A 56,481-nucleotide genomic window follows, 5' to 3' on the forward strand; every position below is an offset into this window, starting at 1 on the left:
ACCTCAATGGTCAGATTGTTTGCGTCGACCACAATAGCTTCCATAATCTCGGGGACCTGCCCGCGAGAAAAGGCGACGTCGATCACCGGCCCGATCACCTGGACGATATGGCCGACGGCGTTTTCTTTAGCAACCGCTTCGCTCATGATTTAACCCTCAAAATTTCCAAAAATGCTGTGCACAATCATCAAACCGCCGCCGCACCGGCGCTGATCTCGGCGATTTCCTGAGTAATGGCGGCCTGGCGCGCCTTGTTGTAGGCCAACTGGAGGTCATCCACCATACGTTTGGCGTTGTCCGACGCACTTTTCATGGCGACCATGCGCGCGCTCTGTTCGCAGGCAAGGTGTTCGATAACCGCCTGGTACACCACTGATTCCACATAGCGCTGCATCAGGCGATCCAGCACCGGACGGGCTTCGGGCTCATAGATGTAATCCCACAACTCCGCACGCTGTTCTGCGGATGCCGTCGGTTTTTCGACCGGCAGCAATTGCTCGACCGTTGCTCGCTGCAACATCGTATTCACGAAGCGGGAGGAGACCAGATAGACCACGTCGACCTCGCCCTTGGCGTAAGCATCCGCCATCGCCCGGATGGGTCCGATCATGTCGCCCAGATGCGGGCTGTCACCCAATCCGTTCAGCTCCGCCACGAGATGCGCACCATGGCGCCGCAAAAAGCCCAGCCCCTTGTTGCCCACCACCGCGAGATTCGACTCGACCCCCTCTTCGTGAAGCTCGCGCATCTTTTGGACGACGTTGCGCAGCACATTCACATTGAGCCCGCCACAAAGCCCTCGATCCGTGGTCACCACCAGAAAGCCTGCCTTTTTGACGGGGCGCACCTGCATCAACGGGTGTTCATACTCGGGATGGGCCTGCGCCAGATGTCCCAATACCTCGCGAATTTTCTCCGCGTAGGGACGGGCGGCGCGCATCCGCTCCTGAGCGCGCCGCATCTTGCTGGCAGCCACCATCTCCATGGCTCGCGTGATCTTGCGCGTATTCTTTACGCTCTTGATCTGGCCCCGGATTTCCTTGGCATTGGCCATGCTACTCTCCTAGTACGTCGAGCCGGACTTGAACTGCTTAACCGCCGCGTCGAGTTGCTTCTTGAGGTCGTCCGTCAGATCCTTCTTCTCTTCGATTCCGGCCATCAACTCTTTGTTGTTACTGTTCAAATAAGCGAGCAGCGCCTTCTCGAAGGGCCGTACATTGGCCACTTCGACATCGTCCAGCGCACCACTGCTGGCCGCAAAAAGCGCCGCGCCCTGCTCCGCCACCGACATCGGAGAGAACTGATCCTGCTTCAGCAATTCCGTGACCCGCTTGCCGCGTTCAATCTGCTTGCGGGTAATTTCGTCCAGGTCGGATGCAAACTGCGCAAAGGCCGCCAGCTCACGATACTGAGCCAGATCCAGACGAATACCGCCGCCCAGCTTCTTGATGATCTTGGTCTGCGCCGCGCCACCCACCCGCGATACCGACAGGCCGGCGTTGATGGCGGGACGGATACCGGCGTTGAAAAGATCGGTTTCCAGATAGATCTGGCCGTCAGTGATGGAGATCACGTTGGTGGGCACGAAGGCCGACACGTCACCCGCCTGGGTTTCGATGATGGGCAGGGCGGTCAACGAACCGGTCTTGCCCTTCACTTCGCCCTTGGTAAACTTCTCGACGAAATCCGCATTGACACGGGCGGCGCGCTCCAGCAGACGGGAATGCAGATAAAACACATCCCCCGGATACGCTTCACGGCCCGGCGGACGGCGCAACAGCAGGGAAATCTGGCGATAGGCCCAGGCCTGCTTGGTAAGATCATCATAAACGATGAGCGCATTCATACCGCGGTCGCGGAAATATTCCCCCATGGTGCAGCCGGCATAGGGCGCCAGATACTGCATGGCGGCGGATTCGGAGGCGTTGGCGGCGATCACCGTGGTGTACTCCATGGCGCCGTATTCTTCGAGCTTGCGCACCACGCCGGCAACGGTGGAAGCCTTCTGGCCGATGGCAACATAGATGCACTGCACATCCTTGCCTTTCTGATTGAGGATGGCATCGACCGCGACGGCCGTCTTGCCGGTCTGACGGTCGCCGATGATGAGTTCGCGCTGACCGCGACCAATCGGCACCATGGCGTCGATGGACTTGATGCCGGTCTGCATGGGCTCGTCGACACTCTGCCGGTCGATTACGCCAGGGGCGATTTTTTCAAGGACGTCGAACTCCTCGGCGTCAATGGCACCCTTGCCATCGACAGGCTGGCCCAGGGCATTGACGACACGACCGAGAAGCGCCTTGCCAATGGGCACCTGCATGACTCTGCCGGTGCATTTGACGACGTCGCCCTCCTGGAGACCGGAGAACTCGCCGAGCACGACCGCGCCGACATTGTCCTGCTCCAGATTCATGGCCAGCCCGAAGCGGCCGCCGGGGAGTTCCAGCATCTCACCGTACATTACGTCTTCCAGACCGTGAATACGGAGAATACCGTCACTCAAGCTGATGATGGTGCCCTGCGAGCGCGTTTCGACACGGCCTTCAAAGCCGGCGATCCGTGCGCGGATCAGTTCACTGATTTCCGATGGATTCAGTTGTTGCATACCATTTCCTCAAGACTTAGCTGCGAAGGGTTCGGGCAAGCTGCTGCACTTGTCCACGCACGGAAGCATCTATGGTGAGATCACCCGTATGAATAACTAGGCCACCGATCAGCGCGGCATCGACCGCTTCCCGGAATGCCACCTTGTGGCCGGCAAAGCGGCGCTCGAGCGCGGACTGCACAGCCGTCTTCTGCCCGGCGTCCAGGGCGATGGCGCTGGTGACCAGGACATCGACAACGCCTTCTGCACGGCGCATGGCGTCCGCGAAAAGTGTGCCGATCTCGGCCGTAGCGGGCCAGCGATCGTTGTGGATCAACAGCGCCAGGAATGCCTTCCACGCCTTGACGTCCACCGCCACAGGAACCGCACTCAACAAGGACACCTTTTCGGCGTCAGCACGCTCCGGATCGGTGAGAAAGGCCTGCGCCTGAACATCGGCGATCATGGCGGCAAGCGCCTGCAGTGCATCCGCCCAGGCCTGTTCCTGGCCGCTCTCTTTCGCCAGCCCATAAAGCGCCTCTGCGTAGGGGCGCGCCACGGTGATCAGATCCGCCATGGGAGGCTCCTCACAATTGGCCGACCATACGGTCGATGATGTCGCGGTGGGTCTGATCGTCGATTTCGCGATGCAGAATGCGCTGGGTGCCATTCACTACGAGTTCCACCACCTGCCCACGCAGCACTTCGCGCGCCCGGTTGGTTTCGACGTCGATTTCGGCACGCGCGCTGGCGATGATCCGATCGGCTTCCTCGCGCGCCTTACCCTGCGCCTCCTCACGCAACTCCACACCACGACGCTCGGCGTTGGCGATGATTTCTGCCGCCTTGTCCTTGGCTTCGCGGAGCAGCTCCGTCGCACGCTTCTGCGCCAGGGCCATTTCTTCCTTGCCGCGTTCCGCTGCCGCCAGGCCATCGGCGATTTTGGCGCGGCGGTCATCCATGACCTTACGCAAAGGACCATACATATACTTGTACAGCAAGGCCACCAAGATGACGAATGTGACCAACTGTACGATCAGCGTTCCATTGATACCTACTGGATTCATGACTACCTCACTTGCAAGTGGGCCGGCTCAGCCGGTCCAGCATCAGCCCAGGAACGGGTTGGCGAAGAGGAACCAGAAACCGAAGGCCAGAATAATGAAGGGGAAAGATTCCATCAGACCGGCAAAGATGAAAGTATTCACCAGCAACTGTGGGCGCATTTCCGGCTGACGGGTGATACCTTCAATAGTCTTGGAGGTGATCAGACCCCAACCGATGGCGGAACCCAGACCGGCGGCGCCGAAAATGATACCTACGGCAATGGCAGTAGCAGCAACAATGATGGTATGTGCGTCCATGGTAACTCCTTACAAGTGTCGCAAAGTGGAATAATAAACTCTTAGTGATCCTGCATGTTCGCCATGCCGAGATAAACCACCGTCAGCACGGTGAAAATAAATGCTTGCAGGATGATGATCAAACTCTCAAACAGCGACCAGACTTCGCCCATGACCAGCCCGCCCCACCAGGGCAGCATGGCGAGCAGCAGGAAGACCAGTTCGCCGGCAAACATGTTGCCGAAAAGTCGCAGACCCAGGCTCAACGGTTTGGTGATCTCTTCGATCAGCGACATGATGATATTTATCGGCGCCAGGAAGATGCCGAAAGGATGGGTCAGGTAGGTCTTGAAATAGGAGAATCCCTTGACGCGCAGATTGGTGGCGATCATCAACAGAAACACGGCGACGGCGACACCCAGCGTCGTATTCAGGTTGACCGTGGGGGTAATGCGGAACTCCGCGATCCCGAACCAATGCGCAACCATCCCCGGCAGGTACGCGGGGATGAGATCCATGCTGTTCATCAACAGAATCCAGAGAAACACCGTCATGGCGACCGGGGCAATCAGCGGATCCTTGACCGGGAAGCTGCCTTGCACCAGATCGTCGATGAAATCCACCACTCCCTCCAGCCAGTTCTGCATCCCGCTGGGGGCGCTGGCCTGCAAACGGGAGCCCACCACCATGGCGGTAATCACCAGTATGGCGGCCAGGACCCAACCCATGACGATGGTGTCGAGGTTAAAGGTCCAGAAGCCTTCGCCGATGGACCAGTTTACGAGGTGATGGGCGATATCGCCTGATGCCACGCTTAACTCCTTTGCCTGGAACGTTCCCGCACCAGAAATGCCAAAAATACGAAATGGGTCAGCAAGAATCCGGCGACCAGCCCGATGACCGGCAGGCGCAGCCAGAATATTGCAAAAATCAGTCCGAGGATGGTGATCGTCCAGCGCTGCAACACCGCTCCACCCAAGCGCTGTGCAGCGCGTTGCGCAGAGGCGGGGAGCGCGATCAGGCGACCACCCAAAATAAGCATGTTGACTACACTCAAAAATGCCGCAAAAAGCACTGCGTAGGCTTCTTCACGCCCCCAGCCCCAAGCCGCCACCGCGGCCATCAGCAGGGCCAACGTCAGTACAGTGGCGGTCACCCGTCCCACATACGACGAAAAATTGACCATCGCGGTTTGTTTTTTTGACGCCTTCAACAGACAATTCTTGAATACGCGCTGAGTCTAAACACGCCGATGCAGCCCGTCAAGCGCCGAATATCCGCTTTCGTCATCATCCAGAGACACGCCCAGATACTGAAAAAGTGCCGCCTCCTGTTCCGGATTCTCCCAGCGGATCCGCAATTCACCGCCCCGCCCCTGCGCACGCAGATCGACGGGCAGCCCCAGGCGCGCGGCGATCCGGGCGGAAAGCGCGGCAACATTGGCGTCGGGCTCCGCCTTAGGCGCCTTGATCCGGCCTTCGGCCTGGACCAGTCGCTCGGTGGCCCGCACACTCAGGGCCTCACGCACCACCCTTTCCGCAATCTGCACCTGGCGCCCGTCCGGCAGGGTCAGCAGGGCACGGGCGTGACCAGCGCTGAGCGCGCCGTTTTCGACATGGGGATGGAGGTCCGGACAGAGGCGCAGCAGGCGCAACTGGTTACTGATGGCAGCGCGGGAACGGCCGAGGGATTCGGCCAGCGCTTCGTGGCTGAGGCCGAACTCGTCGAGCAGGCGTTGCAGGGCCTGCGCTTCTTCCAGCGGATTCAGGGCCTGACGCTGGATGTTCTCGATGATGCCGATGGCAAGAGCCTGTTCATCACTGCACTCACGGACCACGGCGGGGATGTGGCTGAGACCCGCCAATTGCGCCGCGCGCCAGCGGCGCTCGCCGGCGACGATCTCATAGCGGCCGCCACCGATGGCGCGAATGACGATAGGCTGCACCACCCCCTGACTGCGGATGGATGCGGTCAGTTCTTCCAGGGACTCGGCACTGATCAAGCCGCGCGGCTGATAACGCCCGCGCTGCAGTACGTCAAGGGGAACCTCGCGCATGGCCGCGCCCGCACCGCCTTCACTGGCGAAAAGGGCGTCCAGACCCCGGCCCAGGCCGACCCTCTTCATTTCATCCACTCGCGGCGCAGAAATTCGGTGGCAACGCCCTGATAAGCCCGCGAACCGGCGCAGGCAGGATCATAGACCAGGGCGGCACGGCCAAAGCTGGGGGCCTCGGCGAGGCGGATATTGCGCGGGACGACAGCTTGGTACAGCTTGTCGGGAAAATGCCGCTCCAGCTCCAGGGCCACTTCGGAAGCCAGCCGGTTGCGGTTATCGAACATGGTCCGCAGCAGACCATGCACTTCCAGACGGGGATTCAACTGGGCGCGGACCCGGCGCACCGTGCCAAGCAACTGGGTCAGCCCCTCCAGTGCGTAGTATTCACACTGCATGGGGATCAGGACACTATCGGCGGCGACCAACGCATTTATGGTGAGCATATTGAGGGCAGGCGGGCAGTCGATCAGGGCGTAGTCGAAACCCGCGACCGGTGCGAGGGCATCCTGCAGACGCCGCTCACGATCGGGCCGGCCATAAAGCTCCACCTCCGCACCCGCAAGATCGGGGCTGGATGGTGCGAGGGAAAGGCCCTCCGGAAACGCATTCAACAACACCGCGCTCAGGGGTAATTCGCCAAGGAGGGCGTGGTAAATCGTCGCCGTGGCGCTGCCGCCGAGACCCAGACCAGTGGTCGCATTGGCCTGGGGATCGAGGTCGATGAGGAGGACGCGCTTGCCGTTCTGGGCGAGTCCGGCGGCCAGATTGACGGCGGTGGTGGTCTTACCCACCCCCCCCTTTTGATTGGCGATAGCGACGGTGCGCATGGCGACTGGGCGGATTTCCATCTTCGACGATAACTTGGCGTAGGATACCCCGTAGCGGTGCGGGGGGCTAGGGCGTGGCGACCGGGATGCGCCAGGAAAGCAGAAAACGCGGTGGCAGGCCGGGAACGGCGAGGTCCCGACGGGTGATGTGGAGGGATGCCGCACGGGGCCAGTCGGTCAACTCCTCCCCGACACCCGGACCTTTCTGGGCAAGCACCCAGGTGTGCGGGCCCTGGAGGTGCCTGGTCATGGCGTCGAGACGAGCGAGGGGCGCGGTGGCACGGCTGATGATGACGTCTGGCAGGAGATCGGGGTGATAATCTTCGCTGCCCTGCGGGGCAACCTGCACGTTGGTCAACCCAAGATCTGCGATGGCGTAGCGGAGGAAAGCGACCCGTTTGGCCGCCGGTTCCACCAGGGTGAACGCTTGTGCTGGGCAGCAGATAGCAAGGGGGATGCCGGGCAATCCGGCGCCGCTACCGATATCCACCACCGCACCCTCCGGCAAATAGGGGAGCACCGCCAGGCTGTCCAGCAGATGGCGGGGCACCATCTCCAGGGGATCCCGCACCGCCGTCAGGTTGTGGGTGGCATTCCAGCGCTGCAGGAGGGCGACGTAGTGGATCAGCAGGTCACGCTGCTCAGCACCGACCGTGCGGTCGAGGCCGAGAGCCACCAGTCCGGCATTCAGACGGGCATGCAGCGCTTGCGAGGACAGCTCCGGCTTGGTCATCGAATCAGCCCGCCTGCCGCAGACCGCGACGTTTCACATGAATCAGAAGCAGGGAGACGGCGGCCGGGGTCACACCAGGGATACGGCTGGCCAAACCGATGGTCTGCGGTCGCTGACGGGCGAGGCGCTGCATCACTTCGGTAGAGAGGCCCCGCACCGCTGCGTAGTCCATGTCGGCAGGGATATCCGTTCCCTCCCAGCGCGCGGCGCGAGTGATCTCGTCGTGCTGGCGGGCGACATAGCCGGCATATTTGCACTCGATCTCCAGTTGTTCGCAGGCCTGCGCATCGCTGCACGGAACGAGATCGAGCACCTGGAGCAGGCTGGCGTAATCCCAGTCGGGGCGGCGGAGGAGTTCGAGAGCAGTGACATCGCGGGAAAGGGGCTGATCCGTCTTCGCCGCAATACGCCCGGCGATGGCGCTGCCGGGATGGATGCGCAAGCCCTCGAGACGGTTGCGCTCCGCCTGCACCGCGTCCTGCTTGGCACTGAAGGCCGTCCAGCGCTGGTCATCTACCAGCCCCAATGCCCGGCCATGGGGCGTCAGACGCAGGTCGGCATTGTCCTCCCGCAGTTGCAGGCGATATTCGGCGCGGCTGGTGAACATGCGGTAGGGTTCGTCGAGTCCGCGGGTGACAAGATCATCCACCATCACCCCTAGATAGGCTTCGTGGCGACCGGGCGTCCACGCCGCGAGTTCGCGCGCGCGGCGGGCGGCGTTGAGACCGGCGAGCAGTCCCTGGGCCGCAGCCTCCTCGTAGCCGGTGGTGCCGTTGATCTGGCCGGCACAGAACAGACCCGGCAAGCGTCGGCTTTCCAGACTGGGGTGGAGCTCGCGGGGATCGAGGTAGTCGTACTCGATGGCGTAACCGGGGCGCAGCAATACGGCGTTTTCCAGACCGCGCATGCTGCGCACCAGTTCGATCTGGACACCGAAGGGCAGGCTGGTGGAGATACCGTTGGGGTAGACTTCGTGGGTATCGAGGCCTTCTGGTTCCAGAAAAACCTGATGCGACGCCTTATCGGCAAAGCGCACGACCTTGTCCTCGATGGAGGGACAGTAACGCGGCCCTACCGACTGGATATGACCGCCGTACATGGCCGACTGGTGCAGGTTCGTCTGAATGATTTCGTGGGTGCGGGCGTTGGTGTGGGTGATGTGGCAGGCCAGTTGTGGCACACCGATACGCCGGGTCATAAAGGAAAAAGCGGGCGGTGGCGCATCGCCGGGTTGGGCCTCCAGCACCCCATAGTCGATGCTGCGGCCGTCGATGCGCGGCGGGGTACCGGTTTTCAGCCGCGCCACCGGGAAGGCCATCTCCCGCAGGCGCTGGGCCAGAGCGTTGGATGGCGGGTCGCCGGCGCGGCCGGCGGGGTAATTCTGATCCCCCATGTGCACCCGGCCACCCAAAAAGGTGCCTGTGGTCAGAACGACCTGTGCGGCACGCAGCACCAGGCCGGTTTCCAGAATGACGCCACCCAGCCGGTCGCCTTCCATGAGCAGATCGCCGACCATGCCCTGGAATAGTTGCAGGGCGGGTATGTCTTCGAGCAAACGGCGTACGGCACGTTTGTACAGACTGCGATCGGCCTGGGCGCGGGTCGCGCGCACCGCCGGACCTTTGCTGGCGTTGAGGGTGCGGAACTGGATGCCCGCCTGATCGATGGCGAGAGCCATGATGCCGCCGAGCGCATCGACTTCTTTGACCAGATGACCTTTGCCGATGCCACCGATGGCCGGGTTGCAGGACATCTGGCCGATGGTATCGAGATTCTGGGTAAGCAGAAGCGTGCGCACGCCGAGACGGGCGGCTGCGGCAGCCGCTTCCGTCCCGGCGTGACCGCCGCCGACTACGATAACGTCAAATGAGTTTTGCATGGCGGGATTATCTGCGTTTCACCGGGGTTTTGGCAATTTTTTCAGGATAAAACGGGCAGCCAGCGGACCCGTGACAGGCTTGCCATCCATGCCCAGTTGGGTGAGCTGGTTTTCACTGACACGGTAGAGAGTCGGCCCACCGCCCATGCCTTCCAGCCGAATGGTGTTGCCGTCGACCCAGGAGAATTGGTTTCCCCGACGAAAAATCTGGTCACCGCGACCCACATACTGAGTAGTGATCTCCATGGTGAGGTTTTTGTTAAGCGTAATGGTCTCGCGCACACCGGGACAGTCCGCACAGGGCAACACCCCGGCGTAGGTGCCCGCCCAATCCAGCACCCTCTGGCTGATATGGGCGGTGTCCGGTTTGGGCACTCCCATGCTGGTTAGCGCTGGGGGTTGGGTGGTACAACCGCCCAGAAGGATGGCAGCGGAGAGAAACGCGGGGTGCGGCCTCAGCACCGCCATACCCCTGCCGCCCGATCCACATCCTCCTGCAATTCCAGCAAAGTCAGTGCCGGAAATGCCCCTGCCAGCTCCCCCGGCTTGAGACGGTACTCCGGATTTTGCGGCCCGCGCCCGGCGTATGCCCCCGCCCAAGTCTCGTAAAACAGCAGACCGCCCGGCCGCGCCGCCGCCGCCAGGGCCGGAAACAATGGCCGATGCAGAAAATGCGCGACGACGATCACATCGAAAGATTCCGGCTCCGGAGGGTGAGTGACCACGTCCCGGCATTCCACCCATAGGGGTAGGCCATCCGCCCGCTGCCGCAGCCCGGCCACCGCACTCTCCGCATAATCCCATGCCCAGGTCTTCAGCCCGCGTCGCGCCAGAAACAGCGCATTCCCGCCCCGGCCGCAGGCGAGGTCCAGCGCCCGACCGCTGGCAGGCAGCCAATCCGCATGCGCCGCCAGAAAAGGCAGCGGTTCCGGTGCCAGTGTCTCTGTCTGCGCGTAGCATGCGTGCCAGCGCGCCCGCTTCTCGTCCTCTGCCATCATGCCCGCTCAGTGCTCATACCGGATGCGCGGCAGCAGTTCGCTCAGATTGCAGGGGGCGTGCCGGATGTCCAGTTGCGGGATGATGATGGCCTCCATGCCGAGGCGAACGCCGCCGGTGGAACCAGGGAGGAGAAAGACGATGGTGCCATCACAGATGGCGGCTTCGGCACGGGATTGGATGGTGCTGGTGCCGATCTCCTGAAAGGAGAGCATGCGGAAGAGTTCGCCAAAACCGGGGATGGGCTTGCTGATGAGAGGGGCGAGGGCCTCGGGAGTGACGTCGCGACCAGTGACGCCGGTGCCACCGGTGGCGATGATCACGTCGATGGCGGGGTCGGCGATCCAGTCGCGCATTTGCGCGCGCAGGGTTTCGGCATCATCGGCGATGATCTGACGGGCGGCGATCTGGTGTCCGGCGTGGCTGGCGAGTTCGGCAACTTTGTCGCCGGATTTGTCGGTTTCCGGCTTGCGGCTGTCGGAAACCGTGAGGATGGCGATGGCGAGAGGTAAAAAGGCTTTGCCTTCGGGTGATTGCTGCGCGCTGCTCACGGCGGTATTCCCTTTACAGGATGACGGAAAGTCCAGTATAAGAGGCTCCGTCCTACGGTCCAAGGGGCACGACGTGCGGCGCTCCTCATGGGCGCTGATTTTCCGGACGTCGGCACCGAAAAAGTCCGCTTCTGACCAGGAGAGCGTCATGGATGTGTCCCTGCCAGCAGATCCGTACCATCCCCCCGCATCGAGCTCCGCGCTGGTGAACGGGGGCGGCTGGCAGCATCTCACGGCGCCGCGTCCGACGGACTGGGAACGGGCGGGGCAACTGGCGGATGACTGGGACTTTGCCCAGGATATCCTCGATCCCGATGAACGCTCCTGGCTGCGCCGCGATGGCGGGCACGTCTTCATCACCTTGCAGTTCCCGGTGAAAGGGGGTGACGCGGATGCGGATAGCTGGGAGCAACGGCCCCTGGGCATCATCCTGCAAGGGCCCCGGATTACCACGGTGCTGGCGCGGGAACTTGCGCCGCTGTCGCCTTTTTTCGGTCAAATGGAACATCTTTCCAGTCCACCGGAAAGTGTCGAAATTCTCGCCGCCATCCTCAAGATTCTGGCGCAAAGTTATGAAGACGCACTGCACCAGCTCAATGCCGCCATCCACGATAACGAGCAGCAACTGGACTGGACCCAGAGCAACGGCGACTTTTTTACCCTGCTGGAGATCAGCAAGAGCCTGACCCGCTTCGAGGTCGCGCTGGTCGGCAATATTGCAACGGCGTTCAAGATTTCCCGTCTGCCGGAAATCCGCGACGACCTGCCCGCCGCCCGCCAGATCGATACTGCCCTGCTGGAACTGCAGGTAGCCCATGAACGGGCGCGGGTTTATGCCGGGACCGGCACCTCCATGATGGATGCCTACGCAGGTATGGTACAGAACAATATCAACCATGGTCTGAAGGTGGTGACGGTGCTGGCCATGATCTTTTACGTGCCCAGCCTGCTCGCCACCCTCTACGGGGTGAATACGACCCTGCCTTTTCAGAATACCCACTGGATATTCTGGGTGATACTGGGTCTGGGAACGAGCGTGTCTGCCGGGCTGGCACTGATTTTCAGGCGGAAGGGCTGGATATGAACAGACTGACGGGCGCACGGAGGGGTCGGTATGCTGCACTGGTTTGACGAAAAAACGGATGCTCCGTTGGAAGTCACGGCGGATTTTCACTGGCCGCCGACCGCAACCTGGATTCAGGTAGTGACCCCCACGACCGCGGAGCTGGATTTTGTCGCGAAGCACTTGCAGGTGCCCGACTACCTCTTTCAGGACGTGTCCGATGAGGACGAGCGCCCGCGCCTGGAGCGGGAAGGAGATATTGCGCTGATCATTCTCAAGGTGCCCGCTCCCATGCAGGCCGACGCCGAGTTGCGCTTCCGGACACTGCCCGTGGGACTCTGGTTGCTGCCCCACCAGATGGTGACGGCGAGCGCCCAGCCCCTGGCGCTTTGGGATGAATTGCGCGGACAACGCCAGCGGGGCAAGGCACTGCACGTACGGGGGCTGCTGGCGGAGATTTTTCAGGCCATCGCCAGGGACTATCTGCGCGCCTTGCGCCTCATCAACGCCGAAATCGCCGCCACCGAAAAAATACTGCGCGACTCCCAGAATAACAACGAGTTTTTTCGGCTCCTCGCCCTTAACAAAAGCCTCATCCTTTTTTCTTCGGCACTCAAAGGCGACATCTCGGTGGCCCAGCAAACCCTGCGGCTGCCGCTGCTGAAACAGGACGAGGGCGATCTGGAAGATATCGCCGATGCCCTGATCGATCTGCAGCAGGCGCGGGACATGACCGAAATTTACGCCTCCACCATTACCAATATGATGGATGCCTATGTCGGCGTGCTGCAGAACAACATCAGCAACACCCTGAAAATCATCACAGCCTGGACCGTGGTCGTGGCCGCACCCGCGACGGTGGCGAGCATTTACGGAATGAACGTGCCCCTGCCCCTGCAGCACTGGGCCTATGCGTGGCCCGTGCTCATGGGGGGAGGATTTGTGGTATCCGGCATGCTGTTCATGATTTTCCGCAAGAAAGACTGGATCTGAGCGCGCCATGGGCTGCCAGTTTTACGACAAGGCCGCAGGCGCCTGGACAGCCGCCGAGCACTATACGGCGGATGGCCTGTTTCTGCTGACACCGGAGGCTGTTTATCGCTGCCCGCAACTGGAAGCGGTGCTGCAGCACTGCTCGGAACAACGTCTTTACTGCCAAAACACCGAGATCACCCTACGCCTGCCCGTGGCGTCGCTGGAGCAGGACGCACGGTTTGGCACGGTGGCACGGATGGCGCACCTGACCCTGCATCATACTCCCCGGAGTCTTGCCATTCTGGGTGAAGAAGCGTTGATCCCTGCACTGCAGCGGGACTGGCTCGGGGACTTGCGGCATAGCGCCATGGACGAACTGCTGCAGCGCGTGCTGCTGAGCAGCATCTATAGTCACGAGCGGGTGGCGCGGGTGCTGGTGGAACGCCTGCAGGTGCTGCGCATGGCGCTCAAAACCGCCATGGGTAACGTGGAACTACGCCAGATTGTGGTTCTGAATCGCGACCTTGGTGAACTGGTCATTGCCCTGCGGGAAACTGGCCTTATTCTGCGCGATGCGCTGCGCGCCACCGCCGGCGAGTCACCGGTCTACCCCCTGCTGGACGCGGCGTTACGTGAACAACGCCGGATAGAGGATGGCGTAAATCTGATTCACCAGCGCTATCTGGCCGTGACGAACGCCTATAACGGCATCATCCAGAACAATGCCCATACCGTGATGAAGGTCATGACCGTATGGCTGGCCCTGCTCATGATGCCCATCGCTTTCATTATGCCCTGGCACATGATGACGCCTTTGCCCTTGGAGCACTGGCATTATCTCTGGTTCGGACTGCTCGCCTATGTCTTTGGCGTGACCTGGTTGTTCGCGCGCTGGGCCGGTAAGCACGGCTTTTTTTCCATGTGAGGGGAGGATAGCTCCATGATGCGCATCATCCGCGATTCCCTGCTGTCCGGGAACGCCAACCGGCGGAGCTGGATGGCTTTGACCGATCCCTCCACCAGCGAACTGACGCAGGCGGCAGCGACTCTGGACATCCCCGAGAGCTTTCTGCGCAAACGCCTGGAGGGCGAAGCATCCCGCCCCCTGATCAAGGAAGAGCGGCTGATTTCTCTGCAATTCCAGGTACCCATGCCGGAAGCGGGCGCGGCGGGACAATTTACCCTGGTGCCCCTGAGCCTGTATTTCGTACCCGGTTATTTCGTCACCCTGGCCGAGCGCGAGATTCCCTTCCTGAACCGGCTGATCGATCCGCGGAAGCCGCGCAAGCGCTGGGAACTGGTCCTGCGCATCATTGCCGAAGTCACACGCAATTACCTACCCACCGCGCGCTCGGTAACCCGGGAAATGACCGTAGTGGAGCGGGACCTGCGCCAGGCCCAGCGCCATGATGTGGTGTACCGCGGACTGGATATCAACGACCGTCTGCTGGCGTTGGATCTGGGACTACTGCAACTCGAATACGTGGTCAGTGAAATCGCGCATTTTCTCCCCGCCGGAGACACGTTCCTGATGGAACTCCACGAAGACACCAGGGTTGAGCTGTCCCAAGTGCGGGACCAGGTGGACAGTGATCAGGCGACCCTCAGCGAACTGCTGGAATCTTATGCCTATGTGGTGCACAACAATGTCAATCACCTGTTCAAATTCATGGCGGCATTGATCATTCTCGCAACGATTCCGCTCTTCATTCCCGGAGCGGTCGCCATGAACGTGCCCCTAGGACCTTTGCCGCACTGGCGTTACGGCTTTGCGGCGGTGACCGGCGGGCTGGTGCTGGTGGAGATGCTGACGGCCGGGGTGTTTTACCGCATGGGGTGGCTAAAGCTGGATTAAGGCACACAGGGTTCATCCCGTTAACATACGCGCCCAACGACTGGCTCAAACGGCCCTGCCATGACCGACCCCATCCTGGGTTAAAGCGTTTCCTGTCTGACCGCCCATTGCTCCAGTTCCGCCGCCAGCGCCAGATAGCGCTGGGCGTCACGCAGCCCGGTGATGAAACGACGGGGAATTCCCTCCAGACCTACCTGGGCACCCACGAGCGCGCCCGTCAACATCGCGCGGGACATGTTTTGTCCACCCCCGTTGATGGCGTGCAGTACGGCTGATTCATAATCTTCCCGGAAACGACTGGCCAGGTAGTAAGCCGCCGGCAGTTGGTGGTAAATGGCGCAGGGCATGCCGTAAACCAGGCTCACCTTCCAGGCGGGCTCAATGACGATGTCGGGATCCGCGGCGGCCAGCGCGGCGTATCCGGCCGTGAGCAGGGCGTCGGGCGACGTGAACTGACCGACCTGCATCCTTTCGCCACCCTGCGGCGGTGGCTGCAAGTGGCCTTGGGTAACCATGTGGAATGGCAGGGCTCCGCTGCGCACCTGCGCCATGAGCGTGGCGCCAATCTGCGGCGTCAACGAAACGCCAGAAACCAACTGGGCCAGAACGGCGTTGAAGGCGACGCTCATGGCGACAATGGCCGGATCATGCTGGGTCAGGATGATGTTGCTACACACGGCCTCCGCCATTTTTTTCGGCTGCAGGGCATAAAGAGCAGCGATGGCAACGGCGCGTTCGGCACCCTCCGTCGTGTCCGCATCCCCGGCGCATTCTCCCCATGGGCGATGCTCTGGCACGCGCTTACGCCAGGCCTCCCGAATGGATTGGTTGGTGTAGCCCCCCGGTCCCTGCATGGGCGTGCCATCCAACTGCGGGAACAGTTCCGTATCCAGCCGACGGGTGAAATCGTCCTCCTCATAACCCGCGCAGTGCACCAACGACTCCATCAGCATGACCAGCAGCAGTCCGGTTTGCGAGATGTCGCCGGCACGCAGGCCACCGTGATAACGGTCGGGGCGCGGCGTGAGATAGTCGGTAATCCAGGGGCCACATTCCCGCCGCAGTTCGGCAAGGTCGTAGTACCAATGACACCCCAAAGCCAGTGCATCACCAATCAGGGCGCCCATCACGGCACCCGCTACGCGTTGCATGCTTCACCTCCTCCCGCCCATACCACCCTGGGCACCCCGTGTTCCGGGAAACTGGCCGATGGAACCGCCACACTGAAAGTATCAAACCAGTTAAATCCGCCCTGCACCCGTTATTTGAGTGCAGGACAGGTTTTGTATCTTTCCGTCCCATTATAGCAGCCCACGACAGGGTGGACCGTCTCCAGGCCGCCACAGGAGTTCTATGCTTTCGTATTGGTCCATGCCGCGCCCTCTCCGGGATTGGTCAGAGAATTCCAATCCATAGCCGGGTTAGGCCATGCCACCTCTTTCCAGGGCTGCCTGGTAGTAGTTACCTGATAGTACCTACTTTACAAGATATACTAACCGTCTTTACTCTTGGGCAATATTGGCCAACACGAGGAGACCATCATGAGCAAAATGCTGGCGCCATATCACAGCCTTTCGAGGCATATCGAAACCATGGCCGGGGCCATCGCCGATGGCGCACGGGATGACTCTGGCGCGACGCGGAGCGGGAAAATGCGTAATTTTCTCGACCGTACCGGCAATCTCTGGCAGGAAGGTAAACTGGTCGGCAAGATTGGCGGCGTTTTTGCCAGCACGGCCACGCAGCATGGTGGTCAGGAAACCACCATCACTTCTTCCCACACTTTCCTATTCCATCAGGGGATGACCGTGGTTGGTGTCCCCTACATCTGCCAGGAACTGATGAACATGGGCGAAATCAGCGGAGGTACACCCTATGGTGCCACGACACTATCCAAAGGAGATGGCAGCCGTCCGCCCGGTGCCAACGAGCTGGCCATCGCCCGTTTTCAGGGGTGGCAAGTGGCCGAAATTACCCAAAAGCTGGGAGTATAACCCATGGAGAACATCGGTTTGCCATCGGAATCCGTCCGTCGCTCGAGGACGATTGAGCGTATCGTGGCGGGACAGGCCACCTCTGACGGCGCGGGCGTTCAATTAACCCGGGTTTTAAACCAATCCTTGCAGCACCGGCTGGATCCCTTTCTGATGCTCGACGCTTTCGGTAGCGACGATCCAGGTGACTACATTGCCGGGTTTCCCGATCATCCGCACCGCGGCTTCGAGACCATCACGTATATGATATCGGGCAAAATGCGTCATCGTGACAGTGCGGGACACGAAGGGTTGCTCGAAAGCGGAGGCGTGCAATGGATGACCGCAGGGCGAGGCGTGATTCACTCGGAAATTCCGGAACAGGAAAAAGGCGTCATGGAGGGATTTCAGCTCTGGCTCAACCTGCCGAGCCAGGACAAGATGGCACCGCCGTGGTATCGCGATTTCTCTGCCGCAGATTTACCGCGCTTTGTGACTCAGGAAGGAGTCGTCGTCACGGTAATTGCCGGAGAGAGTCATGGAGTCACTGGCGCGGTAACGCGGGAGAGCACAAATCCACTCTATCTGGACCTGCAATTGCCGGAAGGCGCACATTTCAAACAGCAACTGCCGGCTGATTACAACGCCTTTCTTTATGCATATCGCGGAACCCTGGAAATCGTCGGCACACCTGTGTCTGTCCAGCGCATGGCCATACTCGAGAATGGCCCGGAAACCGACGGTGTGGACATCAAGGCGCTTACGAGTGCACGCTTACTGCTGATTGCGGGCCAGCCGTTGCATGAGCCAATTGTCCAGTATGGACCATTTGTCATGAATACTCGGGAGGAAATATACCAGGCTTTTGAGGATATGAAGGAAGGCCGGTTAGTCTAATGCGTATTAGATTCACGCTTTGGTAATCCCAAATTTGTCTAGTTAGAGATGCCGCCAATGGCATTGCCCTACTTCATACTTCACAGTACCGTAAACCTTTCGTCACTTGAGGGGAATCGAGAAATGGGCATGATCCTGAACAACCCGACAGACATTTCCATGTTGCAGGCGCAATTTGCGCGGGACAGGCAGGCGGCGGAGGCAGCATGAGGCGCACGCATATGCTGTGGCTGCTTTTGGGGTTGCCGGGCCTGGCTGTGGCGAAGGTGCCGACGCTGGCCCTCACCAGCGTCCATTTCCAGGTGATGACACATTATCGGGCGCCCAGGACGGTATTGCATGCCGACCTGCAGGCGGAGGCATCGGGGAGAAGCCCGGCGAAGTTGGCCGCCATGGTCAATCAGGACGTGTCCTGGGCAAAAGCCCGGCTGCAATCGGTGCCTGGGATTACCTGGCGTAGCGCCGGGTACCAGACGCAGGCGACAGGCCAGACCGATGCACCCTGGCTGGTACGGGAAGATCTGGCCGTGCAAAGCCCGGATCCGGCGGTGTTGCTCCCCTTGCTGGGCACGCTGCAATCCCGGTTACACTTGGTCGGGATGCAGTATGCAGCACCTTCCGTCGCTATACACAAGGCGCTGAGAACGGCCGAGCTGCGGGGACTGCGCCGGTACCGGAAACAAGCACAGCAGAATTGCACGGCGCTGGGCTACCATGGCGCGCGTCTGGGGCAGGTATTCATCAATACGAATGTCGTCCCATTGGCGCGGCCGATGCCAGTCATGGCGTTAGCCGCCAAGGTCGTCCCTGGGCCCGTAGTCGGCCGGGGCGGGACGGAAAGGGGCAGGGTAGTGGTTGAAGGAAATGCTTATTGCGAGAGGTGAGGTATGGAACAGCTGCCGTTCGACTCTGGAAATTCACCAGGGTCATCCACGGATTCTGTCCGATCTGGGTCTTGCTCTGGGTGATGAGGAAGAGCCTGACGTTGTAGCCCGCGAAGAACGCGGTGGCATCCTGGAAGATGTCCATTTTCCCCAGACTCGGGGACTCGTCCATCAGCATAGAGCACGTGACAGATCACACTGGTCAGCAGGGGCAAAGCCCGTTTTTTTGGTGGTGATCACTGAGGCTCTTTCCGTTCTGGTCCACGATCATCATGGCGATGTTCATGACATCCCTGACTTCCCATTCGGTCCCCACGCGCACCTCTTCCAGAGGATTGAAGTGGCAGCATATGAACCTCTGTGCCCATGCGGCCACTATAGGCCTCGACAAGTGACTTTCAACCCGGCAAATGCGCGAATCGCCTCATCCTGAGGCAGGAAGTGGGCGCCACAGGTCATATCCCGACCAAAGAGTTAGGACCAGATCATGCGTCATTTGCAGATCCAAGCCAAAGAATAATGAAAACCACTCATCACTGATCGGCGTCTTGCTACAACAGATCAACCAATCGCCAAAAATGCCATAATAATCCTCCTCATTCACCCCATTCTGGCGGGATTTTTATGAGAAAAGTTGAAAATGTCACGAGAATGTCATTCCAATTTCATCATACTGTCACAGTGTTACGTTATTCTTGTCGATAAGGCAGTTAGCCACAGATACAGCATCGCGCAAGGAGATAACAGTTATGATAGATTTCCATCATCGCCCACTGCTCTTGGCCCTGGCCAGCGTTGGAATGATTGCCCTGATGCCCCAGGCCTATGCGCAAGGAGACAACGGGGAAACCGCTATTCAGGTCGGCCAAGTATCCCAAAAGGCAAAGGCTATCGCCAATAAGAAGAACGTCCCCTTAAAGGCTACCTACTCGGAGCACGTCATTAGTGCCAAAGCGGTGCGGCGCGCCTCGCCGATGCAGAATGCCCAAACGATTCTCGCCACGAAGCCGTCGATAAACGCATACAGTACCGGTCCCAACGGCGTGCGCAGCACCATCACCTTCCGCGCCTTCAACAGTGGGCAGTTCTCCGAGACCTTCGACGGCATCCCTCTCAATGACATGTTCAACGGCGGAGCCACGAATCAGGCATCGAATCGCAACGCCATTCCCCTGACCCTCAACGATATTTCCGGCATCAACATCTACAACGGGATCAACAATCCTTCGGTCAACTCGTACAACTCCCTAGGCGGCACCATCAATTATCAGCCGCGCAAACCGAGCAAGACCATGGGCGGGTCGGTAGGCGCAGGTTACGGCAGTTTCGGCACCTTTCAGTGGAATGCCTCATTCAACACCGGGTCCATCGACGGCTTCCGTTCTCTGTTCGCGTACAATCGGCAGACCAGCAACGGCTGGCTGCAAAATTCCGGCAACCAGAACACCAACTACTACTACGCCGGGATCCTGCCCTACGACCACGGTATGTCCCGAATGTCGGCGTATGTGATCGTCAACCGCAACGTGGGTTATACCCCGCATAGCGTGCCGCAGGCCCTGATTTCGCAATATGGTTACAGCTACCAATGGCCGTTGAATTATTCCACCACCTCGAATACCGATACCGAACTAACGGCCATCCTGGGCGATAAGAGCGTCATCAACCGCCATGTGATCCTGGGCGCAAAGGTATACGTGCAAAACAACAACTACCATCGCACCTCCTATGCGAACCCGGCTTTCGATCAAAGTGCCACTCAGCCTTACTACCTCCCCAACCAGAGTACCGGCTATCCCTTCTGGCTCTCCTATCCAGTTCCTCCCACCTATGATCCCAGCGCCATCTTCGGGTCGACCCACTATGGCACCAATTATCACCTGTACGAAGACATCTCCAACGGCCTTGGTTTTTCCCCCAAGGCCCAGTTCCTCCTGCCGCACAATCGGGTAACTCTCGGCGGCAATGTTTCCTACGGGATGCTCCACAGTGCGGAATACTGGTACGGGTCTTATGCCATGCCGAAGGTGTCTCAGTTCAACAGTGCCTGGGATGAACATGACACTCGCCTGCTCTCATCGGTCTATATCCAGGACAACATCAGCCTGCTGGGCGGCAAGGTGCATATCACCCCGGGCATAAAGTATCTGTATGCTTATACGACAAGCTCCGATAACATCGGCTTCTATTACCCGATCGGCGGGACCGTAGCGAACAGTCAGGCATTTACCTCTCCGACCATTGGCATCAGCTATGTCCCCCTTCATGGCCTGAGTTTCTACGGCTCTTGGGGCCGAAACATCAAGTTCCCGAATATTGGCGCCTATTACGGCAACATTGCCGAACAGAACAATGCCGGTCAATACGTTGTGGTACCCGTAACCGTGCAGCCGGAATATGTCACGGATTATGAACTCGGGATGCGTTACCGTCATCGGGGATTCGTGGGCAGTCTCAACGCCTATCGGGAACAGTTTCAGAATACCTTCCTCACGAACACCAATGCTTCCGGAGTGAGCAATACTTATAACGGCGGCAGTTCGCGGTACGAAGGGGCGGAATTGGCCCTGGAGCAGCGTCTCGGTCACTTCCTACTGGGCCATTGGACGGCCTTTGCGAACTACTCCTATAACCAAGCGGTATTTACCTCTTCCTTCAACTCTAGCTATGCCGGCAACGTTCTGGCCGGACAGCCCTTGGCGAATGTTCCGAAAAATATGTTCAATGTGGGCCTGGACTGGGGATACCATCATTTGCACGCGCATATCGATGGAAAATACATTTCCAGTCAGTATATCAACCAGCAATTTGCCGGCACCCCGACCAGCCAGACCATACCGCCCTATTTCCTGCTGAACCTGGGTGTAGAGGACACGATACCGGTCCACGCCGATTATGTGAAAAATGTGAAGTTGGCGCTGAATATCGACAACCTGCTGAATCGCCGGTATTTTCCTAAGGGTTCCAGCAATACCGATTATTATGGCAATACCTACCTATCCGTCCTGGAAGGCATGCCGCGCTTCGTGTTCGGCAGCGTGACGGTGAAGTTTTAGCATGGGAGTGGTAATAATATGAACGCGGTTGATGTGGCGGTGCATCTTTCCGCCCACTCTCGATAAATGATCAGGATATACTGCCGTGAAAAAATGGAATTCCATCGTAGCATTTGCTGTTGGTTCCACCGTGATGTTTTCAGTGCCGACTTTCGCCTATGTGGGGCTTTCAAATACACGCGATATCAATGCCCCGATTCATGTCCATACGGCGAACCAGGACCGGGTGACCCATGTGTTGCCCACGGGGCGGATCGTCAGCCCCGTGGGTCTTGTCAACGGCGCCCCCAATTTTGTGACCGCGGTCGTGCCTGTGGGGCATTATGTGGCGGCCATGGCAAACGGCGCGACCCGGGCGCAGACCATTACGCTCTACAAACAGAAGACCTTGGAACAGGTGGCTGAGATCGCCGCATACAAAAAGGGTGCCCCAAAAGAGGCCCCCCTGCCTACGGACGCCACGAATCTGCGCGACAACGTCATTGGCCATCAAAGCTTTTTTCAGGGCATGGCGGTCGGACCCGATCACACCATTTACGTTGCGGGGGGTGGCGGCAGCGACGTCGCGGCATTCACCGTTCAGGACGGTAACCTCAAACTTCTACGCCGCTATCCCCTGGCTTGGCAGCCTTTCCCCAAGGCCCAGTATCCTTATACATACCAGGGACACCATATCGGTAAGCCGCGACTCTTTTATCCGGACTCCATCGCCGTTGGGCACCGGGGTAGACACCTCTATGTGACGGGTATGCTGTCCAACAGTCTGGCCCGTATCAACCTCCAAACTGGCAAGACCGATTACCTCAATGTTGGACCCTATCCCTTCGCAGTGACTTTTGCCGATGGCGGAAAGAAGCTGGTGGTCAGCCTGTGGGGTGGTAATGCCGTAGCGGTAGTTGATCCCGAAACCATGAGGCTGCTGGGTACGGTTCGTGTCGGACCTCCGACAGGCCCTAACAATACCCAGGCGGGTGTGCATCCGACCGCTCTAGCGGCGGTACCCCATTCGCCCTATGTGTTCGTAGCGCTGGCCAACATCGACCGGGTGGCTGAGATCGATAGCGCCGATTTGCGGGTCAAGGGTTTCATCAACGACAGCCCCTATCCCGATGCGCCGCCGGGCAGTTATCCGGACGGATTGACCATTACGGAGGGCAATCTCTTTGTGGCCAACGCCGGCAACAACGATGTTGCCGTCTATAACGATCAGACGGGTAAGAACCTGGGACTGATCCCCACGGGCTGGTATCCCACCGCCATCACGCATGCGCATCATGCGCTGTACATCGTCGCCGCCAAGGGTCTCGGCTCTGGTCCCAATGTGGAGCACCAGTGGGTCGGGAACATGATGGATGGTCTGGTGCAAAGAGTCCGCCTTCAGCATCTCATGTTCCATCTTCCCGCATGGACCCAGGAAAGCCTGCAAAACGATGGCTTTACTCCCGCGCAGCAGGAGACACGTCACACAGAGGATGTGAAAACAGACGCCTTCCTGCGCAAGCATATCCACTACGTCGTTTTCATCCTGCGCGAGAACAAAACCTTCGATGAGGATTTTGGCGATGACCAGACGGCAGGCGCCTGGGCCGATCCGCATCTGGATCTCTACGGATCCCAAGAGTTGCCGAACCTCTATCACCTCGCCCATCACAATACGCTCTTCGTGAATTTCATGGCCGACGGTGAGGTAACCGCCCAAGGCCATCAGTGGACCACATCGGCATCGGATTCGGATTTCGTGCAACGCACCTGGCCGGAGTACTACTCCGGTCGCGGACTCGTGGCCAATCCCGGCTGGACCCAATCTCTGGTTCCCGGCGGGGCGACGGGTACGGGTGGGGTGCCCCTGGGTGTCGACAATCCCTATGCCATCTATGAGAACCTCTCGGCACTGGGCAAGTGGTCCAATCCCTGGATCAGCTTTCCGGCCCGTCTCTTTCTCTTCAACGACCTGCTGAGCCACCAGGTATCGTTCGAGGACTTCGGGGAGTTTGTCTCCCGTTCCCAAGCAGGCAACATCTCCAAGGCCATGGACCAGCATCTCGCGACGGGTTTCCCGGGCTGGGACCGGATGATCCTCGACACCTATCGGGAAAAGATGGCGGTAAACTGGCTCAAGGCCCACCCCGGTTCGAAATTCCCGCACTTCATCTATATCTGGTTACCGGATGATCACACTGCGGGACGCAAATCCTGCTACTACACGCCGGATTACTATGTGGCCAATAATGACTATGCTACGGCAAAGTTCATTCATTATCTTTCCACGACACCCGAGTGGAGGCATATGGTGGTGTTTTTGACCGAAGACGACGCGCAGTCCGGCGCCGACCACATCAACGCCCACCGGACCTTCGCTTTGGCCATGGGACCCTGGGTGAAAAAAGGCTATCTCGAAACCAGTCTCTATTCCCAGGTGAACATCCTCAAGACCACCGAGGCCATCTTCGGCCTGCCGCCCATGTCTCAGTGGGATCAGAATGCCGGCGTATTCTCGGGGATATGGACGAACCATCCGGACTTCGCGCCTACCCAGGTTTTGCCCATGCAGGTGCCAGTCACCTTCAATGCGGGGAAATGTGATCACTATACGTTGCTGCGCCGCGAGGCGGGCGCCACCGGACATTACCTGACCGCCAACGAGACGGCCTGGTACAAAGAACATCAGACCCCAAACGGCGCAGGTCTTCCCGCCCCGAGCAAGGCCGACACTTATACGCCGACCACGCTGCTCAAGGTTCCCGGTCCAGAGCAGATGAAACAGGAGTGGATCGCGAGCAAGGGGCGCAAATCCTACGCGCGGGTCATGGCCTACCTCAAGGCCTATTCCGCGCAAAAAGATGCGCCGGTAAATGCCTATCAGGCCGGTGAGAAAGAATGACGCTATTATGTGATGGCGCGCGGGGAGCATCGATTATCAGAAACTTGTGAACAAGATGGCTGGATGGTCCAACGCTTGATCCGTCTGGTCGGCCATGATGACCAACTCACGGCGTTGTGTGGCGGTTTTTTTGTCCGGCAACACGTCTACTTCATAGCACGCAGGGCATCAGCAAGACAGAAGTGTCGGGCTTCTACGCGCTGGCAGGCTTCTTCGAGGGTCTGTCGATCCAGCTCGGCTCCTTTCATGAGTGCCCAGGCCGTGGCTTCGGCCTTGGTATCAAAGGTGGCTGACAGATACGGGTAGCCCAGTTTGCGGATCGGCACCCGCCAATACTCGCCACGGCGATTGATGGTCGCCATTCACCCGTCTTGTTCTGATGGATTTCAGACAAGGAAATAGGGGCTGTGCCAAACTCAAGCGCAGACACATCCGACGGTTACAGGGGTTTTGCTACGACACGAGGATTTTTTGTCCACCGAGCCAGAAGGGTTTTACTGTGCCACCCATCTGTGCCAATGGTTTTTTCCGCAAGGTTTATGTGTGTAACTTATTGATTTGTATGGTGGCGCTTCAGGGACTCGAACCCCGGACACGCGGATTATGATTCCGCTGCTCTAACCAGCTGAGCTAAAGCGCCCCGCGAGACGCAGATTAAAACGTTTACAGACGTTTCTGTCAAGTTGCATGTGACCGAAATGGCGCAACCTTCCCTGGCATGTCGAGGGCGAAGAATCCAACGCCTGGGCTCTACAAATCGTTATCTACAAAAAGTGGGAAGTTATAATAGACTTCGGGCTTCATGCTTCCACTATGCCGCGGTCCCCGACATAGTGTGCCGGGACGGAAAAAAGAAAAGAGCACGCTATAGCCGTACACAATTTCTCGGTACGCCCCCCACCGAGAAATCAGCGATTGTCGAGTTTTTATTTCCGGCTGGGATTAGGGTCCTCGGCTTTTAACTGTTGTGCCAGAGCCTGCAGTTTTTGCAGGGCAGGCATTTCCGGTTGCTGAACCGTCTGCATAGTTGCTTGTGGCAATACGATCGGGCAGTCCGCTGCGATCCAGCGCCCACGCTGGGTAAAATGCTCGTCCAATACCGGTGTTGCTGAAAATTTCAGGTCGCCGGAACCGGTCATGGTGGCGCGATGCAGCCTGCTGCGATCGTCACTGAAGATCATTTTGATGTCCTGGGTTACGGTCCCATTAGGTATGGTTTGTAAACTGTGAATAAGCACCGTTGTATGATTGGCCGAGTTCGTGACCGTATTTTCGGTTTCCGTGAATTTGGTTTTGCCGACATTCGGGATAAATGCTTGCGCGCTGCCGGTACGAGCATTCCAGCAGGCTTCCTGGGTGAGTGTAGCGTGCTGCTGCATGGGGCCGTGAATATCCGAGACAATTCGCCAAAGACCAGGAGCGATCATCAGTGCAGAGCCTTTAGCGGCAACAGCTACCCCCGCAGGCAGGATACATAATCCGACGAGTGATAGTGCCCAAAGCGCCGCTGTACCCATCCCCACCCCTCTGTCAAATTATTTGACCGTGAGTATCAAGGGGAAATATTTTCCCGTCAATATGTTCCAATGCGATCCAGAAGTCGGGTGCGAGTCAGCGCAGCAACCGGCGACTGAGCAGACGCCACCCAAGCACATAGGCCACCAGGGTGTACAGCAGCAGCACGCCCGTGTGGTACAGCACCTCATGGGGCAGATGCCCGGTCAGCAGCGGCCGCAGCAGGGCCACCGCATGGGTCAGCGGCAGCACCTCTGCGATGTCCTGAGCGAAGGGCGGCAGCGATTGGAGGGGGTAGAAAACGCCGCAGAAGAGAAACATCGGCGTCACCGCCAGAGTGAAATAATACATGAAAAAATCATAACTGCGTGCCAGTGCCGTGATGACCAGCGCCACCCCGCCGAAGCTCAGCCCCGCGAGCAAAATGACCGGCAGCGTCAGGATCACCCAGGGGCCCTGTATGGCGTCAAAAAGACTGGCGACGATGATGATGGCCACGGCACTGATCAGCCCTTTGACGGCGCACCAGGCCACCTCACCGGCGAGGATGTCGCTGACCCGCAAGGGGGTAGCCAGCATCGCTGCGTAGGTGTGCTGGGCGCTCATCCGGGTAAAGGCCGAGTACAGACCCTCGAAGCTGGCGGTGTTCATCACGCTGCTGGCGACGATGCCCGAGGCGATGAAGGTGATATAGGGCATTCCGTCCATCTGCCCGACGAAGTGCCCCAGGCCGTAACCCAGCGCCAGCAGATAAAGGAGCGGGTCACCGAAGTTGCCGAGCAGGCTCGGCACCAGCAACTTGCGCCAGACACCGAAGTTGCGCTGCAGTACGGCCAGCGCCCCGGCCCCCGGCAAGGCGTCACGTATCGGCATTATTCGGTTTCCTCCCGCAGATCGCGTCCCGTCAGGCGCAGGAACACATCCTCCAGGCTGGCGGGACGCTGTATCCAGCGATAGGCCGGATCATCGCCAAAGTGCGTCAGCAGCGGGGTCAGATTCGTCCCGTAGCAAATCAGGGTGTCGCCCACGCGCTCACTGAAGCTCACCCACTGGCGATGCAGATCCTGCGGGTCCGGCAGATCACCATCCACCCGGCGCAATTCGACGACACCCCCGGGGATATGGGTGGCGATCAAGCCACGTGGACTGTCTTCCGCCAGAATCCGGCCATGATCGATGATCCCGACCCGATCCGCCAGACGTTCCGCTTCGTCCATATAATGCGTGGTCAGCAACAGGGTGGTGCCCTGTCGCCGCAATTCGCGCAGACGCTGCCAGATGAGATGACGGGCCTGAGGGTCGAGTCCCGTGGTGGGCTCGTCCAGCAGCAACAACTTGGGGGCGTTGATCAGAGCGCGGGCGATGGTCAGGCGGCGCTGCATACCACCGGACAGGGCATGAATCGGCTGAGTGGCGTAGCCGCTGAGGGCCATGAACTCCAGTAACTCGGCGCTGCGCTGGCGGATCAGCGCTTTCGGCAGGCCGAAGTAGCGGCCGTAGGTCCAGAGGTTTTCCTGTACGGTAAAATCGGGGTCCAGGTTATCCGTCTGGGGCACCACCCCCATGCCCGTCCGCGCCGTGCGTCCCATTTCTGCGAGCGTCCGGCCATCGATACGAACCTCTCCGCCATCGGTTGGCGTCAGCCCCTGGATCGCCCGTACCGTAGTGCTTTTACCCGCCCCGTTGGGGCCGACCAGGGCGAAGCATTCCCCGGCGGCGACGGCGAGGTCTACCCCGCGCAGCACCTCGCGCCCGCCATAACGCTTATGCAGCGCCCGTAGTTCAAGAAAAGCTGGATTCACGACAGGGGCTGCTGACTCCCATCTCGCTTACTTCTTCACTGAGGGACGCCAACAGTGCCCCTTGCAGCGCATTGAGCTGACCATGAAAGAAGTGGTCTGCGGGAAGCAAAATTTGCCTGGGCCGGACGGGCAGTGTATCAACCCAGTTTTCTACGCTCGTGGCGGGTACCAGTTCGTCCAGTTCGCCCTGAATCAGGGTCCACGGGCAGGAAGGTGCTGGCAGCACCGTGAAATCAAAGAGATTGACGGGCGGGGCGACGGTCAGAAGACGGCTGATACGTGGATGGCGGTGCACGCTGCGGTAGGCCACATACGCTCCGAAGGAAAATCCGGCGAGCCAGATATCGAAGCCGGGGCGGCGCTCCTGCACCCAGTCGAGCACCGCCAGGCAATCCTCGGTTTCACCACGGCCATCATCATAGACGCCCGTACTCCCGCCCACCCCGCGAAAATTGAAGCGCAACGACGGGACGCCCAGCTGATTGCAGGTTTTGCTGAGATAATACACGACCTTGTTGTTCAAGGTACCGCCGTAAAGGGGGTGCGGATGGAGAATGACCGCCACCGCACCGCGTGTCTCTTTGTCGGGGCAAGCTGTGACACCCTCCAGATCACCCGCGGGACCCGGAATGATGACCCGCTCGCCCACACATTCCGGGCTAGCGAGTTCACCACCATCATAGAGATGACTTCGATCGATGGGCAGCATCAGATCCGCAACCGTTCGACGGGTACGCCGTCGCGCAGGTGAGACTCGACGATCTCGCGAATATCGTCGGCATCCACGTAGGTGTACCAGACGGCATCCGGGTAGACTACGGCAATCGGGCCCTCATCACAGCGCCCCAGACAGCCGCAGCGGTTGACGCGCACCTGTTTTTCACCGTGAATGCCGAGCGCTTTGGCGTGCTGCTTCGCCGCATGAAACACCTCTTCGGCGATGCCGCTGTTATTGCAGGCGCGCTCGCCGTTCTCGCGCTGATTCAGGCAAACGAACAGATGCCGTTGATAAAAAGCACCATCCATAAGCGTTGACCCTCTATCCATAGAAGGACATCATACCCTAATTAATCCTTACTGACAGCGTGCGGAGGTGTCATGTTCAGCGATCAAGTCATTGCCAATATCGATAACGCCTTGCGTACCCTGACCGGACAGCAGGTGGGCAGTGATCGACCCTATCCGGCCAGGGATATTCCCGATACCCTCCTGCGCCCCTGGGAGCGACAACGGGCCGGACGCATGATGCGGGTAAACCACGCGGGCGAGATCATGGCGCAGGCACTCTATACCGGCCAGGCAACCGGCACCGATGACCCTGAATTACAGGTGCAACTGCAGCGAGCGCGCACCGAGGAAGAAGACCATCTGCGCTGGTGTGAAGCCCGCCTGCGGGAGTTGGACAGCCGCCCGAGCTTGCTTGCTCCGCTCTGGTACGGTGCGGGCTGGAGCATGGGTTTTCTCGCCGCCCGGCGTGGCCGCGCCAGCAATCTTGGCCTGGTCGTTGCGGTAGAAAACCAGGTGGAAGAACATCTCAACAGCCATCTGGATGAACTCTCTGCCGACGATGGCCGCAGTCGCGCCATCGTGGCGCAGATGCGCGATGACGAAGTCGGGCATGCTGCAAAAGCGGAAGAAATGGGCGCGGAAAAACTCCCCATGCCCATCCGCCTGGCGATGGGGGTTTTTTCGAAGGTTCTGACGCGGGGGGCGCTATGGATCTGATGGCTCAGGAAAAACCATTGCCGGATGTCGGCGCCGGGCGGATATGCAGTTGGGCCCCACCCGCCAAGTGGATGCGATAACGACCGGCCATTACGGCCTCGGCCATGCTGGCGATGGTCTGCCTGCCGAGCAGGTCGATTACCTCCGCCTTGAGCGGCTTCCACTGGGTATGCACGGGGCAGGCGGTTTCATCCGCGCAGGCCTTGAGGCCGAGTACGCAGCCCTGACCAAACGGCTGTCCTTCCACGATCTCGATGATGTCGAGGATGTTCATCTGTCCTGCTCCGGGGCGCAGGACAAAGCCGCCGCCGCGGCCCTTGAAGGAATCGAGCACCCCGCGCTTGGCCAGATCCTGCAGGATCTTCGCCAGATACTGGGCGGGGACGTGTAGATAATCGGATATGTCCCGACTCAGCACCGGCTCCCCGGATGGCTGTGCCGCGAGGTAGATCAGGGCCTGTAAGGCGTATTCGCTGGTTTTACTCAGTAGCATGGAGGCATCCTCAGCATTCTTCTCGAATCTCATAGTCATGGGTGATCGCCGCAGTTTTACCCAACATGATGCTGGCCGAGCAATATTTTTCTGCGGATAGGCCGATGGCGTGACTTACCCGCTTGGGATCGAGCGCCTTGCCGGATACCACAAAATGCAGATGAATCCCGGTGAACACCTTCGGGTCCTGCTCCGCCCGCTGGGCCGCCAGCTCCACCACACAGCTGCGGATATCCTGCCTGGACTTCTGAAGAATCATCACCACATCGATACTGGAGCATCCGCCCAGGCCCATCAGCAGGAGCTCCATGGGGCGCGGGCCGAGATTACGTCCGCCGATCTCGGCGGCGCCATCCATGACCAGGGCGTGACCGCTGTCGGCATCGGCGACGAAGCTCATCTGCCCGGGACCCATCCATTGTACGCGTGCTTCCACTCTTTGCTCCCTATTCCCGGAAACTACCGATTCCCATTTAATGACAATCAACTAGCCGTGTAAACTGCGTTTAGTCAAAAAACAGGTGTTGCAGGGCGTCTCCCGGCTGGGCGGTGCGCATAAATGCCTCGCCCACGAGAAAGGCACCGACTCCCGCGGCGCGCAGGGTGGCCACCTCCTCCCGGCTGCGGATGCCGCTTTCGGTGACGACGATCCGCTCTCGGGGAATCTCGGGGAGCAGTTTCAGCGTGGTTTCAATTTCGGTGACAAAACGCCGCAGATCCCGGTTATTGATGCCGATCAGTGGGGTACGCAATTTTAGTGCGCGCTGTAACTCGGCTGCATCATGCACCTCCACCAGCACCGCCAGATCCAGGCTCTGCGCCGTTGCCTCCAGACTCTGCAGCTCGGCATCGCTCAGGGCCGCAACGATGAGCAGGATGGCGTCGGCCCCAATGGCCCGTGCTTCCCAGACCTGATAGGGATCGATGCAGAAATCCTTGCGTAGCACGGGCAGTGGGCAGGCCTCACGGGCGGCGGCGAGATAGAGGTCGGCGCCCTGAAAATAGTGTTCATCGGTCAGAACCGACAGGCAGGCTGCGCCATGGGCGGCGTAGTCTTGGGCAATGGTCACCGGATTGAAGTCTTCGCGGATTACCCCCGCCGACGGCGATGCCTTTTTGATTTCGGCGATCACTGCGGGCTGTCCCTGGGCCATTCTGGCGCGAACGGCGCCGACGAAGTTGCGCGGCGGTGCCGTCAGGGCCACTGCCGCCTGCAGCTCCGCAAGGCCCAGACGGGTTTGGCGCTCCACCAGCTCCTCCCGCTTATGGGCAATGATTTCCTGAAGTATGTCGGTCATGTCTTATCCCTGTGAAGTCCTGCCCAACAAAGCCTGCCACTTATCCCAGGCGGCGCCGGATTTGAGCACAGCCCGGGCGACCACCACGCCCACCGCCATATCGGGGACCACGTCCGCCGCATAGAGGGCGGCCCCGGCATTGAGCAGAACTACGTCACGACGCGGGCCGGGGCGATTCTGCAATACTTCTTCCGCCGCCGCCAGAGCGGCCGCCACGCTGTCGATTTGCAGGGTCGCCAGCGGTGCTGATGACAGCCCGAAGTCCTCCGGCTGAATCCGGCTGCGACTGATCATCCCGTCCTTTAACTCCGCTATGTCTGATGGCCCGGACAGGCTGATCTCATCCAGGCCATCGTGCCCATGTACCACCAGCACATGGCGTGATCCCAGTTCCCGGGCGGCTTCGGCCATGGGAATCAGCCAGCGCTCGGCATAAACGCCGAGTACCTGATGCGGCGCCCCCGCCGGGTTGCTCAGTGGTCCCATGAGGTTGAACAACGAACGGATGGCGAGCTCCTTGCGCGGACCAACGGCATAACGCATGGCGCCATGGTGCGCCGGCGCGAATAGAAAACCGATACCGATGCGCTCGATACTGTCGGCGACTTCTGCGGGGCTCATGTCCATGCGCAGACCCGCGGCTTCCAGCACGTCAGCGCTGCCGCTGCGGCTGACCATGGAACGGTTGCCGTGTTTGGCCACCCGCGCCCCGCCGGCCGCCGCCACCACCGCAGACACCGTCGATATGTTGAAGGTGCTCAGTGCGTCACCGCCGGTACCGCAGGTATCCAGCAGGTGATCGGTAGAGACTTCTACCCGCGTCATACAGGCGCGCAAAGCCTGGGTGGCGCCCACCAGTTCCTCGACCCGCTGCCCCTTCATGCGGAGTCCCATGAGCAGAGCACCGATCTGCGCGGGAGTCCATGCTCCGGCCATGATAGCGGCGAAGACCGTTTCCGTCTCTTTGCGCGACAAGTCCTGCCCCGCCACGATTTGCTCCAGTATGTCCCGGACGATCATCGCGCGCCCCCTTGCAGAAAGTGTTGCAGCAAGGTCTTGCCATGTTCGCTGAGAATGGACTCGGGGTGAAACTGCACGCCCTCCACATCCAGGGTACGGTGGCGCAAGCCCATGATTTCTCCTGCCGCGGTCCAGGCCGTCACCTCCAGCGTATCCGGCAGAGAGGCGCGCTCGACGATCAGGGAGTGATAACGGGTGGCGGCAAAAGGGTCGGGTAAGTCGCGGAAGAGTCCTTTGCCGTCATGGAAAATGGGTGAGGTCTTGCCATGCATCACTTTGTCGGCACGGACGACTTTGCCGCCGAAAGCCTGACCGATGGCCTGATGCCCGAGACAAACGCCGAGCAGCGGGATTTTTCCGGCGAAATGACGAATGACCTCCAGAGAAATGCCCGCTTCGTTGGGCGTACAGGGGCCGGGCGAAATGCAGATGCGGCTGGGAGCCAGTTGTTCGATAGCCGCCACGTCGATGGAATCATTGCGCTCGACCCGCACTTCCGCCCCCAGTTCGCCGAAGTATTGCACCAGGTTGTAGGTGAAGCTGTCGTAGTTATCAATCATGAGCAGCATGATCTGCCCTCCCTTCGGGGTCGAGGCCGTTTTCGGCCAGTGCTACGGCGCGGAACATGGCACGGCGTTTGTTCATGGTTTCTTCCCACTCCGCCGCGGGTTCCGAGTCGGCGACAATGCCGCCGCCCGCCTGGATATGCAGCATGCCATCCTTGATGACCGCGGTGCGAATGGCGATGCAGGTGTCCATATTGCCATTCCAGCCCCAGTAGCCCACCGCTCCGGCATAGACGCCGCGCGCTACCGGCTCCACCTCGCGGATGATTTCCATGGCGCGAATCTTGGGCGCACCGGAAACCGTCCCGGCCGGAAAGGTCGCTCGCAAAGCATCCATGGCGTCCAGTTCCGGGCGCAATCGTCCTGTTACCTGCGAGACGATGTGCATGACATGGGAGTAGCGTTCGATACCGAACGAATCGGTCAACCGCACCGAACCGGTGTCGGCGATACGCCCCACATCGTTGCGCGCCAGGTCGATGAGCATGAGGTGTTCGGCGCGCTCCTTGGGGTCGGCGAGAAGCTCCTGCTCCAGCGCCTCATCTTCGGCGGGAGTCTTGCCGCGCGGACGGGTGCCGGCGATGGGGCGCACCGTGACCTGATCCTCTTCGACGCGCACCAGTATCTCCGGCGAGGAGCCCACCAGATGGGTATCACCCAGGTCCACATAAAACATGTAGGGAGAAGGGTTGATGCCACGCAGGGCGCGATAGAGATCCAGCGGGTGCGCGGTCAGCGGAGTGGACAGGCGTTGGGAGGGCACCACCTGCATGACGTCGCCAGCGCCGATATATGCCTTGATGGTGCGCACCGCCGCCATATACCCCTCACGACTGAAGCTGGCGGTGAAATCTTCCTCGCGGACGTGTCGGGTGCTCACCGGCGGTGAGGATGGCGGTACCGACTCGCGCAGCCGCTGCTGGAGCTCCCGCAGGCGGGCGGCGCCACGCTCCCAGGCTTCGGGTTGGGCGGGGTCGGCATGCACCAGCAGGCGGAGGGTCCCGCGCAGGTTATCGAAGATCAGCAGTTCGTCGGCCACCAGCAATTGTATTTCCGGCAACCCCAGCGGGTCGGGCAAGGGCGTGCTGCGGGCGAGGCGGGGTTCGATGCTGCGGACGATGTCGTAGCCGAAATAGCCCACCAAGCCACCGCTGAAGCGCTCATCGGCATTTTCCAGTGGTGCCACACGGAAGCGTCTGCGGAAGACGCTGATCCATTCCAGGGGGTCCGCCGGGGTCGCTCGCTCGGTCTCGACGCCATCCACATGAACAGTGACAACACCCTGGGTGACTCGCAATATCTGCTGTGCCGGAAGACCGATGATGGAATAACGGCCCCATTTCTCGCCGCCCTGCACAGACTCCAGCAGGTAGGCATAGGGACCATCGACCAGCTTGAGATAGGCCGACAAGGGAGTATCGAGGTCGGCGATGACCTCACGGGAAAGGGGTATACGGTTGTAGCCCTGGCGCGCCAAAGCCTCAAAGGTTGCTTTTGGAATCACGGATCACCTCGTTAGAGCGATAGATAAGGAAGTCACTGCCTTTCAGCAGCAACGCCATCGTCTCTCCCACCGCAGTGTTTTCCGCATGGTGCTTCTGACCCCTCGCAACGCTACGCCAGAATATCCAATAATTCGCTCATGTTGTCCAGCACCGCATCGGGCTCCAGGCAATGGACGGGCTCATCGCCGTTATAACCGTAGGTCACGCAGGCAACGGGCATACCCGCCGCCCGCGCCGCCTCAGCGTCGTTACGTGAATCGCCGACCAGCAGGCAGTTCTCCACCGGCTGATGAAAGTGTTCAGCCGTATGGGTCAGGGGTAACGGGTCGGGCTTTTTCCGTGGCAGGCTGTCGCCCGACAAGATCAGGCCGAAAAAATCGTAGAGGTCCAGTCGCTGGAGCAGCGGCACGGTGAAGGCGGCGGTCTTGTTGGTGATACATACCAGTTCCCGGCCCTGAGCCTGCAAGGTCTCCAGCGTTCTGCGCACGCCCGGGTAGATCACGCTATGATCCAGCAGATGCTCTCCGTAGTACTTGCTGAAATCGACCATGGCCGCATCCAGTTCCACTTCGCTGGGATCGCTGTGGATCGCCAGCGCGCGACGCATCAGTTCACGGACACCGTTACCGATGAAGCCACGAATGACCGGCATTTCGGCGGGCGCACGCCCGAGTTTTTGCAGCACATGGTTGGCCGCGCCAGCCAGGTCCGGCGCGGTATCTACCAGCGTGCCATCCAGATCGAGCAGGACGACGCGCGCGGTAAACCGCGTGCCGGCATTCAGCGTTGCCATGATTCAGCCCGCCAGGGCTTTGCGGAAAGCGGCAATGGTCGCGGCGTAGTCGGGGGTGTTATAGATGGCGCTGCCCGCCACGAAGACATCGGCGCCGGCATCGGCGACCCGCCGCACATTGTCCACCTTGACGCCACCATCCACTTCCAGTTCGATAGCCTTGCCGGTCGCCTCGATGCGCTTGCGGATCGCCTCGATCTTGCGCAGGGTGTACTCGATAAAGCTCTGCCCGCCGAAACCGGGGTTGACGCTCATCACCAGCACCAGGTCAAGACTCTCCAGGACATAGTCCAGCACATCGAGGGGCGTGGAAGGATTGAGGGAAACGCCAGCCTTACAGCCCAGGCTGTGGATCAACTGAATAGTACGGTCCAGATGGATCGTCGCTTCGGGATGCACGGTAATGATATCGGCGCCGGCCTTGGCGAAATCGGGAATGATGCTGTCCACCGGTGAGATCATGAGGTGGACATCCAGCGGCTTTTGGGTGTGGGGCTTGATGGCGGCCGCCACCAGCGGTCCGATGGTCAGATTGGGGACGAAATGGTTGTCCATGACGTCGATATGGATATAGTCGGCACCCGCCTCATCGACGGCGCGCACTTCCTCACCCAGACGGGCAAAATCCGCCGAAAGGATGGAGGGGGAAATCTTGAACTGGGTCATTTTGCCTCCAAAACAGGGCGAGAGCGCCATGCGCCCTCGCCAGTCGACCGGTAGGTAGCGTTATTTAGACGCCGGTGACGCGGGGGTCGAGTTCACCCTTGCTGTAACGCCTGAACATGGTATCCAGCGGGATGGCCTTGATCTTGCTGGCCTGCCCGGCGCTACCGAAGGCCTCATAACGCTGACGGCAGATATCGCGCATGGCATCGAGGGAGGCGGTCAGGAACTTGCGAGGATCAAAGTTCTTGGGATTTTTGGCCAGACTCTGACGCACCGCGCCGGTTGCCGCCAGACGCAGATCGGTATCGATATTGACCTTGCGCACGCCGTACTTGATGCCTTCCTGAATTTCCTCTACCGGCACACCGTAGGTTTCGCCGATGTCGCCACCGAATTCGTGGATGATCTTCAGCCAGTCCTGCGGCACCGAGCTGGAGCCATGCATGACCAGATGGGTATCCGGGATGCGGGCGTGAATTTCCTTGATCCGGTCGATACGCAGGACCTTGCCGGTCGGCGGCCGGGTGAACTTGTAAGCGCCGTGGCTGGTGCCGATGGCGATCGCCAGGGCGTCCACTTTGGTGGCTTTCACGAATCGGGCCGCTTCTTCGGGATCGGTCAGCATCTGGTCATGGCTCAGACAGCCCTCGGCACCGACACCGTCCTCTTCGCCCGCCATGCCGGTTTCCAGGGAGCCGAGGCAGCCCAGTTCGCCCTCGACGGTCACACCGACGGCGTGGGACATCTCCACGACCCTGCCGGTCACAGTGGCGTTGTAATCATAGCTGGCGGGGGTCTTGGCGTCCTCCAGCAGAGAACCGTCCATCATCACGCTGGAGAAGCCGGAGCGGATGGCCTGGATGCAAACCGCCGGGCTCGCGCCGTGATCCTGATGCAGGACGACGGGGATGTCGGGATACTCTTCGATGGCGGCCAGAATCAGATGGCGCAGAAAGGGTTCGCCGGCATACTTGCGGGCGCCGGCAGACGCCTGAAGGATGACCGGCGCGTCGGCGGCAGCTGCCGCTTCCATGATCGCGCGCACCTGCTCCAGGTTGTTGACGTTAAAGGCGGGGATGCCGTAGCTGTGTTCTGCGGCATGATCCAACAACTGACGCAATGAAACCAGGGCCATAACACTTCTCCTAAATGTGAATAAAAATGGATTGGGTCTTGAGCAATCGTATAGAGGAGCCCCCCAAACCGCAAGCCGGGCCCCGGAACGGTCGGGATTGGCCAGACTCAGGCGCGGTGCGTGACATCGCCGACCCGCACCAGCTTGAGGGTATTGGTGCCACCCGGAGCGCCCATGGGCTCACCGATGGTGATGAGGATCAAATCTCCGTCGCGAACGACGCCGCGCCGCCGCAGTTCATCCTCGGCCGCATGCATCACCTGCAGGGGGTCATCATGGCGACTCTGGGGGAAATTGACCGGGTGGACACCGCGATACAAAGTCACCTTGCGCCGGGTATAGACCTGGGGAGTCAGCGCGTAGATGGGCACCCGGGGATTGGCACGGGACAGCCACAGGGCCGTGGAACCGCTCTCGGTAAAAGCCGCGATGGCCACGATGGGCGCGCGCATGGTGGCCAGAATCGCTGCCGCCGCGATGGTTTCGTCCATGCGTTCCAGCGGCCGGTCGATGATCTGCACGGTACCGGTGAGCGGCGCCTGGCGCTCGGCTTCGCGACAGGTACGGTCCATGGCGGCGACCGCCTCTACCGGAAAGGCTCCGCTCGCCGTTTCGGCGGACAGCATCACCGCATCCGTACCGTCGAGGACCGCATTGGCCACATCGGAAACTTCGGCGCGGGTAGGAATCGGCTGGTGAATCATGGACTCCATCATCTGCGTCGCCGTGATCGTCAGACAGTTGTACTTCTGCGCCAAGGCGATAATCCGCTTCTGCACCGGAGGCACCGCCGCATCGCCGATCTCAACGCCGAGATCGCCCCGCGCCACCATGACGGCCTCGGACACCGCCAGAATCTCTTCGATGGCCTCTACCGCCTCGGCCCGCTCGATTTTGGCAACCAGGGCGCCGTGACCACCCGCTTCGCGGAAGAGACGACGCGCTTCTTCCATATCGGCGGCGCTGCGCGGAAAAGAGACCGCCAGATAGTCGGCCTCGAGGCGCGCCGCGGTGATGATATCCGCCCGGTCCTTATCTGTCAGCGCCGGCGCCGTCAGGCCACCACCCGCCCGGTTGATGCCCTTGCTGTTGGAGAGTTCACCACCCTGCACCACCCGGGTGTGAATTTCGGGGCCCTGCACCTTTTCCACCCAGAGCACGATCATGCCGTCATTGAGCAGCAGGGTTGCCCCCCGATCCACATCATTGACCAGTTGCGGGTAGGTCACGCCAACCCGCGTCTGATCGCCAATGGCGCACGTGGCATCGAGAATAAAAGGCTCGCCTTCCCGGATATGGATCTTGCCTTCGGCAAATTTGCCGATGCGGATTTTGGGTCCCTGCAGATCGGCCAGCACCCCGACAGCCCGGCCGTGAGCGCGCGCCCTTTCCCGGACCATCTCCGCACGCTTGACGTGATCCTCTGCCGCGCCATGGGAGAAGTTGAGGCGAACGACATCAACACCCGCCTCGATCAGACGATCGATGACCCGCACATCAGAACTGGCGGGACCCAGGGTTGCGACGATCTTCGTCCGGCGTATCAAGTGTGTGTACCTCGTGCACGTTCTTCCAGCATGGCTACGGCGGGCAGGGTCTTGCCTTCGAGAAATTCCAGAAAGGCACCCCCACCCGTACTGATGTAGGAGACCTTATCTTCGATATGGAATTTGTTGATCGCCGCAATGGTGTCCCCCCCCCCGGCAATGGAAAAGGCGCTGCTTTCCGCCACCGCCCGAGCAATGGCCTCGGTGCCGCCGGCGAAGGCGTCAAACTCAAATACGCCCACCGGGCCATTCCAGACGATGGTACCCGCCTTGCGCAGGATATCGCCCAGCGTTTTGGCGGTGTCGGGACCGATATCGAGCACCATGTCATCGGCAGCGATATCATCCACCCTGCAGGTTCGCGCCGGGGCCGTCTCGGAAAATGCCTTGGCGACCACCACGTCGCTGGGCAGCGGGACATCGCCGCCCTTGGCCCTGGCTGCGGCGATGATGGCTTGGGCATCAGGCACCAGATCCGCTTCACAGAGGGATTTGCCGACAGAATGACCTGCGGCGAGGATGAAGGTGTTGGCGATGCCACCACCCACCACCAGTTGATCCACCTTGTCTGCCAGGGACTTCAGGATGGTCAGCTTGGTGGACACCTTGGACCCGGCGACAATGGCGACCAGAGGACGCCGGGGGTTCTGCAGGGCCTTGCCCAGCGCGTCCAGCTCATTGACCAGCAGCGGACCGGCGCAGGCGACGGGAGCGAACTTGCCGACCCCGTGGGTGCTGGCCTGGGCGCGATGGGCGGTACCGAAGGCGTCCATCACAAACACGTCACAGAGGGCAGCCATCTTTTTGGACAGCGCCTCGTCGTCCTTGCTTTCGCCAGTATTGAAACGCACGTTTTCCAGCACGACGACATCGCCATCCTGAAGCTGCGCAAGGCGATCCTTACCGGCATCCAGCCAGTCCCGTACCAACGGCACATCGCGGCCCAGCAACTGGCTGAGGTGGGCGGCGACCGGAGCGAGGCTGGCCTTTTCGTCGAAAACGCCTTCCTTGGGACGCCCCAGATGGGACATCAGCATCACCCGTGCGCCGCTGGCCAGCGCGGCGCGAATGGTGGGCAGGCTGGCGCGGATGCGGGTGTCATCGGTGATAGCCCCCGCATCATTCATGGGGACGTTGAGGTCCTCACGAATCAGCACCCGTTTGCCCTTTAATGGCACATCCATCATACGCAGGACATTCATGGTCAGATTCCTCCTCAGCGGGCCTGACCCATCATGGCGAGGGCGGTATCCACCATACGATTGGAGAAACCCCACTCGTTGTCGTACCAGGAGCAGACCTTGACCAGCTTGCCCTTGACCTTGGTCAGTGAGGACTCATAGGTGGAGGAGTGCGGATTGTGGTTGAAGTCGATGGAGACCAGAGGCTTGTCGTTGTAGCCGTAGACACCCTTGAGCGCGCCTTGGCTGGCTGCTTTCATGGCGGCGTGGATTTCATCGACGGAGACCTCCTTGTTGACGATACAGGTGAGGTCAACGAGGGAGACGTTATGCGTGGGCACGCGGATAGCGAAGCCGTCCAGCTTGCCTGCCAGCTCCGGCAGTACCAGGCCGATGGCCTTGGCGGCACCAGTGCTGGTGGGGATCATGCTCATGCCGGCAGCGCGGGCACGGCGCAGGTCTTCGTGATAGACATCGATGATGCGCTGATCATTGGTCATGGAGTGGATGGTGTTCATGGTCCCCGCCTCGATGCCGGCGAGATCATTAAGGGTCTTGGCCAGGGGTGCGAGGCAGTTGGTGGTGCAGGAGCCGTTGGAGACGATGTGGTGCTTGGCGGGGTCGAGCAACTGGTGGTTGACGCCGTAGACGACGGTGAGGTCGACCGCATCTTTTGCCGGTGCGGAGATCAGCACTTTCTTGGCGCCGCCCTTGAGGTGCAGGGCCGCCTTTTCGCGGGAGGCAAAGAAGCCGGTGCACTCCAGCACCACGTCCACGCCCAGATCGCCCCAGGGCAGCTTGGAAGGATCGCGTTCGGCAAGCACCTTGACCCGGTCGTCGCCGATCAGCATGTCGCCGTCGTCAACGTTCACCGGGAAAGGAAATCTGCCATGCACGGAATCATACTGTGTCAGGTGGGCGTTGGTTTCGGGGCTGCCCAGGTCATTGACCGCGACAATCTGAACTTCGGCGGTGCGGTCCGCCTCATAGACGGCCCGCAGGATGTTCCGTCCGATACGCCCATAGCCGTTAATACCAATACGCAGTGCCATAATGTGAACTCCTCAACGTTTTAGAATGAATGATTTACAGTGCCTGGAAGTGCGCGACGACGTTATCCGCCGTAAAGCCGAACTTCTCGAACAGGACCGGGGCCGGGGCCGAGGCGCCAAAGTGGTCGATGCCGATGACCGCGCCGTGCAGACCCACATACCGGTACCAGAGCCCCGTGGTGCCCGCTTCGATGGCCACACGCTTGGTGATGCTGCTTGGCAGGACACGTTCCTGATACGCCGCGTCCTGCGCCGCAAAGATATTCATGCACGGCATGGAAACCACGCGCACGTGATGTCCCTGCTCCGCCAGTTTGGCCTGGGCCGCCAGCGCCAGCTCCACTTCGGAGCCGGTGGCGATCAGGATACCCTCGGCCTTGCCGTTTGCGGCCTCCTTGAGCACATAGCCGCCGCGCCGGGCATTGGCCACGGTCTCGTCGGTGTGGGGCAGCGCCGGGAGGTTCTGCCGGCTGAGGGCCAGCAGGGACGGCGTCCGCTCCAGTTTGACCGAGGATTCCCAGGCGATGGCGGTTTCCACGGCATCCGCCGGGCGCCAGACATGGAGGTTGGGGATCAGACGCAGGCTGTTGACCTGCTCGATGGGCTGGTGAGTGGGGCCGTCTTCGCCGAGACCGATGGAGTCATGGGTCATCACATAGATCACGCGAATACCCATCAGCGCCGACATCCGGATCGCATTGCGGCTGTAGTCGGAGAAAATCAGGAAGGTGCCGCCGAAGGGCAGGAAACCGCCGTAGAGAGCGACGCCGTTCATGATGGCGGACATGCCGAATTCCCGCACGCCGTAGTGGATGTAGTTGCCCATCAGGCGATGGGGGCCGATGTCGATGGCTTCCTTCCAGCGCGTGTTGTTGGAAGGCGTCAGGTCGGCGGAACCACCGATAAATTCGGGCAACTTCGGTGCAAGGGCCTGAATGCACTGACCGGATGCCACGCGGGTAGCGATTTTGGGCGCCGTCTTACGGAAATCGGCGATGAGCACCGCCACCGCCGCATCGAAATCGCTGGCGGGGGTGCCGGCCAGGCGCCGCTCGAGCTCCGCCGCCTCTTCGGGATAGAGTTCCCGGTATTTGGCGAAACGGGCCTTCCAGTCGGCCTCCGCGGCCTCTCCTTTGGCCCGGGCATCATAGGCGCGGTAGACGGCCTCGGGGATCTGGAACGGCTCCGCGGACCAGCCCAGGTTTTCCCGGGTCAGGCAGACTTCTTCGGCACCCAGAGGCGCGCCATGACAGTCATGGCTGCCGGCCTTGTTGGGGGAGCCGTGGCCGATGACGGTTTTGCAGCAGATCAGGGTGGGCTTGTCGGTCTGCTTGCGGGCGTCCACGATGGCCATTTTGATGGCTTCGGGGTCATGTCCGTCGACGTGACGGATCACATGCCAGCCGTAAGCCTCGAAACGCGCCGGGGTGTTGTCGGCGAACCAGTCACCCACATGACCGTCAATGGAGATGTTGTTGTCATCGTAGAAACAGATGAGCTTGCCCAGCCCCCAGACGCCCGCCAGGGAACAGGCCTCATGAGAAATGCCTTCCATGAGGCAGCCGTCACCGAGGAATACATACGTGTAGTGATGGATGATTTCATGATCGGGGCGGTTGAAGTGACTGGCCAGCATACGCTCCGCCAGCGCCATTCCGACACCGTTGGCAAGGCCCTGACCCAGGGGGCCAGTGGTGGTTTCAATGCCTGGAGTGTCGCGGTACTCCGGATGACCGGGGGTCTTGCTGTGCCACTGACGGAAGTTTTTGAGGTCTTCCATGGAGACATCGTAGCCGGTGAGATGGAGGAGCGCGTACTGCAGGAGGGAGCCGTGTCCATTGGACAGAATGAAGCGGTCGCGGTTGGCCCAATGGGTATTGGCGGGGTTGTGGACCAGAAAGTCGTTCCACAGCACTTCGGCGATGTCCGCCATGCCCATGGGCATGCCGGGATGGCCGGATTTTGCCTTTTCCACGGCGTCCATGGTGAGAACGCGGATGGCGTTCGCCAGATCAGTACGGGTCACAGTCATAACATACTCCTTAATAATATAGAAATCAGTCGATGCGCTGGTGGGTACGGACCCGGCGCAGAATGCCGTCGTGACCAGAAATAACCAGGCTCTCACTTTCCACAAAGTAGTGAGAGCGGGTTACGCCATCGAGGATGTCGCCGGAAGTCAAGCCGGTGGCTACGAAGAGCACGTCATCGCTGGACACCAGTTCATCACGCCCCAGCCACTGCCCGGCCTTGAGGCCGGCGGCGGCAATGGCTTCTGCTTCGCCAGGTTTCTGCGGCGCGAGGCATCCAAACATGTCGGCGCCCATGGCGCGGGCGGCGCAGGCGGAAATGACGCCTTCCGGAGTGCCACCGATGCCCATCATGGCGTCCACCTTGGTGCCGAGGGCGGCCATGATGCCACCGCTGACGTCGCCGTCTGTCTGTAGGCGCACGGTGGCGCCAGCGGCCTGAATTTCGCGGATCATAGCCTCGTGACGCGGCTTCTTGAGCAGGAAGATGCGCAATTCACGGACGTCCTTGCCGACGGCGCGAGCCAGGTCGTGGAGCTTATCCTTCATGGGTGCAGCGGGATCGATTTTGCCGCGGGCCGGGGCCGGGACGATCAGCTTGTCCATATAGAAGGCTGGACCGGGCTGGAACATGCTGCCTTTGGGAGCCGCGGCCAGCACACAGATGGAGCCGGGCATACCCTGGGCCAGAAAGGTGGTTCCTTCGACCGGGTCAACGGCAATCTCTACCTCTGGACCAGCACCCGAGCCCACCACCTCACCATTGTAGAGCATGGGCGCTTCGTCCTTTTCGCCCTCGCCGATGACCACCACCCCACGCATGGGAACCTGGGCAATGGCGATGCGCATGGCGTCCACCGCGGCACCGTCGCCGAGTTCTTTTTCACCGCGGCCGATCCAGCCGCTCGCGGCACGGGCCGCGGATTCAGTGACGGGAAGCAGGGACAGTGCGAGATTACCTATGGAGGCCATGCGATTCTTTTCCTTCAGTGACGGGTTCGTTGAGAGAGATGAATTGTTTTAGCATAAATCAAAGGGCTGCCTTTGGGAACTCAGCAGGCGTTTCACCGACCGCTTCCAGCCACCGTGACCAACTCTGGTGCAACCGCGGATCGAGGGTGGCGAGCACGGAGCGCGTTTGCAGATCGTTTTCGCTGAGGCTGCCGCCGTTGAATTGCGTGGCCCTGCCGCCCGCCTCATGCAGTATCAGGGCGCCTGCGGCGCGATCCCAGAGCTGTTGCGCGCCGTGCAGGTAAAAATGATAACGTCCGGCAGCGAGCCAGCACCATTCGAGGACGGAAGCGCCGAAGTTGCGTTGGCTGTGGAAGGGCCGTTCGTCGATCAGGCGCAGGGCGAGAGCGCGATCGAGCCTTTTGTAGTCTACGACGCCGACGCATTGCCCGAGCGCCGGTGCCTGTCGAACCGCCATGCGAACGCCGTCCACCCGTGCGCCGCTCCCCTTTGCTGCGGAGAAGAGCTCGGCGCGCACCGGGTCGTACACCCATCCGAGCACCGAGTGCCCACCTTGCAGTAGCGCCAGGGAGATACCGAAGATCGGGACGCCGGCGGCAAAATTGCTGCTGCCATCCAGCGGATCCAGGCACCAAAGGGCGTCGGCCTCGTGCAGCAGGCGGGTTTGTTCCGTTGCACTCATTTCTTCTCCCAGCAGGGGAATGTCGGGATAACGGGCCGTGAGCATGTCCTGCAAAAAATTCTGGCTATCGATATCGGCGCTGGTGACGATACTGCCATCGGGTTTGCGGCTGGCGCTGACGGCGTGGAAACGGGGCAGAACGAAGCGTTCGGCACTGGTGCGCAGCAGTTTGCCGACCCATTGCTGGTCGATTTCCGGTATCATGGTCGTGCCTCCCGTAATCTATCTTAGATATCAGGCCCCGGGTCCCGGCGGGGTAGGATATCCAGCGCGATCACCCGGGCAGGATGGTGTCTTTTTTCTGCGGACTTTTTGATGGCGTTATTCAGGGCCTGATGAAACTCCATGGGCAGGCGACGCAGGATTTCCTCCCCTGCCGGGCTGAAAAGATCCATCTGGCAGGTCACACCGTCGTGCAGGTTTTCCCTGGACTGGTGGTCGAAGTGATGCCAGACGCTGACGGCAACACGGCCGCCGATGTAGTCACAGAACACCCACTCGCGTTCCAGCAGGATTGCCATGACCGAGACGTAACGCAGGGGAATGAAAACGGGGCCGGTAGCGGCGTGCTGCAGAATGAGGGCCTGATTATATATCCAGGCCGGGACCAGCCCGGGTCGCGTCTGCCAGACCGGTGGGCGACGGCAATCGGAGTCTTTGATCATGCGCCACCTGCGCCAGCGCCACGATGATATAATCCCACCTGTGTTCTCCTGCCCGATATCGTAACCTATGCCGCGCATTCACTTATACGCCGATTCCGACCTGCCCGAAAGCGGCCCCTTTTTGCTGCCGGCAGGTGCCAGCCATCATCTGCTCAAGGTGTTGCGCGCCCGCCATGGCCAGGAGCTGACCCTGTTCAATGGCGATGGCTGGATGTATCAGGCGTCCCTGACCGGGATTTCGGGGGCGCAAGCGCAGTTGGCGATCCGGGGGCGGCAACCGCGATCGACCGGTTCGCCGCTGGCTATTCAGGTGTTTTTGCCACTGACGCGCGGCGAGCGCTGGGACTGGAGCCTACAGAAGGCAGTGGAGCTGGGGGTGCGGTGGATTCAGCCGGTGGCCTGCCGCCACGGAGTGGTGCAACTGAGTGAAGCACGCGGGGAGAAACGTCTGGCGCGCTGGCGGGATATCGTCATTGCGGCCTGCGAGCAAAGCGGCAGCACGACGATTCCCGAACTCGCTCCGCCGGTTGCGCTGGAAACCGCATGGGCGGGTGTGCGGGGAGCCGCCTTCGTACTCGACCCGGAGGGTGGGCAGCGCTTTACCGATCTTGGCCATCCGGGGCCGGAGATCACCCTGCTCAGTGGCCCCGAGGGTGGGCTGGCAGCAGAAGAGGTAGCCGCCGCGCAGGCCCACGGCTTTCGCTCGTTGCGCATGGGACCGCGCATCCTGCGCGCGGAGACTGCCGCCATTGCCGCTATCGCCGTCGCCCAGGCGCTGTGGGGCGATCTCTGAGTCACCACCGGAATAGCCAACCTGCGGTGGTTGACAGGGCCGGCGGCAGGACGGACCATTCCCCCTGGTCAACTTCGGGAATCTCAGCATGGATATTTTGTTAGCCAATCCGCGTGGTTTCTGCGCGGGGGTCAACCGGGCGATTCAGATCGTCGATCGCGCCCTGGAGCTTTTCGGTGCGCCTATCTATGTGCGTCACGAGGTCGTTCACAACCGTCACGTCGTCGAAGACCTGCGCGCCCGTGGCGCCATTTTCGTCGAGGAGCTGGATGAAGTACCGGACGCGGCTACGGTCATTTTCAGTGCCCATGGCGTGCCCATCGCCGTCCGTGAGCACGCGGCGGCGCGGGGTCTGAGCGTCTTCGACGCCACCTGCCCGCTGGTGACCAAGGTGCATATGGAAGTCAAGAAATACAGCCGGGACGGTATGGAAATGGTGCTCATCGGTCACGCCGGACACCCGGAGGTGGAAGGCACCATGGGTCAGGTCGAGGAGGGCATGATGTATCTGGTTTCCAATGTCTCCGATGTGGCCACCCTGGCGCCCCGCAACCCGGACAAGCTCGCCTACATCACTCAGACCACCTTGAGCATGGATGACACCGCAGAAGTGATCGTCGCCTTGCGCTCACGTTTTCCCCTCATCGAAGGCCCGAAAAAAGATGATATCTGTTATGCCACCCAGAACCGCCAGGACGCGGTGAAGTCGCTGGCCCCTGATGTCGACATCCTGCTGGTGGTGGGTGCGCCGAACAGTTCCAATTCCAGCCGTCTGGCAGAACTGGGGACGCGGCTGGGGACGCAGACCCATCTCATCGAGGACGCTCAGCAGTTGCGCCGCGAATGGTTCGAAGGTGTGGGGAAGATTGGTATCAGTGCCGGGGCTTCGGCGCCGGAAAGCCTGGTCCAGGAGATTATGGACACCCTCCGGGGCTGGGGCGCCAGAGTGCCCCAAGAAATGCCCGGCGTAGAGGAAAAGGTGACTTTCAGCCTGCCTCTGGCGCTGATACAGGCGCAGACGCGGCGGGAAGGCGCCTGACCTTTCTTCGCTCCGCCTGCGGGTGATCTCCGGGTAGCCTAGCGTTGGTCCGCAAGCGGGGCTGTGGCCTCCGGTCCGATGAATTCTTCAGCCTGAAGGAGGCGCGGGACCCGTTCCACGGGGTCCATGCCGGGTAGTTCCCTTGCCTCGGGCGTAGCCTTGAGGTCGCGGAACTTGCGCGCGGAGACCAGTACCCGGCTTTCCAGCGACCCCGTCGCGCTGTTGTAGGCCTCCACCGCCTGCCCCAGCCCCTTGCCCACCCGCGCCCAGTGCCCTGCCAAAATGCTGATACGATCGTAAAGCTCTTTGCCGAGATCGCTGATGGCACGGGCATTTTCAGCCAGCGATTCCTGCCGCCAGCCATAGGCCACCGCCCGCAGCAGGGCGATGAGGGTGGTGGGGCTGGCAACGATCACCTTTTGCTCGACGCCGTATTCGATGAGCGACGGGTCTTCCTGGAGGGCAGCGCTGAAGAACACCTCACCGGGCACGAACAGGACAACGAACTCCGGGGTCGGCTGGAACTGTTCCCAGTAGGATTTTTTGCTGAGCTGGGTCATGTGGGTGCGCAGTTCGCTGGCATGCTTGTGCAGAAAATGTGCGCGTTTCTGCTCATCATCGGTTTCCATGGCCTCCAGATAAGCACTCAGTGGCGCCTTGGCATCGACGACGATGCGTTTGCCGCCGGGCAGGCGCACCAGCAGATCGGGACGCTGCTGACCCGAATCGGTATTGACTCCCTCCTGCTCCGTAAAGTCGCAGTAAGCCAGCATCCCGGCCATCTCCACGACCCGCTTGAGCTGCATTTCGCCCCAGCGCCCCCGGGCCGCGGGCTGGCGCAGGGCCTTCACCAGCGCCGCGGTTTCCTGATGCAGGCGCGGCAGGTGGTCCTGGACGAGACCACGGATCTGCTCATTGAGGGCGCCGTAGGCATCGATGCGGGTCTTCTCCATGGCATCGATGCGGGTGCCCACCTTCTCCAGGGACTCACGGATAGGCTCCACCAGTTGCCCTACAGCCTTTTGTCGGCCCTCCCAGTCGGTTTTCGCGCTTTCCTGGAAACGCTCCAGATTCTCCCGCGCCAGCTCCAGGAAGGACTGGTTGTTGCGGCGCAGGGCCTCTGCGGACAGGGACTGGAAGGCGTCGCCGAGACGTTGACGGGCATCTTCCAGCAGCGCCAGCTTCTCTGTACCACGCAGACGCTCCTGTTCCAGCCGCTCACCCAGTTCTGCCAGCTGACCCCGAATGGCGCTGTTTTCCGTTTGCAGGCGCGCGGTATTGCCGCGTTCCGCCACCAAGGCATTTTCCAGCGCCGGGATACGACGGCTTTCCGCTTCTGCAGCGGCCCTGCTTTCACTCTCGTGGCGGAGGATTTCCTGCTGTTCCCGAGCCTGTTGCCGCAGAGCATTTATTTCGTGCTGCAGGCTCTCCGTCCGGGCTGCGCTGGCCTGCTGTCCTTCCCGGAGTGCCGCGCTGATATCCTGCTGACGCTGGATCATGCTGCGCGCTACCAGTCCGGCGACCATCAGACCGAGCACGACACCGATAATGAGGTAGAACAGGTTTTCCCAGATCAATGGCCGGTCCTGAGTGTGGGGAGCATTTTCAGGACTCCAGTTGCGAGGTGCAGTTGGGACAACGTATCGCGGCCAAGGGAATGGCGGAGGCACAGAAGGGGCAGGTTTTGGTGGTCGTGGCGGGGACGGGTTTGGGGTAGAGCTTGTTGATCGCCCGCACAATGGAAAATATCACCAGGGCGATGATGAAAAAGCTGATCAGCGAGGTAATGAAGAGGCCGTAGTTCACGGTCACGGCGCCTGCCTTTTTGGCGGCTTCCAGGGTCAGGTAAGGGCCGGGAACGGTGCCTTGCTTCAATAGGATATAGAGGTTGGAAAAATCGACCCTGTCGAGCAGCATGCCGATAGGCGGCATGATCACGTTGCTGACCAGCGAAGTAACGATGGCGGAAAATGCCGACCCGATCACAAAAGCTACGGCGAGATCGATGACATTACCGCGCTGCAGAAATGTTTTGAAATCCTGGACGAATTTTTTGAGCATGAGGACCTCCCTGTGTGATCACCGGCTGTTGATAACGTATCGATTCCAGTACCCTGGTGCACCAGCATAATTCAGTTCATCCGGGGATGGAAACCAGCAATACCTGATCCTCAACGGCTGCAGAAGCGGTTTACGACATTTTTATGGTCGTCCATCTGCTGGTGGCCGGATGCGGCGGAGCAGGCTTTCTGGCCGTCCTGACAGGTAATGGCCCAACCCTGAGCCAGGTCAAAAAAACGTGCCGCCTGCGCCGCCGGCGTGGCGTAGGCACCCTCCTGGAAAAGGGGGGCCAGGGCATGGAAATAGCGGCTCTCTTCCTGCGTCCATTGAGACACCGCCTGCCAGCAGGTGGCCTGTTCACCGAGCGGCATTCGCGCGCAACCCATGGCGTTGCGGCGCGCCTGGCCGAGCGCCTGCCGCCAGTTCGGGCAGAATTGCTGTTCGGCCCCGGCGCGCTGGGCGGCGACGGCGGCAAGGCGTTGCTGTGCCGCTTCGGCATCACGGTTGGCCATCGCGACGCTCCGTGCGGCGGCGCTGGCCGTGGCAGTGGACGAAGGTGGTTGCAGGGACGCGCAGCCTGACAGGGCAAGCACGAGCAGGAGAAAAAGAATTTTTGCGGGCATCTTCCGGGCCTCCCGGGTGTTGGTCTTTGCCCGCTATATATCACAATTTGGCGAAATTGCAGAACCGACACCTTCCGCCGCCGGTTCCGAAACCACCATATGGCCCTTCCAGCGCCCTTTCCATCCCTCAAAGAGGACGTAGAACGCCGGCGTCACGTAGAGCGTGAGGAATTGCGACACGATGATACCGCCTGCCACCGCCACGCCCAGGGGCACCCGGGATTCGGCACCCGCGCCAATGCCGATGGCGATGGGCAGAATTCCCAGCACCGCCGCGAGGTTGGTCATCATGATGGGACGAAAGCGGGTGATACAGGCATCGACCATGGCGTCCACCGCCGTGGCGCCCTCGCGGCGGCGGTGGACGGCAAAGTCCACCATGATGATACCGTTCTTTTTCACCAACCCCACCAACATGATGATGCCGACGAAGCTGAACAGATCCAGTTCCTGATGAAAAATCCAGAGGGCCAGCAACGCACCAAAGCCAGCCAAGGGCAGGGCGGTGAGGATGGTCAGGGGATGGATGAAATCTTCATAGAGAATGGCCAGAATGGCGTAGATCAGCGCTACCGTCGCCAGCAGCAGCATGGGCAGACTGCCCGTGGACTGAGAGAATGCCGCCGCGGACCCTCCGAATTCCCCCTGCACATCCGCAGGCAATATTTTTGCCGCCGTATCCTGCACCGCCTGGGTGGCGTTGCCCAGGGAAACGCCGGGCGCCAGGTTAAAAGAGATGGTCACACTGGGCAGGCCGTTGTAGTGGCTGATGCTCAGGGGGCCGACACCATAGGCGAAGTGCGCCAGTGCGGCCAGAGGCACCAGCCCGGCACTGCCCGGCACGGTGATGGCGGCAAGCGCGCCGAGATTCGTCTGAAACTGCCGCGCCAGGTCGAGAATGACCTCATATTGGTTGGTCGAGGCATAGATAGTGCCCACCTGGGTGCCACCGAAAGCAAAGTTCAGCGCCTGTTCGATGATTTCCGGGGTAACGCCCAGCGCCTGCGCCCGCTGATGCAGGATGTGTACCTCGATCTCCGGATTGGCCAACTGCAGGTCACTGTTGACGGCCTGCAGTCCGGGTACCTTGCGCAGGGCGGCTACCAGTTTGGGCGCCGCCGCGTTCAGGCTGTCCTGGTCTTCACTCTGCAGAATATATTGATAATTGGACTGGGAGGAGACCGGCCCCATCTGGATAGCGGGCGGCAACTGGAAACTCGCCTGCACCCCGGCGAAATGGCTGACGGCCTGGCGCAATTCCGCAATGACCTGGGTTCCCGACGGCCGCTCACCCAACGGCTTGAGACGGATGATCAGCCGCCCGCTGTTGCCGGAACCGAAGGCACCGGCACCCTGCCCGGCGCTGGACATCACCGTCTGCACCGCCGCGTTGTGGCCGACGGCAGCAGCGATGGCCTGCTGAGTCTTTTCCAGTTGGGCAAAGGAAATACCCTGGGGATACTCCAGGTTGCCCATGATCATGCCGCTGTCTTCGGTGGGGATGAAGCCCTTGGGGAGAATGATGAAAAGCCCGATCATGGCCAGCAGACTCAGCAAGGCGCCGCCATATACCCAGCCGCGATGTCCAAGCATCGTCCGCAGGCTGCGTCCATACCAGTCACGCAGTCGGATGAAACCACGCTCGAAGCGGCTCTGTCCCTGGTGTTTCACCCGCAGATAGCGGGCGCAGAGCATGGGTGTCAGGGTCAGGGAGATCAGCCCGGAGAGCAGGATGACCACGGCGATGGTGATACCGAATTCGCGAAACAAACGACCGATGATGCCACCCATGACCAGAAAGGGCAGAAAGACCACCGCCAGCGACAGGGTCATGGAGATCACCGTGAAACCGATTTCCCGGCTGCCCACGAACGCTGCCTGATAGGGCTCTTCACCATTTTCCTCGTGACGGGCGATGTTCTCCAGCATGACCACCGCATCGTCCACCACAAAGCCCACCGACAGGGTCAGGGCAAGGAGCGTCAGCGTATTCAGGGTGTATCCCAGCTCATAGATGATGGCGAAGGTGCCGAGGATGGAGGCGGGGATTGCCAGCGCGCCGATCAGGGTCGGGCTGCCGCGGCGGAGGAAGAGCCAGAGCACCCCGGCCACCAGTATGGAGGCGAGCAACAGGGTGACCTCGACCTCTTCCACCGCCGCACGGATATAGTCTGCCTTGTTGTACACCACGGTCATGTGGGCACCGCCGGGCAGACTGGCGCTCAGCAACGGCAAGCGCTTCTGGATGGCGTCGGAGATAGCCACGGTATCCGCGTCGGGCTGGCGAACCACGGCGAGAATGAGGGCGCGCTGACCACCGATCCAACTGGCGATCTGGTCATTGTCCACCCCGTTGCGGACCTCGGCGATATCGGCCAGCGGCACCACCGCACCGTTGGCGAAAGTAATGGGCATGCCCGCAAAGGCTTCGGCGTCGTGGAGTTGTCCATGCACGTTCACCGCATAATTGCGCACCGCACCCAGCACCGTACCCTGGGGCAGGTTGACGTTATGACTGGAAATGGCCTGGGTAAGGGCCTGCAGCGATATCCCGTGCGCCTGCATGGCGAAGGGGTTGGCGTGAATGCGCACCGCATAATTCTGCTCCCCGAAGACCTGCACCTGGGCGACGCCGGGAATACCGGAAATGGCGGGCACCACCTTGTCCACCGCATACTGATTGAGCTGGTAGATGGGCATATTGGGCGCAGCGAGGGCGATGAACTCGATGGGCGCCGCCGACGGATTGAGCTGCTTGACGAAGGGCAGGCTGGGCATGCCCGGCGGCAGCAGGTGAGAAGCCTGGGTGACCGCGTTTTGCACATTCTGGGTGGCGACATCGATGTTCTGGCTGAGGTCGAACTGCAGAATGACCCGCGTCGAGCCCTGATTGTTCACCGAGCTCATGGAGGAAAGACCAGGAATGGAGGAAAACTGCTTTTCCAGCGGTGTCGCCACGGCGCTGGCCATGGTCTGCGGGCTTGCTCCCGGCAGACTCGCCGCGACCAGGACCGTCGGAAAGTCCACGCTGGGCAACAGGGCCACTGGCATGTTCGTGAAGGAAAAAATGCCATAGAGCACCAACCCGAGGACCAGTATGACCGTCATCACCGGGCGGCGAATGAACAGGGCGGAGAAATTCATGGCCTTTTCCCCGGCGTCCCTGCGGGTTGGACGGCAGGCCCGCCCGTGCCGCTCAGCGCCACCCTAACGGACATTGCGACTCGCGCCACCCCAGAGGATGAAAGAGAATGGGGGGTGAGGAGATGGCGGATTGAGGTCGAGCAAGTTTTTGGTGATTCCATCCCGACTCTAACGTGACCCGCCAGGCCGACTCGTACCCCGGATTGCCTCCCTTGAGAGCGCACATTAAAAGGGCCGCCTGAGGCTTGCCACAGGCTGGTGATTTCGGCGCTGGCATTCGCCATCTCTCCCTTTGATAGTAATTGGAGAGACGTCGTTATGGAACTGCAATCCCTCTTTCACCGGGTTATCGGACTGGATGTTCATCAGGCCCAGGTCACCGCCTGTGCCATTCTCACGGACCCTGACGGAAACGTTACGATTGAGCGCCGGCAATTTGGTGCTTTTCAGAAGGACCGGAAGGCATTGGCCCTGTGGTGTGCCTCCCATCGGCCCGATACGGTGGTCATGGAGAGCACCGGGATCTACTGGAAGAGTCCCTATGCGGCCCTGGAAAAGGTGGGGATCCAGGCACAGGTCGTGAACGCCAGGCACGTCAAACAGGTCCCCGGTCGCAAGACCGATGTTGGGGATGCAGAGTGGCTCGCCACCCTGGCTCGAGCCGGACTGCTGCGGGGTTCCTTCGTTCCCCCGGCACAACTGCGGGAGCTGCGGCTGATCGCCCGACAGCGGCAAAATCTGGTGGGCATGCTCTCGTCGGAGAAAAACCGCTTGCACAAGGTGCTGACCGATGGCGGAATTCGACTGGGGGTGGTGGTCAGCGATATCCATGGGCAATCGGCCCGGGCCATGATCCAGGCCCTGATTCAGGGGAGTCCCCCGGAGGCCGTACTCCGACTGGCCAGCCGACGGCTCAAAGCCAGCCAGGAGGAGATCCTGGATGCCCTGCAAGGCGAGTTGAGTGCCAGTCACCGCTTTGTCCTGGACGAGACGCTCCGCCATATCGAGTCTCTGGAGGCCCAAATCGCGCGCTTCGATGTCCAACTGCTGGAGGGCTTGAAGCCGCAAAAGAATGCTCTCGAACTCCTGCAGACCTTGCCGGGCATCGATACCGTGGGTGCTGCCTTGCTGCTGGTCGAAATCGGAGACGACATGAGCGTCTTTGGGAGCGCCGATCGACTGGCCTCCTGGACCGGCCTTTGTCCCGGGAACAATGAGTCTGCCGGAAAACGGAAAAGTGGGCGAACCCGCAAGGGCAACCCGTATGTCCGTCGGATCCTCTGCGAATGCGCCCACGCCGCCAGTCGTACCCACTGCGCCCTGCGCTCCAAGTTCCAGAGTCTGGTCGTCCGTAGGGGGCACAAGCGCTCCATCATCGCCCTGGCCCACAAAATGCTGCGCATCATCTACTTCATGCTCTCACACGGCAAGTACTACCGGGATGCCGATACGGACTATGAGGCACTGAGTGTGCAGCGCAATGCTTCTCGCTGGATCAAGAAACTGATCAAATTCGGCTTCCTGCCGCAGCATCAGCCAGCGTAGAGCGTCACTTCGATCCCAATATGGCCACCCGATGGCCAGGGATTGCCGTGCCCATTCCACGGATTTCTTTCACATTAACCCCCGGATAGAGCCGTGCGGGGAGGGGATAGATAACCCGAACACCCGCGTCTATCCCCTGCACCACCGCATCCGTGCCCGACTCCCAGAGCACCTGCACCGGCTTGTCCAAGGCCGTGCCATCTTTCACCGTATAGATAAAGGGCCCGGTACTGCCCTGCTGTATGGCGCCCACCGGCAGCACGGTAGCCCGCGCCAACTGCTGGATCGGCATCTGCACCTGCACATACTGTCCGGGCCAGAGGCCGAAGTTGGCGTTGGGTACGGTGGCCTGCAGGCTGATGGTGGCGGTCCCCGCGCTCACGCTGTTGTCGATGAAGGTGAGCTTGCCCTGAGCGAGCACCGTACCACCCTTCTCATCCTCGATCGGCAGCGGAATGGCCTGCTGTTGGGCCAGCCGCGCCGCCGAGAGCAGGCTCTGGGGAACGCTGAAATTCACGGTGATCGGTGCAATCTGGTTGATGATCGCCAATTGCGTCTGGTTGGCGACAACCAGATTGCCAGCCTTGACCTGGGCCAGGCCGATACGGCCGCTGATGGGGGCGGTGATGCGGGTGTAAGAGAGATTAAGGCGGGCCTGCGCCAGGGCGGCCTGATCCGCCTGCACCTGCGCCGTTGCCGCCTGCGCCTGGGAAACCGCCTGATCGAAGCTTTGGACGGTGATGAAATCCTTTTCCGCCAGTGGACGGTCCTGCTCCACGATATTGCGGTTATAGCGCGCAGTGGCCTGATCCGCCACCAGCTTGGCCCGGGCCTGGGCAAGTGCTGCCTGCATCTGCGCCGGGTCGATGGTGAACAGGGTTTGTCCCTTGTCTACCATGCTCCCCTCGGTAAACTGCACGCTCTGCAGGATGCCGGAAGTCTGCGGCACGATGGTCGCCGTCTGCAGGGGCGTCACCGTACCCAGAAAACCTTCATAATGGGTCATGGGGCGGGTGCTGGCGCTGACCAGGCTGACCTGCAGGGGCGGCATTTCATGCTTGGCCTTGGTCTGGCAACCGCTCAGCATCAGGGAGAGGGTCGCCAGCATCAGCAGAAGGACAACGGGGGAACGGGTCACGGTGTATTCTCTCCCAAAGGCATGCCGACGGCCTGACTGAGCTGTGCCAGGGCAACATAACTGTTAACCAGATTCTGAATCAGGGTGTAGCGCGCCTGCGCCAGGGTGGATTCGGCGAGGAGGACATCCTGAATGGTAGCCTGGCCGACGCGATACTGGGCCTGTACCACCTCCAGCGCCTTCCTGGCATTTTCCAGACCGCTCTGTGCGCCGGGGTAGGCCGCAACCGCGCCCTGGAAGTTGTGAAAATCCTGCCAGACCGTCGCTTCGGTGCTGCTGCGACTGGCCGCGAGGTTGGATTGGGCCTGATCCCTCAAGGCCTGCGTCTGGCGAATCTGATAATGGGTGTTGAAGCCGGTGAAGAGGGGTACGGTCAGGGTAAAACCCACGGTCCAGGTATCGCCGGGCAGATAGCCGTTCTGAAAGGCGTAGCCGTAGGAACTGCTAACCCCCAGACTGGGCAGCCCGCTGGCCTCGGCGCTGCGGACATTGGCCTGGGCTACGGCGACTTGGGCCCGCGCCTGCTGCAAAGCGGGATTGGCGGCAAGGGCTGCTTGCATCAACGTCTCAGCGGCGCTGTGGAGTTGAGGCGGTTTCTGCCCCAGTTTGAGGGACGCTATCCTCAGCGAGGTCTGGGGACCCAGGTTCAGGGTGCTGGCCAGCAACCCTTCGCTGCTGCGCACGGTCTGGCGTTGCGCGGCGAGGGTGGACTGCGCCTGCGCCATGGCGGCCCGGGCCTGATAGAGGGCGCCGATGGTGGCTTGCCCGGCACGATGCAGGACTTCGGCGGCCTCCAGGTTTTTCCGGTTTTCCGCAACGGTCTTTTCATCGGCCAGCAACAGGGATTGATTGCCGAGGAGCTGGTAATAGGCCTGCGCGACGCTGAAGGCCACGGCCTGGATGCTCTGGTTCTGGGTGAAGCCCGCCACCCATTC

58 protein-coding genes and 1 tRNA gene (2 of these 59 only partly in view) are annotated in these 56,481 nt (G+C 60.7%); 13 read left to right on the top strand and 46 right to left on the bottom strand.

What is annotated here, in order from left to right; translation table 11 throughout:
- The 15 genes in view from atpD to moaB are tightly spaced (at most 46 nt apart) and all read right to left on the bottom strand, a layout consistent with a single transcriptional unit that may run on beyond the window.
- Positions 1-146, bottom strand: the start of a protein-coding gene (gene atpD / locus AFE_RS14680) for a F0F1 ATP synthase subunit beta (protein WP_012537655.1). 1,264 nt of this gene lie to the left of the window's left edge; only the first 146 of its 1,410 coding nucleotides appear in the window; its start codon is at positions 144-146; its stop codon lies off the left edge, out of view.
- A gap of 41 nt (positions 147-187) precedes the next feature.
- Positions 188-1,054, bottom strand: a complete 867-nt coding sequence (gene atpG / locus AFE_RS14685) for a F0F1 ATP synthase subunit gamma (RefSeq protein ID WP_012537656.1) — start codon at positions 1,052-1,054, stop codon at positions 188-190.
- Positions 1,055-1,063: 9 nt separating this feature from the next.
- Positions 1,064-2,608: a F0F1 ATP synthase subunit alpha gene (atpA, locus tag AFE_RS14690; RefSeq protein WP_012537657.1), complete on the bottom strand. Its 1,545-nt coding sequence runs from the start codon at positions 2,606-2,608 to the stop codon at positions 1,064-1,066.
- Positions 2,609-2,624: 16 nt separating this feature from the next.
- A complete protein-coding gene (locus AFE_RS14695) occupies positions 2,625-3,164 on the bottom strand; it encodes a F0F1 ATP synthase subunit delta (RefSeq protein ID WP_009561112.1) in 540 nt (179 codons plus the stop codon).
- Positions 3,165-3,174: 10 nt separating this feature from the next.
- A complete protein-coding gene (gene atpF, locus AFE_RS14700) occupies positions 3,175-3,654 on the bottom strand; it encodes a F0F1 ATP synthase subunit B (RefSeq protein WP_009561113.1) in 480 nt (159 codons plus the stop codon).
- A 42-nt stretch (positions 3,655-3,696) separates the two neighbouring features.
- Positions 3,697-3,951, bottom strand: coding sequence for a F0F1 ATP synthase subunit C (atpE, locus tag AFE_RS14705; protein WP_009561114.1), 255 nt, complete (start codon positions 3,949-3,951; stop codon positions 3,697-3,699).
- A gap of 41 nt (positions 3,952-3,992) precedes the next feature.
- Positions 3,993-4,742 carry a F0F1 ATP synthase subunit A gene (gene atpB, locus AFE_RS14710; protein ID WP_012537658.1) on the bottom strand — a complete coding sequence of 250 codons (750 nt, stop codon included), beginning with the start codon at positions 4,740-4,742 and terminating at the stop codon, positions 3,993-3,995.
- 2 nt (positions 4,743-4,744) lie between these two features.
- A complete protein-coding gene (locus tag AFE_RS14715) occupies positions 4,745-5,143 on the bottom strand; it encodes a hypothetical protein (RefSeq protein WP_226833822.1) in 399 nt (132 codons plus the stop codon).
- A 27-nt stretch (positions 5,144-5,170) separates the two neighbouring features.
- Positions 5,171-6,055, bottom strand: a complete 885-nt coding sequence (locus AFE_RS14720) for a ParB/RepB/Spo0J family partition protein (protein ID WP_009566150.1) — start codon at positions 6,053-6,055, stop codon at positions 5,171-5,173.
- On the bottom strand, positions 6,052-6,834 hold the full coding sequence (locus AFE_RS14725) for a ParA family protein (protein WP_012537660.1): 783 nt from the start codon (positions 6,832-6,834) through the stop codon (positions 6,052-6,054). The genes AFE_RS14720 and AFE_RS14725 overlap by 4 nt, the downstream gene beginning before the upstream one ends.
- A gap of 46 nt (positions 6,835-6,880) precedes the next feature.
- Positions 6,881-7,546, bottom strand: a complete 666-nt coding sequence (gene rsmG, locus AFE_RS14730) for a 16S rRNA (guanine(527)-N(7))-methyltransferase RsmG (protein ID WP_012537661.1) — start codon at positions 7,544-7,546, stop codon at positions 6,881-6,883.
- A 4-nt stretch (positions 7,547-7,550) separates the two neighbouring features.
- Entirely contained in the window at positions 7,551-9,425 is a 1,875-nt protein-coding gene (gene mnmG, locus AFE_RS14735; RefSeq protein WP_012537662.1) for a tRNA uridine-5-carboxymethylaminomethyl(34) synthesis enzyme MnmG, read from the bottom strand.
- Between the two features lie 18 nt (positions 9,426-9,443).
- Positions 9,444-9,893, bottom strand: a complete 450-nt coding sequence (locus AFE_RS14740) for a copper resistance protein NlpE (RefSeq protein WP_012537663.1) — start codon at positions 9,891-9,893, stop codon at positions 9,444-9,446.
- Positions 9,881-10,423, bottom strand: a complete 543-nt coding sequence (locus AFE_RS14745; RefSeq protein WP_009560969.1) for a class I SAM-dependent methyltransferase — start codon at positions 10,421-10,423, stop codon at positions 9,881-9,883. The genes AFE_RS14740 and AFE_RS14745 overlap by 13 nt, the downstream gene beginning before the upstream one ends.
- Positions 10,424-10,429: 6 nt before the next feature.
- Positions 10,430-11,122, bottom strand: a complete 693-nt coding sequence (moaB, locus tag AFE_RS14750) for a molybdenum cofactor biosynthesis protein B (RefSeq protein ID WP_428947137.1) — start codon at positions 11,120-11,122, stop codon at positions 10,430-10,432.
- On the opposite strand from moaB, the gene AFE_RS14755 reads away from it, so the two are divergent.
- From AFE_RS14755 to AFE_RS14770, 4 genes are read left to right on the top strand one after another with little or no spacing between them, the layout of a single operon-like run.
- Positions 11,121-12,056 (top strand): magnesium transporter CorA family protein, encoded by a 936-nt coding sequence (locus AFE_RS14755; RefSeq protein ID WP_009560967.1) that lies wholly within the window; start codon positions 11,121-11,123, stop codon positions 12,054-12,056. The genes moaB and AFE_RS14755 overlap by 2 nt on opposite strands.
- A gap of 30 nt (positions 12,057-12,086) precedes the next feature.
- On the top strand, positions 12,087-13,028 hold the full coding sequence (locus tag AFE_RS14760; protein WP_009560966.1) for a magnesium transporter CorA family protein: 942 nt from the start codon (positions 12,087-12,089) through the stop codon (positions 13,026-13,028).
- A gap of 7 nt (positions 13,029-13,035) precedes the next feature.
- Positions 13,036-13,935: a CorA family divalent cation transporter gene (locus tag AFE_RS14765; protein WP_012537665.1), complete on the top strand. Its 900-nt coding sequence runs from the start codon at positions 13,036-13,038 to the stop codon at positions 13,933-13,935.
- Between the two features lie 15 nt (positions 13,936-13,950).
- On the top strand, positions 13,951-14,865 hold the full coding sequence (locus tag AFE_RS14770) for a CorA family divalent cation transporter (RefSeq protein ID WP_009566393.1): 915 nt from the start codon (positions 13,951-13,953) through the stop codon (positions 14,863-14,865).
- Between the two features lie 80 nt (positions 14,866-14,945).
- Here the strand turns inward: AFE_RS14770 and AFE_RS14775 are convergent, their stop codons facing one another.
- Positions 14,946-16,016, bottom strand: coding sequence for an ADP-ribosylglycohydrolase family protein (locus AFE_RS14775; RefSeq protein WP_012537666.1), 1,071 nt, complete (start codon positions 16,014-16,016; stop codon positions 14,946-14,948).
- A 390-nt stretch (positions 16,017-16,406) separates the two neighbouring features.
- Here AFE_RS14775 and wrbA point away from each other — a divergent pair, with 390 nt between their 5' ends.
- From wrbA to AFE_RS14790, 3 genes are all read left to right on the top strand, one after another.
- Entirely contained in the window at positions 16,407-16,859 is a 453-nt protein-coding gene (gene wrbA, locus AFE_RS14780) for an NAD(P)H:quinone oxidoreductase (RefSeq protein ID WP_009560955.1), read from the top strand.
- 3 nt (positions 16,860-16,862) lie between these two features.
- The gene (locus AFE_RS14785) at positions 16,863-17,735 is read left to right on the top strand and encodes a pirin family protein (protein ID WP_009560954.1); all 873 of its coding nucleotides are present in this window, start codon (positions 16,863-16,865) and stop codon (positions 17,733-17,735) included.
- Positions 17,736-17,941: 206 nt separating this feature from the next.
- Entirely contained in the window at positions 17,942-18,619 is a 678-nt protein-coding gene (locus tag AFE_RS14790; protein ID WP_012537667.1) for an SIMPL domain-containing protein, read from the top strand.
- Here the strand turns inward: AFE_RS14790 and AFE_RS17160 are convergent.
- On the bottom strand, positions 18,516-18,797 hold the full coding sequence (locus tag AFE_RS17160) for a type IV secretory system conjugative DNA transfer family protein (RefSeq protein ID WP_080513205.1): 282 nt from the start codon (positions 18,795-18,797) through the stop codon (positions 18,516-18,518). The two genes, AFE_RS14790 and AFE_RS17160, sit on opposite strands and share 104 nt — an antisense overlap.
- Before the next feature lie 571 nt (positions 18,798-19,368).
- Here AFE_RS17160 and AFE_RS14795 point away from each other — a divergent pair.
- Together AFE_RS14795 and AFE_RS14800 are read left to right on the top strand one after the other, a co-directional pair.
- The gene (locus AFE_RS14795; RefSeq protein ID WP_009568470.1) at positions 19,369-21,675 is read left to right on the top strand and encodes a TonB-dependent receptor domain-containing protein; all 2,307 of its coding nucleotides are present in this window, start codon (positions 19,369-19,371) and stop codon (positions 21,673-21,675) included.
- 85 nt (positions 21,676-21,760) lie between these two features.
- A complete protein-coding gene (locus tag AFE_RS14800) occupies positions 21,761-24,556 on the top strand; it encodes a bifunctional YncE family protein/alkaline phosphatase family protein (protein WP_012537668.1) in 2,796 nt (931 codons plus the stop codon).
- A gap of 146 nt (positions 24,557-24,702) precedes the next feature.
- Here the strand turns inward: AFE_RS14800 and AFE_RS14805 are convergent, their stop codons facing one another.
- From AFE_RS14805 to AFE_RS14835, 7 genes are all read right to left on the bottom strand, one after another.
- Complete coding sequence (locus tag AFE_RS14805) at positions 24,703-24,918, bottom strand: phage integrase (protein WP_009561902.1); 216 nt, start codon at positions 24,916-24,918, stop codon at positions 24,703-24,705.
- Positions 24,919-25,119: 201 nt separating this feature from the next.
- A tRNA-Met gene (locus AFE_RS14810) sits at positions 25,120-25,196 on the bottom strand.
- A 286-nt stretch (positions 25,197-25,482) separates the two neighbouring features.
- Positions 25,483-26,073, bottom strand: coding sequence for a hypothetical protein (locus tag AFE_RS14815; RefSeq protein ID WP_012537669.1), 591 nt, complete (start codon positions 26,071-26,073; stop codon positions 25,483-25,485).
- A 94-nt stretch (positions 26,074-26,167) separates the two neighbouring features.
- Positions 26,168-26,944, bottom strand: coding sequence for an ABC transporter permease (locus AFE_RS14820; RefSeq protein ID WP_012537670.1), 777 nt, complete (start codon positions 26,942-26,944; stop codon positions 26,168-26,170).
- Positions 26,944-27,873 (bottom strand): ATP-binding cassette domain-containing protein, encoded by a 930-nt coding sequence (locus AFE_RS14825; RefSeq protein WP_012537671.1) that lies wholly within the window; start codon positions 27,871-27,873, stop codon positions 26,944-26,946. Before AFE_RS14825 ends, AFE_RS14820 begins: the two co-directional genes overlap by 1 nt.
- Positions 27,854-28,582, bottom strand: a complete 729-nt coding sequence (locus AFE_RS14830; protein ID WP_009567148.1) for an alpha/beta hydrolase — start codon at positions 28,580-28,582, stop codon at positions 27,854-27,856. Before AFE_RS14830 ends, AFE_RS14825 begins: the two co-directional genes overlap by 20 nt.
- On the bottom strand, positions 28,582-28,899 hold the full coding sequence (locus AFE_RS14835; protein WP_009567147.1) for a (2Fe-2S) ferredoxin domain-containing protein: 318 nt from the start codon (positions 28,897-28,899) through the stop codon (positions 28,582-28,584). The genes AFE_RS14830 and AFE_RS14835 overlap by 1 nt, the downstream gene beginning before the upstream one ends.
- Before the next feature lie 72 nt (positions 28,900-28,971).
- Between AFE_RS14835 and coq7 the strand changes: the two genes are divergently transcribed.
- Positions 28,972-29,598, top strand: a complete 627-nt coding sequence (coq7, locus tag AFE_RS14840) for a 2-polyprenyl-3-methyl-6-methoxy-1,4-benzoquinone monooxygenase (RefSeq protein ID WP_009567146.1) — start codon at positions 28,972-28,974, stop codon at positions 29,596-29,598.
- 4 nt (positions 29,599-29,602) lie between these two features.
- Here coq7 and AFE_RS14845 read toward each other — a convergent pair whose 3' ends face one another.
- The 16 genes from AFE_RS14845 to AFE_RS14920 all read right to left on the bottom strand — a co-directional run bounded on the left by AFE_RS14845 (position 29,603) and on the right by AFE_RS14920 (position 45,203).
- Positions 29,603-30,091 (bottom strand): RrF2 family transcriptional regulator, encoded by a 489-nt coding sequence (locus AFE_RS14845; RefSeq protein ID WP_012537672.1) that lies wholly within the window; start codon positions 30,089-30,091, stop codon positions 29,603-29,605.
- 10 nt (positions 30,092-30,101) lie between these two features.
- Positions 30,102-30,527, bottom strand: coding sequence for an OsmC family protein (locus AFE_RS14850; protein ID WP_009567144.1), 426 nt, complete (start codon positions 30,525-30,527; stop codon positions 30,102-30,104).
- A gap of 70 nt (positions 30,528-30,597) precedes the next feature.
- Positions 30,598-31,389, bottom strand: a complete 792-nt coding sequence (gene trpC, locus AFE_RS14855; RefSeq protein ID WP_009567143.1) for an indole-3-glycerol phosphate synthase TrpC — start codon at positions 31,387-31,389, stop codon at positions 30,598-30,600.
- 3 nt (positions 31,390-31,392) lie between these two features.
- Complete coding sequence (trpD, locus tag AFE_RS14860; protein WP_012537673.1) at positions 31,393-32,409, bottom strand: anthranilate phosphoribosyltransferase; 1,017 nt, start codon at positions 32,407-32,409, stop codon at positions 31,393-31,395.
- Entirely contained in the window at positions 32,406-32,978 is a 573-nt protein-coding gene (locus AFE_RS14865; protein ID WP_009567142.1) for an anthranilate synthase component II, read from the bottom strand. Before AFE_RS14865 ends, trpD begins: the two co-directional genes overlap by 4 nt.
- A complete protein-coding gene (gene trpE, locus AFE_RS14870; RefSeq protein ID WP_012537674.1) occupies positions 32,962-34,479 on the bottom strand; it encodes an anthranilate synthase component I in 1,518 nt (505 codons plus the stop codon). The genes AFE_RS14865 and trpE overlap by 17 nt, the downstream gene beginning before the upstream one ends.
- A gap of 110 nt (positions 34,480-34,589) precedes the next feature.
- Complete coding sequence (locus AFE_RS14875) at positions 34,590-35,273, bottom strand: phosphoglycolate phosphatase (protein WP_009561007.1); 684 nt, start codon at positions 35,271-35,273, stop codon at positions 34,590-34,592.
- 3 nt (positions 35,274-35,276) lie between these two features.
- Entirely contained in the window at positions 35,277-35,939 is a 663-nt protein-coding gene (gene rpe / locus AFE_RS14880; protein WP_012537675.1) for a ribulose-phosphate 3-epimerase, read from the bottom strand.
- A 64-nt stretch (positions 35,940-36,003) separates the two neighbouring features.
- Positions 36,004-37,074 carry a class II fructose-bisphosphate aldolase gene (gene fba, locus AFE_RS14885; protein WP_009561009.1) on the bottom strand — a complete coding sequence of 357 codons (1,071 nt, stop codon included), beginning with the start codon at positions 37,072-37,074 and terminating at the stop codon, positions 36,004-36,006.
- A 107-nt stretch (positions 37,075-37,181) separates the two neighbouring features.
- The gene (gene pyk / locus AFE_RS14890) at positions 37,182-38,621 is read right to left on the bottom strand and encodes a pyruvate kinase (RefSeq protein ID WP_012537676.1); all 1,440 of its coding nucleotides are present in this window, start codon (positions 38,619-38,621) and stop codon (positions 37,182-37,184) included.
- Positions 38,618-39,823 carry a phosphoglycerate kinase gene (locus AFE_RS14895; RefSeq protein ID WP_012537677.1) on the bottom strand — a complete coding sequence of 402 codons (1,206 nt, stop codon included), beginning with the start codon at positions 39,821-39,823 and terminating at the stop codon, positions 38,618-38,620. The genes pyk and AFE_RS14895 overlap by 4 nt, the downstream gene beginning before the upstream one ends.
- A gap of 14 nt (positions 39,824-39,837) precedes the next feature.
- On the bottom strand, positions 39,838-40,854 hold the full coding sequence (gene gap, locus AFE_RS14900; protein ID WP_009567621.1) for a type I glyceraldehyde-3-phosphate dehydrogenase: 1,017 nt from the start codon (positions 40,852-40,854) through the stop codon (positions 39,838-39,840).
- A 34-nt stretch (positions 40,855-40,888) separates the two neighbouring features.
- Entirely contained in the window at positions 40,889-42,886 is a 1,998-nt protein-coding gene (gene tkt, locus AFE_RS14905; protein ID WP_012537678.1) for a transketolase, read from the bottom strand.
- A 25-nt stretch (positions 42,887-42,911) separates the two neighbouring features.
- Positions 42,912-43,856: a class II fructose-bisphosphatase gene (gene glpX / locus AFE_RS14910; protein WP_012537679.1), complete on the bottom strand. Its 945-nt coding sequence runs from the start codon at positions 43,854-43,856 to the stop codon at positions 42,912-42,914.
- Positions 43,857-43,914: 58 nt separating this feature from the next.
- Positions 43,915-44,742, bottom strand: coding sequence for an inositol monophosphatase family protein (locus AFE_RS14915; RefSeq protein ID WP_012537680.1), 828 nt, complete (start codon positions 44,740-44,742; stop codon positions 43,915-43,917).
- Between the two features lie 23 nt (positions 44,743-44,765).
- The gene (locus tag AFE_RS14920) at positions 44,766-45,203 is read right to left on the bottom strand and encodes a hypothetical protein (RefSeq protein WP_012537681.1); all 438 of its coding nucleotides are present in this window, start codon (positions 45,201-45,203) and stop codon (positions 44,766-44,768) included.
- Positions 45,204-45,270: 67 nt separating this feature from the next.
- Between AFE_RS14920 and AFE_RS14925 the strand changes: the two genes are divergently transcribed.
- Both AFE_RS14925 and ispH read left to right on the top strand, forming a co-directional pair.
- Positions 45,271-45,996 carry a 16S rRNA (uracil(1498)-N(3))-methyltransferase gene (locus AFE_RS14925; protein WP_009566634.1) on the top strand — a complete coding sequence of 242 codons (726 nt, stop codon included), beginning with the start codon at positions 45,271-45,273 and terminating at the stop codon, positions 45,994-45,996.
- A gap of 88 nt (positions 45,997-46,084) precedes the next feature.
- Positions 46,085-47,035 carry a 4-hydroxy-3-methylbut-2-enyl diphosphate reductase gene (gene ispH / locus AFE_RS14930; protein WP_009566635.1) on the top strand — a complete coding sequence of 317 codons (951 nt, stop codon included), beginning with the start codon at positions 46,085-46,087 and terminating at the stop codon, positions 47,033-47,035.
- A gap of 38 nt (positions 47,036-47,073) precedes the next feature.
- On the opposite strand, the gene rmuC is transcribed toward ispH, so the two are convergent.
- From rmuC to AFE_RS14950, 4 genes are all read right to left on the bottom strand, one after another.
- Complete coding sequence (gene rmuC / locus AFE_RS14935) at positions 47,074-48,612, bottom strand: DNA recombination protein RmuC (RefSeq protein WP_012537682.1); 1,539 nt, start codon at positions 48,610-48,612, stop codon at positions 47,074-47,076.
- A 28-nt stretch (positions 48,613-48,640) separates the two neighbouring features.
- Positions 48,641-49,096 carry a large conductance mechanosensitive channel protein MscL gene (mscL, locus tag AFE_RS14940; protein ID WP_009566636.1) on the bottom strand — a complete coding sequence of 152 codons (456 nt, stop codon included), beginning with the start codon at positions 49,094-49,096 and terminating at the stop codon, positions 48,641-48,643.
- 110 nt (positions 49,097-49,206) lie between these two features.
- A complete protein-coding gene (locus AFE_RS14945) occupies positions 49,207-49,719 on the bottom strand; it encodes a hypothetical protein (protein WP_012537683.1) in 513 nt (170 codons plus the stop codon).
- Positions 49,720-49,752: 33 nt separating this feature from the next.
- Complete coding sequence (locus AFE_RS14950; RefSeq protein ID WP_009566515.1) at positions 49,753-52,863, bottom strand: efflux RND transporter permease subunit; 3,111 nt, start codon at positions 52,861-52,863, stop codon at positions 49,753-49,755.
- Between the two features lie 318 nt (positions 52,864-53,181).
- Between AFE_RS14950 and AFE_RS14955 the strand changes: the two genes are divergently transcribed.
- Entirely contained in the window at positions 53,182-54,408 is a 1,227-nt protein-coding gene (locus AFE_RS14955) for an IS110-like element ISAfe3 family transposase (protein WP_012606582.1), read from the top strand.
- A gap of 4 nt (positions 54,409-54,412) precedes the next feature.
- Here the strand turns inward: AFE_RS14955 and AFE_RS14960 are convergent, their stop codons facing one another.
- Together AFE_RS14960 and AFE_RS14965 are read right to left on the bottom strand one after the other, a co-directional pair.
- A complete protein-coding gene (locus AFE_RS14960) occupies positions 54,413-55,546 on the bottom strand; it encodes an efflux RND transporter periplasmic adaptor subunit (protein WP_012607659.1) in 1,134 nt (377 codons plus the stop codon).
- On the bottom strand, positions 55,543-56,481 hold the 3' portion of the coding sequence (locus AFE_RS14965) for a TolC family protein (protein WP_012537684.1). It continues 492 nt past the right edge of the window; 939 of the gene's 1,431 nt are visible here — the last part of the coding sequence; the start codon falls outside the window, past its right edge — the gene reads right to left on this strand; the stop codon is at positions 55,543-55,545. Before AFE_RS14965 ends, AFE_RS14960 begins: the two co-directional genes overlap by 4 nt.

The sequence above is a fragment of the Acidithiobacillus ferrooxidans ATCC 23270 genome, from assembly GCF_000021485.1.
Taxonomy (GTDB): domain Bacteria; phylum Pseudomonadota; class Gammaproteobacteria; order Acidithiobacillales; family Acidithiobacillaceae; genus Acidithiobacillus; species Acidithiobacillus ferrooxidans.

Coding starts and splice junctions, on each gene's coding strand:
- rsmG (WP_012537661.1), bottom strand. CDS start 7,546: ATGACCAAGCCGGAGCTGTCCTCGCAAGCGCTGCATGCCCGTCTGAAT.
- AFE_RS14775 (WP_012537666.1), bottom strand. CDS start 16,016: ATGCAACGCGTAGCGGGTGCCGTGATGGGCGCCCTGATTGGTGATGCA.
- AFE_RS14805 (WP_009561902.1), bottom strand. CDS start 24,918: ATGGCGACCATCAATCGCCGTGGCGAGTATTGGCGGGTGCCGATCCGC.
- AFE_RS14760 (WP_009560966.1), top strand. CDS start 12,087: ATGCTGCACTGGTTTGACGAAAAAACGGATGCTCCGTTGGAAGTCACG.
- AFE_RS14895 (WP_012537677.1), bottom strand. CDS start 39,823: ATGAATGTCCTGCGTATGATGGATGTGCCATTAAAGGGCAAACGGGTG.
- AFE_RS14865 (WP_009567142.1), bottom strand. CDS start 32,978: ATGCTGCTCATGATTGATAACTACGACAGCTTCACCTACAACCTGGTG.
- trpC (WP_009567143.1), bottom strand. CDS start 31,389: ATGACCGACATACTTCAGGAAATCATTGCCCATAAGCGGGAGGAGCTG.
- atpA (WP_012537657.1), bottom strand. CDS start 2,608: ATGCAACAACTGAATCCATCGGAAATCAGTGAACTGATCCGCGCACGG.
- glpX (WP_012537679.1), bottom strand. CDS start 43,856: ATGGCCTCCATAGGTAATCTCGCACTGTCCCTGCTTCCCGTCACTGAA.
- gap (WP_009567621.1), bottom strand. CDS start 40,854: ATGGCACTGCGTATTGGTATTAACGGCTATGGGCGTATCGGACGGAAC.
- AFE_RS14740 (WP_012537663.1), bottom strand. CDS start 9,893: ATGGCGGTGCTGAGGCCGCACCCCGCGTTTCTCTCCGCTGCCATCCTT.
- AFE_RS14835 (WP_009567147.1), bottom strand. CDS start 28,899: ATGGATGGTGCTTTTTATCAACGGCATCTGTTCGTTTGCCTGAATCAG.
- AFE_RS14785 (WP_009560954.1), top strand. CDS start 16,863: ATGGAGAACATCGGTTTGCCATCGGAATCCGTCCGTCGCTCGAGGACG.
- AFE_RS14720 (WP_009566150.1), bottom strand. CDS start 6,055: ATGAAGAGGGTCGGCCTGGGCCGGGGTCTGGACGCCCTTTTCGCCAGT.
- AFE_RS14815 (WP_012537669.1), bottom strand. CDS start 26,073: ATGGGTACAGCGGCGCTTTGGGCACTATCACTCGTCGGATTATGTATC.
- fba (WP_009561009.1), bottom strand. CDS start 37,074: ATGGCCCTGGTTTCATTGCGTCAGTTGTTGGATCATGCCGCAGAACAC.
- mnmG (WP_012537662.1), bottom strand. CDS start 9,425: ATGCAAAACTCATTTGACGTTATCGTAGTCGGCGGCGGTCACGCCGGG.
- AFE_RS14795 (WP_009568470.1), top strand. CDS start 19,369: ATGATAGATTTCCATCATCGCCCACTGCTCTTGGCCCTGGCCAGCGTT.
- atpG (WP_012537656.1), bottom strand. CDS start 1,054: ATGGCCAATGCCAAGGAAATCCGGGGCCAGATCAAGAGCGTAAAGAAT.
- coq7 (WP_009567146.1), top strand. CDS start 28,972: ATGTTCAGCGATCAAGTCATTGCCAATATCGATAACGCCTTGCGTACC.
- AFE_RS14745 (WP_009560969.1), bottom strand. CDS start 10,423: ATGATGGCAGAGGACGAGAAGCGGGCGCGCTGGCACGCATGCTACGCG.
- atpF (WP_009561113.1), bottom strand. CDS start 3,654: ATGAATCCAGTAGGTATCAATGGAACGCTGATCGTACAGTTGGTCACA.
- AFE_RS14915 (WP_012537680.1), bottom strand. CDS start 44,742: ATGATACCGGAAATCGACCAGCAATGGGTCGGCAAACTGCTGCGCACC.
- tkt (WP_012537678.1), bottom strand. CDS start 42,886: ATGACTGTGACCCGTACTGATCTGGCGAACGCCATCCGCGTTCTCACC.
- AFE_RS14845 (WP_012537672.1), bottom strand. CDS start 30,091: ATGCTACTGAGTAAAACCAGCGAATACGCCTTACAGGCCCTGATCTAC.
- AFE_RS14950 (WP_009566515.1), bottom strand. CDS start 52,863: ATGAATTTCTCCGCCCTGTTCATTCGCCGCCCGGTGATGACGGTCATA.
- AFE_RS17160 (WP_080513205.1), bottom strand. CDS start 18,797: ATGCTGATGGACGAGTCCCCGAGTCTGGGGAAAATGGACATCTTCCAG.
- AFE_RS14945 (WP_012537683.1), bottom strand. CDS start 49,719: ATGCCCGCAAAAATTCTTTTTCTCCTGCTCGTGCTTGCCCTGTCAGGC.
- trpD (WP_012537673.1), bottom strand. CDS start 32,409: ATGATCGTCCGGGACATACTGGAGCAAATCGTGGCGGGGCAGGACTTG.
- AFE_RS14830 (WP_009567148.1), bottom strand. CDS start 28,582: ATGCTGCCCATCGATCGAAGTCATCTCTATGATGGTGGTGAACTCGCT.
- AFE_RS14790 (WP_012537667.1), top strand. CDS start 17,942: ATGAGGCGCACGCATATGCTGTGGCTGCTTTTGGGGTTGCCGGGCCTG.
- wrbA (WP_009560955.1), top strand. CDS start 16,407: ATGAGCAAAATGCTGGCGCCATATCACAGCCTTTCGAGGCATATCGAA.
- AFE_RS14695 (WP_009561112.1), bottom strand. CDS start 3,164: ATGGCGGATCTGATCACCGTGGCGCGCCCCTACGCAGAGGCGCTTTAT.
- AFE_RS14725 (WP_012537660.1), bottom strand. CDS start 6,834: ATGGAAATCCGCCCAGTCGCCATGCGCACCGTCGCTATCGCCAATCAA.
- AFE_RS14925 (WP_009566634.1), top strand. CDS start 45,271: ATGCCGCGCATTCACTTATACGCCGATTCCGACCTGCCCGAAAGCGGC.
- AFE_RS14920 (WP_012537681.1), bottom strand. CDS start 45,203: ATGATCAAAGACTCCGATTGCCGTCGCCCACCGGTCTGGCAGACGCGA.
- AFE_RS14765 (WP_012537665.1), top strand. CDS start 13,036: ATGGGCTGCCAGTTTTACGACAAGGCCGCAGGCGCCTGGACAGCCGCC.
- ispH (WP_009566635.1), top strand. CDS start 46,085: ATGGATATTTTGTTAGCCAATCCGCGTGGTTTCTGCGCGGGGGTCAAC.
- AFE_RS14955 (WP_012606582.1), top strand. CDS start 53,182: ATGGAACTGCAATCCCTCTTTCACCGGGTTATCGGACTGGATGTTCAT.
- moaB (WP_428947137.1), bottom strand. CDS start 11,122: ATGACGCTCTCCTGGTCAGAAGCGGACTTTTTCGGTGCCGACGTCCGG.
- atpE (WP_009561114.1), bottom strand. CDS start 3,951: ATGGACGCACATACCATCATTGTTGCTGCTACTGCCATTGCCGTAGGT.
- AFE_RS14820 (WP_012537670.1), bottom strand. CDS start 26,944: ATGCCGATACGTGACGCCTTGCCGGGGGCCGGGGCGCTGGCCGTACTG.
- mscL (WP_009566636.1), bottom strand. CDS start 49,096: ATGCTCAAAAAATTCGTCCAGGATTTCAAAACATTTCTGCAGCGCGGT.
- rpe (WP_012537675.1), bottom strand. CDS start 35,939: ATGACCCAGTTCAAGATTTCCCCCTCCATCCTTTCGGCGGATTTTGCC.
- AFE_RS14875 (WP_009561007.1), bottom strand. CDS start 35,273: ATGGCAACGCTGAATGCCGGCACGCGGTTTACCGCGCGCGTCGTCCTG.
- AFE_RS14770 (WP_009566393.1), top strand. CDS start 13,951: ATGATGCGCATCATCCGCGATTCCCTGCTGTCCGGGAACGCCAACCGG.
- AFE_RS14755 (WP_009560967.1), top strand. CDS start 11,121: ATGGATGTGTCCCTGCCAGCAGATCCGTACCATCCCCCCGCATCGAGC.